Genomic DNA, 55556 nt, shown 5'->3' with positions numbered 1-55556 from the left:
CCACAAACAATAAAGAATTACAGCTTAATTCAAGGAACAGGCAAGATGCCTGTTCCACAAAGAATTACAGCTTAATTCAAGGAACAGGCAAGATGCCTGTTCCACAAACAATTAATTTTCCTGTGGGGAGTAGGGGTTGGGCATCCTGCCCGCCCTTGAAAGACTTATTAATAATGGTGCAAAATGTCAGTTAATCCATAGGTTTTGCACCATTCTCAAGCACTCTCAAACAGCGCCACTAATTTCTTGGCCTCTAAATCAACATTGTGTTGTTGAGCAACCCGTTCTGCTCCTGTTTTCCCCATTTGTTCTAGCTTTTCTAGAGGTGCTTCCAATACCGCGCGCATCGCTACGGCTAATGCTTCTGCGGAACCGGGAGGAACTAACCAACCGCAAACACCGGGTTCTACGAGCTCCGGGATGCCAGCAACATAGGTGCTAATTACGGGCCGATTGAGAGCGAGGGCTTCCATAATTACGACGGGCAAACCTTCGGCAAAACTCGGCAATACCATTGCGCGTGAAGCTAAAATCTCTTGCTGAACTCGATCGCCACTGGCCCAACCGGTAATTTCTATATGGTTTTGCAAACCAAGTTGCTGAATCTGCTGTTCAATATCCGATCGCAGCGGCCCGTCTCCTACGAGTACCAACTTAAACTCTAAGCCTTGAACTGCTAACTTGCTAGCAGCTTCTAGCAATAATAAATGACCTTTTTGTTCGCTGAGCCGGCCAATGCAAGCTAAGCGGGGTGCTGCGGGTATGGGGACGTAGGGTGCAGCTAAAAATGCAGCATCTACGCCGCAGTGTATGACGTGAATTTTTGACCAAAAAGTGCGATCGCACCACCGAAAAAGCTGACTTTTACCGAAGGAACTAACTGCTGCTACAAAGGTCGATCGTTTAATTTTTTCGTCTAAGGAAAGAAGTGTGGCTTTATCAAATTCTTCAGGCCCGTGAACGGTGAAACTGTAAGTCGGGCCGCCAAGCACGCGGCACAGCATTGCGACTGTTGTGGAATTTGTCCCGAAGTGAGCGTGAACGTGTGCTGTACCGGATTCTGCAAACCAATTTAAAAGAATGCAAGCTTCTGCTAAATAAGCTAGATGCAGCAAAATCCCCCGTTCCGAGTGCCAGCCAACTTTGAACATTAACCGCACAGCTTCGATGAATCGAATTGGTCTAGTTGCTGCAACGCGAAGCAAACCCCACGCTAACCCCTGTAAACCAACTCCTAAGATTACTTTAGTCGATTCTTGCTCTAGTTTGTCGGCTTCATCAACGAGTTCAGACTCGCAGGATCGGATCGAAAATCGTGCGACTTTCATGCCGCAATTTTCAACGGCTAGCACTTCTCTGCGGACAAAGCTGTGGCTGACTTTGGGATATTGGTTGACTAAATAAGCGATGTTCATGAACGGGGAGAAAATTTTATGGTAAAGCTTAGATTAGTTTAGCCTTTGGCTGCAATACGTGGGCAACAAATTTAGCTGATTTGTTGAGCTTATTTGAGCAGGGGCGGAGGGCGATCGCTTTTGGTGGGATGGGGGAAGTGACAGCGGGGCGATCGCTATTCCGGGGAGAGGAAATCAATTCACACATTTTACATTTTTAATACAATAGTCAGGACTGTTTTTAGGTAGTAGTCACAAACCTTTGATTTTCCCGCAAGCAGTTCGCTCGCCCTGAAAGCCTTTTTTTAGGGTTAGCAATCAAAAACTATCTCAAGTTTTTATATATGCAAACCACTCCCAATCAGGTTTAACAGCCCCCAGATTGCCTCAATAATTGGTAATTATTCAACCTGCAATTCCATCTAATTTCCTATTGTCACCTAAATTTTCCCGAAAATCACCAGCCCGAAAAATAATCGCCCAAATCCCCAAAAAACCAGCCACTCTCGCAACTCTCACAACTCCCCCAACACTCACCACCAAAGATTTTTCTGAAGCGACTTGCTCTGCATCTACCCAAGATGACAGCAAATAAGGTAAAGTAAACGGCACAAGAGTCTAGAACTCTCCAACTGCCGCAACTCGGCAAACCCGCCCCTGACCAGCAAAACTGGCCGATACAGGCGACATTAACCGCTAACCGTCAACCTCTAACAACCGACAAAAATGCAAACCTACTACTACGTTTTAGCCAGCCAACGCTTTTTGCTAGAAGAAGAAGCCCTAGATGAAGTGTTTAAAGAAAGAACTCGCAACTACAACGAACAAGAAAAACAAATAGACTTCTGGTTGGTCAAGCAGCCGGCTTTCCTAGAAGCACCGACAATGGCAGAAGTTAAAGCAAAATGCCCTCAGCCAGCCGCCGCTATTATTTCTACCGATCCTGTCTTCATCACCTGGTTGAAACTGCGATTAGAATATGTACTGACAGGTGAATTTCAAGCACCATCACCAACTATTCCTGATGCCCTTGCATCCCTACAGACAGCATGAATAAAAGAGCAAAATATCCGACAAAACAACTAACAACAATTAGGGGTAAATTGTACAAATTTATTTTGTCTCTCCCCCTATTTCCTGCTACTTCGATCGCCCTTTTGGTATTGACAATTTTATCGAGTTCTGTTAAAGCTCAGTCGAGCTGCCAACCGCCGCAGTCCGATGAATATCTACTGTTAATTGTCACCACAACACCCGAACAGCAAGAAAGAGCAAAACGCTCTTTCCCTGGAAATACTAACAACACAGTTTGTCGGTACATCAATGACACGGTGACGCGAGTTGGTGGCTTTCGCGACTCGCAAATCGCCAGCGATTGGGTTAAATACATCGAAGATGTTGTCGGATTGCAAGCTTACGTAGTACGATCGCCCGCAGCGGCACTACCCCAAAATTTGCCAGTCTACAACCCTCAGCCAGCACCAGGTTCAGAACCAATCACCAATTCTCCCAGTGGCAATCTTGCCTTCAATCCCCAACCCCTGGGCCCTGGTTATGCAGTGTTAGTAGATTACTTCAACCAACCGGAATTAGCAGGTCAAGTCAGGGAAGCATTAGGCACGCAAGTAGGCTTAGCTTCCTACGGCCAGCGTCCCTTTTTATTCGTCGCTTATACAACGGATCAAAACGCCGCTACTGCTGCTGTAAAAGCATTGAGCGATCGAGGTTTTTGGCCGATGTTAGTAGACAGCCGCCGAGTTACCGTAATTTCTCCCGCTGTTCGCTGAAAGCAAGAAGGAAGGCACTACACGGATGATAACACGGATACACGGATGAATTATCTAGTATTCATCATTCTTGACAAGGAAGAAGAAATAATAGCATTGTAGGGTGCGTCAGGTGAGTTTCTTAAACGATTATTGAGGGTTTAAATATCTGACGCACCTTACTAATTGTGACAATTGCTTAAGTTCTGACTAAATTTAATTAATAATTATTGTTGTTTTGGCTGTGGCTGATTGTTTTCGGGCTGACTTTCTGCCCGCTTTTTTGCTTCCATTGCGGCTCGGTAATCGGGTTTGTAGCGAATAGCTTTTTCATAGGAGGCGATCGCATCTTCGTATCTTTTTACCGCCACCAGTGCATTGCCGCGGCTGTACCAGGCTTCCGAGTAGTCAGGTTTGACATACACAGCTTCATTGTAAGATACTAGCGCATCTTCGTACCGCTTTAAATTGGACTGAGCATTTCCTCTATTGTACCACGCTTGATATTCTTTCGGGTTTAAATCTAAGGCTCTGCTGTAACACTCAATTGCTTGTTCGTACTTGCGTAATTCGTGGTAAGACCAACCTAAATTATACCACGCTTGATAATAATCCGGTTTTAATTTAACAGCTTTTTCGTAAGCTTCCACCGCTTCTTCATGCCTCCGCATTTTCAGCAAAGCGATGCCTTTACTGTACCACCCTTGATAAAACTTGGGCTGAAACCGCACGGCTTTTTCGTAGGCTTCAAAAGCTTCTTGGTTTTTGTTTAATTCTAGGAAGACATTGCCTAAATTGTACCAAGCTTCATAATTATCGAATTTGATTTCAACTGCTTTTTGATATGATTCAACGGCTCGATCGTACTGTTTTAATTTTTGGTGAGCTTGTCCCCGATTGTACCAGGCACGGTACAAATTGGGCTGAAATTTTACAGCTTTTTCGTAGGAAGTGATCGCCTCTTCGTACCGCTGCGAATCTAAGAGAACATCGCCTCTGCCTTCCCACGCTGCGGCATAGTCTGGCTGGATTTTCAAAGCGTTATCAAAAGATGCGATCGCCTCTTGAGACTGTTGCAACTTATCCAAAGCATAACCGCGTCCCGTCCAAGCTTCCAAGTATTCCGGCTTTAATTCTATGGCTTTATCATAAGCTGACTGCGATTCTCGATATTTTTTCAATTCATATAAAGTTTTGGCTTTTTCCTGCCACACTTCCGCGTAGTCAGGCCTGAGATTTATTGCTCGCTCATAAGCGGCCAGAGCTTCTTCAAATCGGCTTAAATTGTAAAGAGTATTGCCTCGGTTGTACAGGTCAGTTGCATTGGCCGCATTAAAAGTATTTACACCATAAATAGATGCTATAATACTGATGCCAATTAAACTGGCGATCGACAATATTTTTAAATACAGTTTTTTTCGGGATTTTAGCTGCCCCTTCGCAGCAGCAACCGGAGGCAATACAGGAACTGTACCGCTGAAAGAATTTTTCAATTCTTTAATAGCTTGCAGCGTTTCGCCGGCACTAGAATAACGTTGCCGAAAATCGTACTTTACCATCTTATCTAAAATAGTCGCAAATTCAGGGCTGACTGATGTTTTGTCCTGCCAAATAATTTCCTCTGTATCGGGGTTTTTTGGCATTTGGTGAGGATTTATGCCAGTGAGGAACTGAATTGCGATCGCACCGACGGCATAGATATCGCTGCTGAGTTTCGGGTTGCCGTGAGCTTGTTCGCTGGGCATATAACCGGGCGTACCGATGCTGACACTCAAGCTATTCTTGGGCTGAGGAGTGGTGATTTGAGTAGTAATTTCTTTGACGGCGCCGAAGTCAATTAAAACTAATTTTCCGTCTCTATCTCTGCGGAGTATATTGCGGGGATTGACATCGCGGTGAATCACATTTTGCTGGTGTACAAAGTCTAAAATTTCGAGAAGTTCTTGCAATATACAAATGACTGCATCTTCCTGCATGACTCCCGCAGTTCCTCCTTGGTAAGAGGAACCCCCCCCAGCCCCCCCTTGGTAAGGGGGGGAGCCAAGTCCAGCCCCCCCTTGATAAGGGGGGGAGCCAAGTCCAGCCCCCCCTTGGTAAGGGGGGGTTTGGGGGGGTATAATTTCTTGGCTTAAATCGTGACCTTCAATAAATTCTTGAACTAGGTAAAATTCTTGATTTTCTTCAAAGTAAGCAAAAAGTCGGGGAATGCGATCGTGATTTCCCAACTTGTACAAAACTTGTGCTTCAGTATCAAATAAACGTCTTGCTACCTGTAGAGTTTCCGGATCGGTTGCGTGAGGTTTAAGCTGCTTGACGACGCATAGGTGATTGCCTGGTAGCTGCTTATCTTCAGCTAAATAAGTTTGAGCAAATCCGCCGCCTCCCAAGTGACGGATAATACTGTAGCGATTGCTGAGTGTGATTCCAAGCATGAGATTTACCTAATATTCCTAGTCTTTTGGAGAATTAGCTTCCAACCAAGCTGTTAAATCTTCGGCATTAGAAAAATCTAACATGGCTTCTGCAAGATTCTCTAATTTGTCGATCGGCAATTGGCGAATGCGGCTTTCAATATCCGGGTTTATTTGACCTAAACGGCGACTTAGCAAACGCATAATTAACCCTACTTGTCCTTCTTGTCTGCCTTCTTGTCTGCCTTCTTCCCGACCTAAAGCCACTGAACCCTCTTGATCTTGAGCAAAAAACTCTTGCTGTTGTAATATGTTAAATTCCTCCTGTGTCAAACTAACTTGATTGGCAATTTCAAAAGCTTTCTGAATTTCCGGGACTGTGACCATTGTTTGAGGTACTTCATCCAAAGTGCCAGTAGTTTTGATAAAGTAAATCCACTTGTCCGTAAGAGTTTCCAGTCGATCCAATTCTTTCTTAAATTTTGGCAACTCTACAAATACTAACTCAATATCATTTTGTAGATAATCAGACAGGCGAGTTCTTTCTTTGAAGACAAAATGCGAAATCACATCTTGCTCGCCGCGAAACATTTCAAAATCAGTGATAGTCAAAGCAATCACAGGTCGCAGTTGCTTGTATAGTTCTCCCCTTGTTAATTGGAGTGCATAGGTTTTTGCTGCATTGTACAAAACTCGCTTGCCAAAGGCCTGTACCTTCAAAACTTGCATTTCGATAATCACGTATGTGCCGTCATTAAGTAGCGCTTTGACATCTAAGTAGCTGTTTTTTACTCCCGCTATTTGAGGGCCAAGATAAGGGTCAAGGATTTCTAAACTTTCAATTATCGATCGCCCTTCATAGAGTAGGGCATTCAAAAAACTAATCAGAATGTCGGTACTCTGGGCGGAGCCAAATATTTTTTTGAAGGCAAAATCAATTTTGGGATTGATAAATCTCATGTTATTTTTCTCCTTAGACATTTTTACTTAACACGGCTGCCAACCTTACTGTGACAGTCTGTTTGCTTTCTTTCTTGTTCCCTCCCCGAACTCGCGGGGAGGGTTAGGGTGGGGTTCTAGATTTTTTCGGACATTAAGATGCTCCCACTATAACTTAACTTCAAACGGCTTTCAAAATCTCGTCATCAACTGAAAAATCTATCTCAGCTTTGCCCCGCCCCGAAACTACATAATCATTCTGAAAAGAATCTTTTAAGCCAGAAACTAAGTCAAATTCCGGCTGCCAGTTAAGCTCGGTGACAGCTTTATTAACTGAAGCAAAAAAGTGCTGCAATCTCATCGGAAAAGCTTTCTTTTTGCCGAAGTCAAATTGTTTGGGATCGTAGTGTACAATCTTAATAGCATCAGGGGATTTACCTGCTGCTTGAATGCAGGCGCGGGCTAAACCGTCAAAGGTGACAAATCGATCGCCCGAAACGTTGTAAATTTGCCCGATCGCCCTTTCGTTGCCCAAAACCGCCGCCATTGCTTTAGCCAAATCCTGACAGTGCCCCAACTGCGTGAAGTGCATTCCGTTACCGGGAATCGGAATCGGTCGATCGCGCACAATGCGATCGAAAAACCAAGCCTCTAAATCGTTATAATTTTGAGGGCCGTAAATGTAAGTCGGGCGAATCGAAGTCCAAGGCAAACCGGACTCTGCCAAGTAATTTTCGGTTTCGCACTTACCCAAATGCCGGCTTTTAGGATCGGTAGCGTCCCCTTCAATATGAGGCATTTGATCCGACTTCAAATAAACCCCCGCAGAGCTCATGTAAACAAAGTGCTGCACCCGCCCTTTAAATATTTCAGCTAAAGGCTTTGTATCGCTGAGTTCGCGGCCGTTGTTGTCAAAAACCGCGTCAAACTCAACCGTCGATAACTTTTCTTTTAGTTGTTCGACATTTGTGCGATCGCCCTGAATCTGTTTTACGCCCGCAACCGGTACAGGCTTGTTGCCCCGGTTAAACAACACCACTTCATGCCCTTGTGCTGCTAAAATCTTAGTAAGATAAACCCCAATAAACCGAGTACCGCCCATCATTAAAATTCGCATTAATTTCGATGCTCCTTACAGTTAGTATAAATATCTTACAATAAAGTTATGCCCTAGGGCGTGTTTTCTATCCCCGGAGATCCCCCTAAATCCCCCTTAAAAAGGGGAGTAGGGGTTGACTTTGACACTGATTATTTCACCTTTTTAAGGAGGCTGGGATTTTGAATCTCATGAGAAATCACTCAGAGTAGATAATTCATCCGTGTATCCGTGTCCTCATCCGTGTAGTGCTTTCCTTCTCCAACACTTTCAATTTGCCTAAAATAGCCCTATGCAAGTTCCCCGGCTGCATCCAGAAACAATCGAAGAAGTCAAACAAAGAGCCGACATAGTAGACGTTATTTCAGGTCGCGTCGTCTTGCGAAAACGCGGGAAAGAATTCGTAGGTTTGTGTCCCTTTCACGACGAAAAATCTCCCAGCTTTACTGTCAGTCCCGGCAAACAAATGTATTATTGTTTCGGCTGCGGTGCAGGCGGCAATGCTTTTAAGTTTCTCATGGAATTGGAGAAACGCCCTTTCAGCGAAGTAGTATTAGAATTAGCTAAAAATTATCAAGTCCCCGTCAAAACAGTCGAACCGGAACACCGACAAGAATTGCAGCGGCAAATTTCTCTGCGGGAACAACTCTATGAAATCTCAGCACTAACAGCCAACTTTTACGAACACGCTTTGCGGCAAACCCAAGGAGAAGAACCCTTAGCTTATCTCAAATCAGAACGCCAGCTAAGCGAAGAAACTATCCAACAATTTCAATTAGGTTATGCACCCCAAGGTTGGGAAGCACTTTACAGTTATTTAGTAGAACAGAAAAACTATCCCGCGCAATTAGTAGAACAAGCTGGATTAATTGTACCCCGAAAAAATGGCGGCAGCGGTTATTACGATCGCTTCCGCAATCGCATTATGATTCCCATTCGCGACACCCAAGGCAGAGTCATCGGTTTCGGCGGCAGAGCTCTCGGCGACGAACAGCCGAAATACCTCAATTCTCCCGAAACAGAACTGTTCGACAAAGGCAAAACTTTATTCGCCTTAGATACAGCCAAAACAGCCATTAGCAAAGCCGATCGCGCAGTGGTTGTAGAGGGGTACTTTGATGCGATCGCACTTCAAGCAGCCGGCATCTCCAACGCCGTCGCTTCCCTGGGAACAGCCTTAAGTTTAAACCAAGTGCGGCAGTTATTGCGCTACACTGACTCCAAACAAATTATCCTTAACTTCGACGCCGACAAAGCAGGAACTCAAGCAGCAGAACGCGCGATTGGGGAAATAGAAAAACTCGCTTATCAAGGAGAAGTCCAACTGCGGGTGCTCAACATTCCCGACGGCAAAGATGCCGACGAATACCTCAAAACATACTCCCCAGAACAATATCGAGAATTGCTCGAAAATGCTCCATTGTGGCTCGACTGGCAATTGCAACAAATGCTCGTAAATCAAGATTTGAAGCAAGCCGATACTTCCCAGCAAGTCACAAAAAAAATTATTAATTTATTAACTAACATCACTGACGACAATCAGCTAGCACATTACCTGCAAAAGTGCGCCGAAATTCTCAGCAAAGGAGATTTTAGACTCACAAAAATGATTGCTGAAAACTTGCTCAATCAAGTAGTCAGCGATTGGGCTAAGCGCCAGAGTCAAGACGAATCTTTGACAATGCCCCTGTTAATTAGAAACAAGCTGAAGCCGAACAAACAATATAAAAAGCAGCGTGCAAGCGGCGAAAACCAAAGCTCAAAATCAAGCTTATCTGCCGTAGCCCGCAGTCTTTTAGAAGAAGCAGAAGCGCAATTATTGCAGATTTATTTGCACTGTCCCGAATATCGCCAAGATGTCAGAGAGGCAATAGAAGCTAGAGACGTGCAGTTTAGCCTTTCTCACCACAGATTTTTGTGGCACCAGATTGTGAATGCAGAAATATTGCACAAAATGTCTTTACAAGTAGCGCCTTCAGAGTTAATATTGAAATTGCAAGATAGCTTCATTGAATATCCGAATCAACTCAATCAAATCTCGCATTTATTTCACTTAAATGAGTTCTCAGAAAGAAACGTTTATCGAGCACCTCTAGTCATTAGATCTGCCCTCGCCTGTATCGAGCAAATTATCAGCATGAAGCGCCGCCGAATTGCACTCAATATGTGGGAAAAAGCCAAGGCCGCTAGCAGTGGCGAAGAGGCTATAGAATATCATCAACTCTTCTGTGCCGAACAAGAATGGCTCAAGGAATTAGAACGGCTGCGTCAAGTTAATTTTTACGATTTAACATCCGTGCCTTGGAGTGGGAATTTTTAGGAGTTAAGGACTAAAGCCGTGAATCTAATATTAAAGTCGTATATTTAGGTTTTTTATCCCTAAGTCTTTAATTACTGTGTCAGTCTGTTATTGGTTATTGGCGATGTGGGCTGAACAAGATCACGATTGTTCCTACTAGAGAGAATGTAACGCCAAGCAAGTCCCACTTATCCGGCTTAACACCTTCAACTAGCCACAACAAGAACAGGGATAAGAGTATGTAAAACCCGCCGTAGGCAGCGTATGCCCTACCAGCATTTGAGGTATCTACCTTGGCGATAAAAAAAGCGTAGCTCATCAGGGCTAAGATACCTGGGATAATCCAAAATATGCTTTTGCCAAGTCTCAACCACGCCCAAAAGGCATAGCAGCCAGAGATTTCTCCCAGGGCAGCAAGTAAGAAGAAGATAAACGTCTGCATATTCAGTTTGACCTTTAAACACAAGAGCTTAATACTATACAGAGCTTACGTAAAGGGCACAAGGGCTTGCCAAAAACTACGCCACAGATTAAAAGAGTTCACCAACTTTCACAACTGGTTAAAGTCCTTGTAATACTTAAACATTTGAGTTGTTCAATTAAATAGTTTGAGAGCAACCCATGCTTAAGCTGATCATGTGAGAGTGTTCGCGATCGACGATGTGCCTGTTGCGTAAGTTTTTTCGAGCATTAGCTTTTTAATAGTCGCAAAAAAGAGTTTCGCGAGTATCTCTACCTGTCACGGGATTAGTACCTTTTGCCACTTTACAAAGTTTTTCTATCATATCGTCTCGCAGCAGTGTCTCTGTAAAATCAGCACCGTCAATAATAGCTCCTTCCAGCCTGGTATTGTAAGCGAAAGCACCCTCAAGGATAGCATTAGTTAAATTTGCTTTCATCATGCGAGCCAAATCTAAAGTCGCACCTGTGAAATTAGCGCCTTCTAAATTTGCTTCTTCCATATTGGCAGCAAAAAAGCTGACGCCCCGCAAATCTGCATTAGTAAAATTGCTGTTGCGAAGATTGGCTTTATTAAAGCTGTCGTCAGTCAGAACTTGACCAGTAAAATCAGCGCCGACTAGGATTTCTTTGTCGTGATCCAAAGCGAAAGCAGGTGCGGGATTAATGCCGATCGCCCCAGCGGCAATTACTGCTAAAATAACAAAACTCAGCAAGAAAGTATAAATATGTTGGCGAATTCGAGAAATCATCATACAAGTTCAAGCTAATGGGCAGTCGTGACAGTTCAGAATTGAATTCTACCAGAAAGAGCGCTCGCCCGCTCGCCACGGCTAACTCCAATTCCCCCCAATCCCCAAACTCTAGGGATATCGGCACATTGGGAGAAAACTTAGTCGCCGACTGGTTGCAGCAGCAAGGTTGGGAAATCCTGCACCGGCAGTGGCACTGTCGTTGGGGAGAGATTGACATCATCGCACTCGGAAGAGATGAAGAAAGCGAAATCAACATAGGTAAAGAAAATTCCCCATTCCCCATTCCCCATTCCCCATTCCCCATTCCCCATTCCCCAACATTAACATTTGTAGAGGTAAAAACTCGCCGCCGGGGAAATTGGGATGCTGGTGGAATGCTGGCTGTTAATACCAGAAAACAAGCCAAGCTTTGGCAAACAGCCGAAATATTTTTAAGCACTCACCCAGATTTAGCAAATAATTCTTGTCGCTTTGATGTCGCCTTAGTCAGGTGCGAACCTTCACAACAAAACACTAAGCAAATATTACCACCATTAACAGCAGCCAGTTCTCAATATTCCCTTGCAGGAAACTACCGACTCACCCTGCAAGAATACATTCGATCGGCTTTTAGCATTTAAAAATATATAATTAAAATTCAGAGGGTAAAATCTCAAACCAATGCCACTAGGTAATTTTTAATTGTTAACTTGCCTAGGCTGTCGCGCATTTCTCTCTTGAGCTTTAACGGAGCTGAAAAAAGCGTTAAATCTTCTCCCGCTTTCCCCTTCTCTCCCTCTCCTGTTCTGTCATCACAGTTAATGTATATGCGTAGCAATCTAGGCCAGAGTTTCCGGGCAATATCCCAGACCCTTGACAAACTGCTGGCGAAACGCTTCAATTTCCTTACGGTCAGGGCTGCCGTGACAAACCACGGCCACCTGGTAGCGGCGCATCACGCTCAGTGGCGACTGTCCGGTTTCCAAACTCCAAAGCGCCATTTGCAAGCGAATTTCAGGATCGTAAGGAATCCCGAGTTCGTTCATAAAAGCCCGAAAATCCCCGTGCATTTCGGGAGTTAAATATTGGCTCATTTTCACCTTTACCACCCAGCCGTCAATTTGGTGAATAACAGTGATAAATTGCAAGGGAAGATGATGAGCCGTGCGTAGGTAATCCACGACTCTCAGAGTAAGGCTAGTATTGGCGATGTAGTAGAGGTATTCCATAACGATCCTTATGAGCAAAGCTGATGCTACACCTCTATCCTCGCGGGCTATACCCGCCACCACAAGGGGAAAAGCACCCGACTTTGCATGGGGGTTTTTACCCAATTTGTTACCCAGTTGACAGATCGATCGCACAGGAATTCACTTGATGACAGAGATGGACTGGTCTTTGGACGGCTACGACTACGAACTTCCGCCCTCGCGCATTGCCCAAAATCCCGTAGTGCCGAGGGACAGTTCTCGCTTGCTGGCTGTAGATTCTCCCAGCAGCCACCAACACCGGATTTTTAGGGATTTACCCGATTTGCTGCAACCGGGCGACTTGCTGGTACTGAACAACACCCGCGTGCTGCCAGCGAGGCTCTACGGGCACAAACCCAACGGCCCGGCTGTGGAGATATTGTTGATGGAAGAACGGCAGCACAACTGTTGGCTGGCTTTGGTTAAACCGGGGAAACGCTTAAAGTTGGGAGCAAAAATTGAGTTTGATCCCATCGCCCCTGCCTGTGAGGACTCGACCACAGCTCCTTGCTGTTGCCTTCCCGATGCCACGATACCCGATCGTCGTCGATTGACTGCAACAGTTATAGAGAGGGACGACGCCACAGGGGGACGGCTGTTGGAGTTTGACATCCCCACAGATGAGAATCTGGTGAAGTTTTTGGACGAATACGGCCACATACCCCTGCCGCCCTACATCGAAAATTCCCAAGCTTCAGCGGAACAGTACCAGACTGTTTATGCCGATCGGCTTGGGGCGGTGGCGGCCCCCACAGCAGGCCTGCACTTCACCGAAGAATTGTTCAGCCGCTTGGAACAGCGGGGAATCGAAAAAACTTTTGTCACCTTACACGTCGGAGTAGGGACGTTTCGCCCGGTGGAGGTGGCAGACGTGACGGCTCACAAAATGCACGGCGAATGGGTGGAAGTACCCGCCGCCACCGTCGAGAAAATCCGGGAAACTCAAGCCCGAGGCGGGCGGATCATTGCCGTGGGTACAACAGCAGTGCGAGCTTTAGAGGGAGCCGCCGCCGCGAGTGGCGATTTTTCCTTGCAACCTTTTTGCGGCCAGACTAATTTGTTTATCTACCCTGGTTACAAGTGGCGGGTTGTAGAGGGGATGATTACCAATTTTCACTTGCCCCGCTCTACTTTGATGATGATGATAAGTGCGATGATTGGAAGGCCTCGGCTGTTGGATTTGTACCGAGAAGCGATCGAGCATCAGTACCGCTTTTATTCCTTTGGCGATGCCATGCTGATTTTACCAGCAGCAAAAAAGGATTGATCGATCGGGCATCGGGTTCGCCCCATGCCCGGTATTCCGTTTCTATTCTTCCTCCTCTTCTTCATTGCCAGGATACACGAAGCTGTTGGAACGTCCAGTCAGAACAGATTTGCCCAGAGACAGAGCTTTCTGAGCTGCCACTACAGCTTTGCGCTTCCATGTGGCCTTACGCATATTCTTCTTGGATTTGGAGGTTTTCTTCTTAGGGACTGCCATGACGCTAAATACTTTCTGCTTATATAGACAAACAAACATTCTAGCCGATTTTGTCGGCAATGCTTACTCAAAAAACGGCAATAACTGCTCACCAACCAATATCAAGTAGTAGGGTGCGTCAGCGATTAGCTTCTGGAAAAATAGACAAAATCCCCTAGATCACGCACCCGCAGCAGCTAAAGTTCGTGAAAGTGGTAGATCACGACGCCAGTTACCGCATCGTTCTCGATACTCACATAATCCGTTTTGAGCAGTGCCGTGAAAGCCTCTTCCACTTCGGCAAAAGTAGCGCCGGTTGCCATCACCCCTTGGGTGACAGATAATCTTCCGTTCTTGGTATAAGCTGCCTTCAGGAGTTTAACCCCTAACTGGTCTGGAGTTTGCTTGGGATATGTCGCGGCGATCGCCCCGTTGCTGGGATATAGCGGTATACCTTCGCGAGATACGCCGAGTTTGCCCCTGAGACTGGCATTGTGTTCGTCCACCATGTTCGGCAGCAGCAGCAAGTCAAACAATTGCCCAAACCCAAACAAACCAAAGGTAAACAGCCACAGCAAACCCGTACCAATCTTGCCGTTGTAGAGGCGGTGGAGTCCGAAGGGGCCGAAAAAACAAGCTGCCCATAAAAGGTAACTAACACCTAAATTGCTCATTTTCTGACCGTCCTGCCTGGTTATTCTAAGAATTGGAGTCCTTTTATCCATTTTGTACTTTCTATCTGGTGTTTGAACAGTTTGACACCAGCAGATATTTGTGCATAGTCCGAAGTTATTGGTTATTTACTACCAATTCCCCAATTCCCCATGCCCTAGGCCCCATGCCCCATGCCCCATGCCCATGCCCATGAGTAATTTTGCGTAGCAATTCTTAACGCCAGCAACATATTTTCGCGGGCGAGAGCTTGGTAAACTGGAGGGCGTGGAAATTACAGCAGCTTAGACCTGGATTCCACACGGAGCGCCAAAGCAAGCGCGCCGCCAGCGCTGGCCGGACATACACGAGCGCGATCGCCCGCAGTACCCGACAATGGAAACAAGCGAGTAGTTATAAGCAGAAATCCAATAAACATATGGTAGATTCCCTCAAAAAACCCACTTTTGAAGAACTGCGGCCGGGAGTGAAAGCCCCAGCCAAAGAAACTATTCTCACGCCGAGATTTTACACAACAGATTTTGACGAGATGGCCAAAATGGACATCTCGGTAAACGAAGCCGAACTAGAAGCAATTATCCAAGAGTTCCGCGTTGACTACAACAAAAACCACTTCGTGCGGGATGAGGAGTTCGCTCAATCTTGGGATCACATTGACGGCGAAAAACGCCAGTTGTTCATTGAGTTTCTAGAACGTTCATGCACCGCTGAGTTTTCTGGGTTCTTGCTTTACAAAGAATTGGGACGCAGGCTCAAAGACAAAAATCCAGTGCTCGCCGAGGGTTTCAACCTGATGTCCCGCGACGAAGCGCGGCACGCCGGATTCCTCAACAAAGCGCTGTCCGACTTTAATTTGTCCCTGGATTTGGGTTTCTTGACAAAGAGCCGCAGTTACACATTCTTTAAGCCGAAGTTTATTTTCTACGCGACTTACTTGTCTGAAAAGATTGGTTATTGGCGCTACATCACGATTTACCAGCACTTAAAAGCCCATCCTGAAGACCAGATTTATCCGATTTTCCGATTCTTTGAAAATTGGTGCCAGGATGAAAACCGCCACGGAGATTTCTTCGATGCGGTGATGAGAGCTCAGCCTCAGATGTTGAACGATTGGCGCGCTAAGCTGTGGTGCCGTTTCTTCTTGCTGTCGGTGTTCGCGACAATGTATCTCAATGATATCCAGCGTGCGGGTTTTTATCGATCGCTCGGTCTAGATGCTCGCGAATACGACATCGAAGTCATCAAAAAGACCAACGAAACAGCAGGCCGCGTATTCCCCGTCATGCTGGACGTGAACAATCCAGAATTTTATGAACGGCTGGATATTTGCCTCAAGAACAATCAGCAGTTGACAGCAATTGTTGCTTCTAATACTCCGAAATTCTTGCAATTCTTCCAAAAATTGCCTTTGTACTTGTCGAACGGCTGGCAGTTGTTGAAGCTGTACTTCATGAAAACAATTGAATCACCTTCAGTACAGGGCGCTGTGCGTTAAGTTTTGATTTTTCATCCTCTGTGACGGCGGTTCTGCGGCAAGCGGAGCCGCTTTTTTTAGGTATAATGTTAGATTAGTTTTGATGCTCGATCGTGCGATCGAGTTTCAAATTCAAGCGAAATTTATGAAGGAGTTAATTGTGAGATGAAGGGTGAGTAATATGATATCGGGAAGACGCAACTCTTTTGTAGAATACAAAGCAGATGGACACAACTGGATAACTTTGATGACAGGAGAATACTATCCAGATATCTTACAAGAGGCTTGCCAACTTTACGAACCAGTTTTAGTAATGTTTGGGCAATTACTCAGGACTTCTGAATCATCAGTGCGCCTATTTATACAGATTTCTGAGGTTCCTAGCACATGGATGCGAGTTCAACTTCTCAGGGTGTTTCGCAAGTATGTTAGCCCTGAGATTCCAGTTGAAATGCTCAGAAGGAAAAAAAAGACAGCGGATATTTGCAATCAGTTTGGAGCTCGTTTTAGGTCTGTTCAAGAAGTTCAAGCTGCATACATGACTCGTCCTATTCCTGACGAGGCAATGTCCGCTTTGTTGTGGGAATACAAAAGTCGTGGCAACAAAGGATACGACCTAACTGAAAGGTTTTTTTCCTTATTCCGCTTACATTTTCCATACTTGGCAATCCGAGGGCCAGAGCGAGCCGGAAAAGATATCCTGATGGGAAATGTCTTCGCAAACTATTCCAACCCGAAACGCCCAGTTGATTTTGCAATCTACGATATTAATGAAAATGAATTGCTGGCAATAGGATTAGCACGATATGATTCAGATAGAGGTGGTGCACAAGAAGACGATCGAACAGGCGGTTATCGTAGCTGTGCTGATGAAATCCTCAGTTACGCACAAAATCACAATTTAAGAACTAAGGTAATTTTTTTGAATGATGGGCCTGGTCTTTTACTCGGTTCAATGTGGGATGACTACGCAGATATTGAAAATAGTTGGCCAGATCAGATTATGGTATTGACACTGCGTATGGTTCCAGACCGAATTACAGTGGAATGGCTGCGTTATTAAAAATAGGAGTGAGAATGGCTACTGGTATTTCAAAAAAACAATCGAAAGATCAAGCTACATCCAATCTTAATGAAAGTAAATTAAACAATAGCTTGGATGCGTGTTTTTTATATCCGGGAAAACAGCCTGCTAGTGAAGTTTTAGGCACTAAGAAAGCTAAATGTGTAAAATTGTGGGCTAACAATGAACAGCCAAGTGGGCTGGATGAAAACCGTATATACTATGGTGATAACTTGCCCATTTTAGCAAATTTACTTCAAGATAACTCTGTTCAAGGTAAAGTAAAATTAATTTACATAGATCCGCCTTTTGCAACGAAAACTATATTTAAATCGCGATCTCAGACTGATGCTTATTCTGACTTATTAGCAGGTAACAGCTATATTGAATTTATTCGTCAGAGGTTGATACTATTGAGAGAGTTATTAGCTGATGACGGCTCAATATATGTCCATCTTGATGATAAAATGGCATTTTATATCAAGGTGATTATGGATGAAATTTTTGGTCAACGCAATTTTAGAAATTGGATTACTCGCAAAAAATGTAATCCAAAGAACTACACAAAAAAGACTTACGGCAATGTTTCAGATTTTATCCTGTTTTATAGTAAATCAGATACTTATGTCTGGAATCGTCCTGTTGAAGAATGGACAGATAAGCGCGCCAACAAAGAATATGAATACATTGAAAAGGAAACTGGACGGCGATATAAAAAGGTTCCGATTCATGCGCCTGGAGTGCGAAATGGCGAAACTGGAAAGTCTTGGCGAGGGATGAATCCGCCACCGGGAAAGCATTGGCAATTTCCACCTCAAACACTAGATGAAATGGATGCTAGAGGGGAAATATATTGGTCTGCAACAGGAAATCCCCGTCGCAAGATATATTTGGATAGCAGTAGCGGGATTCCCGTACAAGATATTTGGCTAGAGTTTCGCGATGCTCACAATCAGAATATTAAAATTACAGGTTATCCAACTGAGAAAAACCGCGATTTACTTAGTCGAATTATTCGAGCTTCATCAAATCCTGATGATTTAGTGCTCGATTGCTTTGCTGGTTCTGGTACGACTTTGAGTGTGGCTTCGGAGTTTGGGAGGAGATGGATAGGAATTGATAATAGTTCTGAGGCGATCGCAACTACTTTGCGCCGTTTTGCTAAGGGTTGCGAACGAATGGGCGATTTTGTCAGCCAGCAAACATCGCTACACCAGAATCCATCGGATGACGAGTCTCGCCAATTATCGCTTTTTAACTTAGATGAATCTATATTTCAAGCTGAGTCTCCCTTAGAAAAAAGCGAGATGATTAATAACTTTGATCTTTATGCAACTGATTCGTTTGCTGGGGAACTAGAAGATATTGTGAGGCAATGGAGAGAATGGCAGTAGCAGCGGACAATAAAACTCACAAAAAGCATTCCGCCACATCGCAAAAATTGGCTCGACTATTACCATATAAGATTTATCAACTATTAACCTGACTTGATATCCTAGCTGTTTTTCATAAAATTTATCGCCATTCCCCCTGAATAGTAAAAGCCGCCCAATAATAAGGAGAACGCCACTCTTCCTGCTTCCACATTTCCAGTTGTGCCGCCCTCAATGCTGCCGCTGGCCTTAACCCTTTTTGCAGCATTCCCTGATAGAAACTCGACATTAATGTAGCTGTTCCTTCATCATCCACATTCCACAAACTCACCACAACTCGCTGAGCCCCTGCATACATAAATCCCCGTGTCAATCCTACCATGCCCTCGCCTTGAATGTTCTGCCCTAATCCGGTTTGACAGGCACTTAACACTACTAAATCTGCTGCTAATTTGAGATTGAAAATATCAGTAAGTCGCAGAAATCCGTTTAAGGGATTCCCCTTTTCATCTACCAGTGACAAGATGATTCCCGATAGTTCCGGGTTAGTGCTATTCGCTAAACCGTGAGTGGCAAAATGAATGATTTTATATTGGCTTAAGTTCTGACTGGTTGCTGCGGCGCGGCTGGCTTCAAAATCCAAAGATGCGGTGCGAGAATTGGCCGGAACTAACGCTTGAATGATTTGAGCTTCTTGGCGAGTGAATTGTAAACGGCTCAACTGTATGTTATTGGCGCGGCTAGAGCGGCTTAAACCGAGATTTACTGATTCTATTGCTTGGGGATTGGCGCTATTAGACTGGGTTCTGACTCGTTCATCGTCACCGCTAAAAACTGGATCGGCGAGCATTGCTAAAGTCCGAGTTGGGGGTTGTCTGTCATTGTAGTTTTGTCTTAAGATTCCCAAGGTGGAAGCAGAAGGCAGCAGCACAATTTCATGGTCTACAATTAAAGGCGAATTCCCATTTTCACCGGATTTTCCGGGGAGTGAGAGGGCGGCAAAGGGGAGGTAATTGAGAATGCCATCGCCAACAATCAGCAGGCGCTTTTGAGCGAGTTGTGCTGCTACTGGCTGTAAAATAATTTGACTAAGCGTGTTGTTAGCTTCAGCAACTCGATCGGGAATGTTTCGGTAGCGCGGGTTAGTCACAGCATTGCGGAAATTGCGGGCGACTTTTTCGATGTCAACCTGTTTGGGCAATTCATAACTGGTGATACTGGTTTTAGTCACAGCCCAGAGATAGCTACGATGTTTCCCTAAAGAATACTGGAGTAAAATGGTATTGTCATCGAGGATTTGTTGTTGAATCTGTGCCAGCGTTAGAGGTTGCGGTTGGGTGAGGGTGGCGTACCGGGGACTGGTGGAGCGGATTTGGGCTTGAATGTCCTGATATTGTCCTAGTAAAGTTTGCCGTTTTTGGTCTAATTCTACTTTTTCTGCGGGGGTATGATTGGGGCGGCTTAGAGTTTCGATTCGGCGTGTTTCTAAGGCATCGAGTTGCTGTTGTAAATTGCGTTCTTGCTGCAATAATTCCGGGGCTACACCTTGGCGAATATCGGCGTTTGCTTCTTGAAGAAGTTCGAGAAGGCTGCGGGCACGGGAACTTTCGCTGGCTTCTAAGGCTTTGCGATCGTAACCAGAGTTGGGATTGGTTTTGTGCAGTTCCATTAACAGGTCAATGTATAACTGGTAATAGTGTTGTACGGTGGCAAAGTATGAGATGCGGAGCTCGTGGTTGGTAATTTTGGTGCGGAGGTTTTCGATGATTTTGATGGAGGTTTCAATGTCAGTGAGGGCTGCGATTAAATTGCCTCGATCGCCTTTGAGAATAGCCCTATTGTAGAGGGTGAGGGCTTCCCCAGGACGATCGCCCACAGCGCGAAACAGTGGCAGGGCTTGGTTGAAATATTCTTCTGCTTTCTGCTGTTTTCCCAATTCTGAGTAAGTATTACCTGCATTGTTGAGGGTGTGGGCTTCTCCACGCGGATCTCTCGCTTTTTGTCTCAAATCGAGGGCTTGTTTGTAGTAGTCGAGGGCTGTTTGTTTTTCTCCCAAATCTGAATAGACTAAGCCAGTATTGTTGAGGATAGTGGCTTCCTTAGCCCGATCGCCCATAGCGCGGAATAAGGGAAGGGCTTGGTTGAAATACTCTTTTGCTTTCTGTTTTTCTCCCAAATCGTTGTAGGCTAAGCCGATGTTGTTGAGTGTGGTGGCTTCCGCAGTGCGATCGCCCAAAGATGTGTCGCTGTTTGCGGGTAGGTTCGAGATGTTGCTGAGGTTGATACTTGCTTCAGGGCGATCGCCCATTTCCCGAATTAGGGAAAGGACTTGGTTATAGTAGTCGATGGCTTGCTGTTTCTCTCCCAAAGCATAGTAGACGGCGCCGATATTGTTGAGGATGACGGCTTGTTTAGGGCGATCGGCTAAAGTCCGATTCCAAGAAAGGGCTTGCTTGTAGTAGTTCAGGGCTTGCTGTCTGTCTCCTAATCTATTAGTAATGAAGCCCATTTGATGCAGTGTGTAAGCTTCCTTCTCCCGATTTATAAGCATTTGATAAAGCGAACGCGCTGCCTCAAACTTTTGCAATGCCTCCTGGTAAGATGCTGCTGTTTCTTGAGCGAATAATCGCCTAGCTTCTTGAATCAAGCGCTCGGCTTCATCTGTTTTTTGATTTAATCGTTGTTTGTTTTTCTCAATTAATCGATCGGCTTCCCCATCCGGGATTTGATTTCTACTGACATCGAGGGTGGTCAGATATACCAATCCCGCTAAAGGTTGGGCATCTGCGATTTGATTTCTACTGATGTGTAGGGCGGTCAGATTTGTCAATCCCGCTAAAGGTTTGATATCTGCGATTTGATTGGATTCGATGAAAAGCAATATCAGATTTGTCAATCCCGATAATGGTTTCACATCGGCGATTTTATTGTCACTCAAATAAAGAAAGTTTAACTCAGTCATTCTCGATAAAGGTGTCACATCTACAATTTGATTAGATGCGAGGGACAGCCCTGTTAGATTAGTCAATCCAGCTAAAGGTTTTACATCGACGATTTGATTGGCTTCGAGGAAAAGATCCGTCAGATTAGTCAGTCCCGATAATGGTTTCACGTCTGAGATTTGATTGAAATTGAGGACGAGAGATCTCAGATTTGTTAGTCCCGATAAGGGTTGCACATCTGTTATTTGATTTCTACTGAGGTTGAGCTTTCTCAGATTGGTGAATTTTGATAATGGTTTGATATCGACTATTTGATTGCGAATCAGGGAAAGTTCTGTGAGATTAGTCAGTGTTTTTTGAGCGCGATCGCACTCTTGTGTTTTTGCTTTTGATAGCAACACCTCCACCGTATGTCTGGCTTCAGGGGTCAAATTCTCTTTGTTGCTACAAAAATCAGCAAAACTTTCAAATGTCTGGGGATTTGGCGCGGCGGCAGATCCCATCAAGATAGTCGCACCTACAGCTAACCCCCAACGCCCCCAAATCGAAAGTATGGGATTCATAAGCACTCGCTCAAAAAAAGACATGATTAGCTGCTATCATAATCTATCGCACCTTGTGATCCGCGCTTTTCCTTCCGGCTGGCCAATTAGATCGGGAGCATTTGGTGAAACAATAGTCGTTACTGCTTCTCGCTGCACTCTCCAAGCATTATTAGAAGCCGGGTGTTTCCAAAAAACCCGGTTTCTCATCAAAAATTCGGTTTCTGCACAAGTCCTATTTTAGGTTACTCTATATTCAGGAATTTTAAATTAGCGATCGCCCTCAAATTTAGGATCTATTATTTGCTGCTGTTTTATGAAAATCAAGAAAACACAATTTAACAAATCGAATGTTATTTTTTCCCTAGCAATGCTAGGCATTTTTCTATTTTCCTTAACTCTCCGCTTTTGGGAACTAGAGCGATTTAACACCTTAGTATTTGACGAGGTTTATTACGCTAAATTTGCCAACAATTATCTCACAAAAACTCCTTTTTTCAACGCTCACCCGCCTCTGAGCCAGTACATAATTGCGATCGGCATTTGGATCGGCACTCACCTTCCCTTCGGCAAAACCGCCGTCAACAGTATGGCTGGCTCCCTGCTTTCTCCTTGGGATTACCGCTGGCTGAATGCTCTCACAGGTTCCTTTATTCCCCTAGTTGTCGGAGCCCTAGCTTATCAGCTCGTTGGGCGCCGCACCTTTGCTTTTCTGGCTGCTTTATTTATCGCCTGCGACGGTTTGTTTTTAGTTGAATCTCGCTACGCGCTGAACAACATTTATCTAGTTTTGTTTGGAATATTAGGCCAGTTATTTATTTTAAAATCAGTAGAAGCTGAAGGTAAGAAGCGCTGGTTTTGGCTGGTGCTAGCCGGGATAGGTTTCGGCGCATCTGCGGCTATCAAATGGAACGGATTGTGGTTTCTTTTCGGTACTTATCTGATGTTGCTGTGCGCTTGGGCAGTTCGTTTTATTCAGGGAAACAAAGAAGATGAAGAACAGGTTCGCGAGGTTAATTCGGCTCTAATTCCTCCCGAAAGTCCCGTACAAAAACTGACTCAACTCAGTTTTATAGAAGTATGGTTTAGTCTAGCTATTATTCCTATTTTAGTTTATAGCATATCCTGGATTCCTCACCTGCACTTTAATCCAACTCCCAATTTCTGGCAGATGCAAACGGAAATTTTGACTTATCACCAGCGGATTAAAAGCGGCCCAGATGTACATCCTTACTGTTCCGCGTGGTACGGTTGGCCGTTGATGCTGCGCCCGATAGTTTACTTCTTCAAAAAAGCTAGCAACAATGCCCAACCAGATCCGGTTTTGCCGCCTTTACCTGAAGGTGCAACTGAGGTAATTTTTGACGTTCACGCAATGGGAAATCCCTTCCTTTGGTGGCTGTCAACCTTAGCTTTAGTGCTAGTAATAGGACTTTTAGTTCACCGGATTTTGGTGTGGCTGCAAACGCGCAGCGAGGCTTCTGTTGACACGATAGAACAGCAGCGGCCGATTTTGTTTCCGCCGACTGCTGAAATGTGGCTGGGGTTATATTTAATAGTTAATTGGGCCGCTAATTTGCTGCCTTGGGTGAAGGTGACTCGCTGCATATTTTTGTACCATTATATGGGCTGTTCTGTGTTTTCAGCCTTAGCACTTGCTTGGTGGGTTGACAGGTGGCTGCACAGCCCTCAAACTCGACTCCGAGGGATGGGGGTAACAATTATTTTTCTGGTTTTGGGTGCTTTTATTTTCTGGATGCCTATCTATTTGGGACTGCCTTTGTCGCAAATGGAATGGAAAATTAGGATGTGGCTGCCATCTTGGGTTTAAGCTAGAAATAATTTTTTTATTAACGGGCAAGATGCCCGTTCCACAAGAAAATTAAGTTTTGTGGAACAGGCATCTTGCCTGTTCCTAAATAAAGTTCCACAAGAAAATTAAGTTTTGTGGAACAGGCATCTTGCCTGTTCCTAACAAAGGTGCAAGATGCCCGTTCCACAAGAAAATTAAGTTTTGTGGAACAGGCATCTTGCCTGTTCCTAAATAAAGTTCCACAAGAAAATTAAGTTTTGTGGAACAGGCATCTTGCCTGTTCCTAACCAATGTGCAAGATGTAAGTTATAACATTTATGACAAAGGTGAGTTGGGAAAAGCGAGCATTATTTTTGATACAGTGCTCGATAAACTGGTTCGCCCCGTTTCAGAGTAGCAATTTCTCTTTCAGTAGGAACAGGCAGGGGATTTTCTGCTAACCATTCGCCCCCATTTTGACGTTTAAAACTGGGGTGAGATGAAAAGCGATCGCACATTTCGCTTTCTACTTCCTCAATATCTGACTGGATAAAAACTTCACCGCCAATTGCCAGATAAATTGCCAATTCGTTGACTAATTCCTGCTGTACCACCCGCCGTTTGTGGTGCTTTTTCTTGAACCAGGGATCGGGAAACTGAATGCTAACTCGCTGCAAAGTACCTGCGGGTAAAGTTTCTAAAATCGGCTTCAGGGAACTATTCGCATTGCAAAACAAATAGTGCAAATTTGTCAAGGCTTTTTCGTCCCGCCAAAGATTCGCCTCTTCTACCAGAGGTTCCCGAATTTCTAATCCTAGAAAATTCCAGTCAGTTTGTACTTGCGCCATGTGCCACAAAAACCGTCCTCTGCCGCAGCCGATATCTAAATGCAGCGGTAAATTTAAGTCCGCATAGATTTTAGTCCAATCCGGGGGACTTGCAGATGCTTGATATCTAATTGATAGGGGATTGACGTGTTCCCGCACTCTTACTCTTGCCAATTTTGCTGTCTCCTGAATGTAATTTTTAACCGCTGATGAAGGCTGATTAACGCCGATAAATATTGATGTTTGCGATGTTGTTCAATACTTTTTAATTAATGAGCAATTAAAATTTTTCCGCGGAAAAGTTTAATTGCTCATTATTGCATTAGGCTTCTGGTTCAATGCCTGCTGCTCTTAATTGGGCGGCTAGTCGATCGGCTTGCTGTTGAACATTTGCTTTTTCCTGCCGTTCCCTTTCTACCATCTCTACTCCCCACAATAACATCTCTCCGCTATCATCCCACCACCGCAACCAATATCCCGTTCTTTCGGCTTTTGTTCCCTGCCAAACACCCAGAAATAACCCAACTCCTGAAATCCAATAACGGCCGAAAGCATCGGGTGGTTGTACTTCATACTTTACTGATGAATCCAAATGGTAGACTTCTAACACTCCGGCGGCTGGTTCAAAAAGTGCATAGACTGGAACGCGCAATATTTGCTCGTAAAAATACCATTTGCCGGGGGGATAAGTTTGTTTACTAGAATATTCATCGTTGGGACTAGCTGACAAAAATTCCATCACGATCGCCGGGACTTCCCCTTCTAAGTTGGGAGTGTAACTGCGGCGAATTTCTTGACTAGAAAGCGGCTGGACGTTGCGGGCATAAAACCAATCTGGAGCTTTAATAACTAGCTTGCCGTTTAATGTAGCGCAAATTCCCATGTTTGGGGCAACTAATATTCCTGTTAAAATTAGCCCTGCGATTTCTAGGATTTCGCGCAAGGCAGCAGCGAGGAATGGCTGGTCGATATTTTCCACAGGTTCCTCGTCTAAAATGAAGTCGTCTGGCAATTTTTCCCAGGTAATTTTTAAGTCGGCTGTACTGACTGTCATTGTATTTCACCTCTCAATGAGATTACTGGAGCGCGGCTCGCAATACTTCGCGATGAAAGAGCGATCGCTCTACTATAAATTTTATCCTGTCTGGCGATAAGGCGTCGCCGTTAGCATAGTGTTCGATCCAGGTTTTGCTGATTAAATAAGGATCTTCTGGCAATTCTGATAATAAGTATCCCGGCATTTCTAACTCATCCATCAATTGACTGACTTTGGGATCGTAGCTGAGGGCAAAACAGCGGCATTCTTCGGATGCTGCCATAATTAAACTGTGGTAGCGCATCCCGATCGCCATTTCGACTCCCCGGAACACTCCTTTCAACTTTCTCGGATCGTCTAAACTGAGGATGCGGCTCCTTTTGGGCAGCGCTTCGTGCAAATGTTTGGCAATTTCTAAGTCGTGAGACGCTTGAAAAGGCAGCAGCAAAATTAAGGTGCGAGTTGCTTTTTGAAAGTCAACTAAAGCTTGAGTTAAGATTGACAAACGGGCGGGAGTTAGTGTAGAGTGAGAACGCAAACAAACAGCAACTCTGGGCGCAGGTAAATCCCACAAACCCGACACGGGAGAATTCTCCAAAGCCCACACGGGATCGGGCGCTAAAGTAAAGGGAATTTGCCAATCTGCGAGTAAAGTAGCTGAACCTTTATCCCGCACGCTGACGGCGGTGCATCCGGCAAAACAGCGCTGAGATAACTTGCGAGTGATTTCGCGCTTCAAAGGCCCAATTCCCTGGGCCCAAGCAACAGTTTTTAAGCCCATCTGCTGCGCTAATCCCATCAAACTACCATAATAGAAAGGACTCACAATGCTAGTAGCGTCTTGGATTAAACTACCGCCGCCCCAAATTAGCGCGTCGGAGGTGCGGAGTGCTTCTAGAACTTGGAACGCATTCATGCGATCGCGCGCAGCTACCCCGTACCGCTGATTTGTCTCGACAGGATTGCCAGACAGGACGATCGGCGTCACGCCATCAGGTAACATTTGCAGTAGCGATGCCAACAGCGCCTCGTCGCCGCCGTTGCCTTTACCGTAATAGCCGCACAAAATTGCTCGCATTTCTACTCTTTTCTTTGTTGGTAATGGGGAATGTAACTATTTTAGATTTTAGATTTTGGATTTTAGATTTTTTTGAGATTTGAAATTTGATAATACTAATACCCAAAAAAATGTTACTGTCAGCAAACTTCAAGGCTTTACGTCATCAGTCAGCTCAAATCGCAAATCTAATAAAATCTCGAATCGCTAATCTAAAATTGTATGACGGGCCCAAAAACAGGTACAAGTCCCGACTTAAGTCGTGGATGCTCCTAAAATTTTAGACTAAAGCTCAAGCTCCAAGATTCATCTGTGGAGTAAATCTAAAATCTAAAATCTAAAATCTAAAATCGACTGACTCATCATACTTTATATGACAGTTGCCTAAGTCCCGATCGATAAATCTTTCATCTTCGTTCACCATACAAAAAATGCACGCTTTGTCAATTCCCACCTGGATTATTCACGTCTCTAGCGTCGTCGAGTGGATTGCCGCCATCTGGTTAATTTGGACTTACGGCGAAGTCACTCAAAACCGAGCTTGGTGGGCCCTTTCCGCCGGAATGCTGCCCGCTCTCGTCAGCGCTATGTGTGCCTGTACATGGCACTATTTTGACAACTCCCCAGCCCTAGAATGGATTGTTACCCTGCAAGCGGCGATGACTCTATTCGGCAATTTTACTTTGTGGGCGGCGGCTTGGTGGATTTGGCGATCGGCTCAACCAGAAAAAATTAAAGATTGAAAAAGAGGTAAATATTTTGAAAAAAATCACTATTTGGGTCAAATTAGCCGCGAGTTCGCTGTTGTTGACAGCCGGATTTTTGCTTCCCAGCAAAGCCAGCAACACTTCCTGGCAACTTGCCCAACAGCCTAACTGCAAAAGTCCTCAAACTACACAGGAGCAGAATGCGTGTTCCAGTCAAGAGTTTCAGGCAGCAGACAGAAAACTCAATCAAGTATATCAGCAACTTCAGCCGAAACTCAACAGCAAACAAAAGCAAAGATTGATAGTAGCACAGCGTAGTTGGCTCAAGTTTAGAGATGAATCTTGCAATTATGAAATGGGGCAGTTTGAAGGTGGAACTTTGGCTGCTTCTACCTACGGTTATTGCAGAGCGAGGGTGACACAAGAACGGGTTAAAGACTTGGATCGTTATTTGAAACAAGCAAGTTTGTAACAGTGCGATCGCTATTTAGTAATGCAATCGATACCCACCCTACGAGAGAACAACGATTGAGTCCCAAATTTTTTTATAAAAAACTCCCTGAAAACCCTGTGACTTTAGTCCAGGGATGAAAGGGCATCGCAGGATTTATCCTGCCTACCAATTTCCCAACTACCAAATGCAGTAAAATTAATCAAGGGAGGTGAAAGTCAAATGTATGCAGTACAAAAAGATATCTGGCATTTAAAGGGATTCGACAAATCCATTGTAGAGCAACTGCTGAGATGGTCAAACAATCTGTTTAATGTCGGGACTTACGAAAGTCGGCAACGATACTTTAAAGACAAAAGTGCGGTTAAATATCCCGACTTGTACAGGATTGCTAAAACTAACGAGAATTACAGCTTACTTTACTCGCAAGTCGCGCAACAATCCCTTAAATCTGTTGCTGAATCTTTCAGCTCTTTCCGAGCCTTAGAAAGGTTAGTCAAAAAAGGGGAAATCAATCAAAAACCCAGATTGCCTAAGTACAGAACCAAAGGCGGTATGTACCAAGTTTCCTATCCGGGACAAGCCTTAAAAATAGTCGGCAATAGGGTAAGACTCCCTCTAGGAAAGCAAGGGAAAGAACACTTCGGGACAGATGCTCTCTGGATTCCACTACCAGAAAGGCTTAAGGGTTGCCAGATTAAAGAACTCAGGTTAATCCCTAGAAATGGTAAGGTCTGGATTGAATACGTCCATGAATCTCTTACCAAGCAAGCTCCTAGCTGTAGTCTCGAAGTAACAGGGATTCTGGGCATAGATCATGGTATCAACAACTGGCTAACTTGTGTTTCTAGCAATGGTAAGCCATTTATTATTGATGGTCATAAGCTGAAATCTTGGAACCAAGAGTTTAACAAACAAAAAGCCAGAGTTCAATCAGAACATTCCCGACATAAGCTACCTCAAGGATTCTCGTCAAAAAAACTGCAACAGTTATCGGAAAATCGCGCCAGAAGAATGAGAGATGCGGTTAATAAAGCTGTCAGAACTATCATAGATTATTGCGAAAGTTACCAAATTAATGTCATAGCCTTTGGTTGGAATAAAGGACAGAAGCAAGAGGTCAATATGGGAGGAAAAACCAATCAGAACTTTGTCCAAATACCGACAGCTAAAGTCAAAGAAAGATTACAACAAGAATGCGATTCTCTAGGATGGAGATTTGTAGAACAGGATGAATCTTACACTTCAAAAGCCAGCTTCTTAGACCGAGATTTTCTGCCAGTTAAAGTTGGTGAAAAACCTGACAATTGGCAACCATCAGGTAAAAGAATCAAAAGAGGTTTGTACCGTTCGGCGAGCGGATTAATACTGAATGCAGATGTAAATGGTGCTGCCAATATCATCCGAAAATCAAATGTAGCCATAGACTCAATTGTTGAGCGAGTGGGTAGTGGGTTGCTGACAAACCCTTTAAGAATCAAACTTTGGGTGGGTTCATCCCCCAAAGTTTGTCCTTAAGAATCCCCGTGTCTTCAGACCGGGGAGTGTCAATTGATCTTTCTCTATCCGGATGGTGTACAATCTAAAATCTAAAATCTAAAATCCAAAATCGCTATGTCCTTCGTTGGTTTGCACATTCACAGCGATTATAGCTTACTAGATGGGGCGTCTCAGCTACAGCAGCTCGCAGAACGGGCGGTGGAATTGGGGATGCCCGCGATCGCCCTTACAGATCACGGGGTGATGTACGGGGCGATCGAGCTCATCAAAGTTTGCCGAAATAAAAATATCAAGCCGATTATTGGCAATGAAATGTACGTCGTCAACGGCGACATTGAAGTAAAAGTTCGAGGTAGAAGAAAATACCATCAAGTTGTTTTAGCTAAAAATACCCAAGGTTATAAAAACCTAGTCAAACTAACCACAATTTCCCACTTAAAGGGAATGCCAGAAAGAGGTATTTTTGCCCGCCCCTGCATCAACAAGGAACTGCTAAAACAATACTCCGAAGGTTTAATTGTTACCAGTGCTTGTTTGGGCGGCGAAGTTCCCCAAATGATTCTGCAAAACAAGCTAGATACTGCCCGTGAAGTAGCCACATGGTATAAAGAAGTATTTGGAGAAGATTACTATATAGAAATTCAAGACCACGGTTCCCCGGAAGACCGGATTGTTAATGTTGAAATCGTCAAAATTGCCCGCGAACTCAAAATTAAAATAATTGCCACCAATGATTCTCACTATATTTCCTGCAACGACGTAGAAGCACACGATGCTTTGCTGTGCATTAACACCAACAAACTGATTGAAGAAGACAAGCGGATGCGCTACAGCGGTACTGAATACCTTAAGTCCGCAGAGGAGATGGCGCAACTGTTTCGAGACCATTTGGATGATGAAACAATCAAAGAGGCGATCGCAAATACCCTAGAAGTCGCAAATAAAGTATCGAGATACGAGCTCACAGGAGAAGCTCGAATTCCCACAATTCCAATTCCCCCCGAACATACAGCCGATACTTATGTAGAAGAAATATCCTGGCTGGGACTCTTAGAACGCCTCAAAGCCCGCACCAGAAATGAAATCCCCCCAGTCTACAAACAAAGACTAGAATACGAACTGAAAATGCTTCAGCAGATGGGATTTTCGGAATACTTTTTAGTAGTTTGGGACTACATAAAATATGCTAGAGACAACGATATTCCAGTAGGGCCAGGACGCGGTTCTGCCGCAGGTTCTCTAGTTGCCTACGTCCTCAAAATCACCAATATAGACCCCGTACACCACGGACTACTATTCGAGCGATTTCTCAATCCCGAACGGAAATCTATGCCAGACATTGATAGCGATTTCTGCATAGAAAGGCGGGACGACATGATTAAATACGTTACGGAAAAATATGGTAGCGAGCGCGTAGCGCAAATTATTACTTTCAACAGAATGACATCAAAAGCTGTCTTGAAAGATGTTGCCAGAGTGTTAGGTATTCCTTACAAAAAAGCCGACGAAATGGCTAAATTAATTCCCGTGTCCAGGGGAAAACCGGAAAAACTTAAAGTGATGATTTCCAATGACACACCTGCACAGGAATTTAAAGACAACTATGAAAATACAATTTGCATAAATGCAGAAACTGGTACTGAAGTCCCAGTCCGTCAGTGGATTGACATGGCAATTCGCATTGAAGGAACCAACAAAACCTATGGCGTTCACGCAGCAGGTGTGGTAATTTCTTCAGAGCCATTGGATGAACTTGTACCGCTGCAAAAAAATAATGAGGGTGCTGTGATTACCCAATATTTCATGGAAGATTTGGAATTTTTGGGGCTGCTGAAAATGGACTTTTTGGGCTTAAAAAATTTAACAACGCTCCAGAAAACTGTTGATTATATTAAACAAACCCAAAATCTAATTGTCGATCCAGAAATGCTACCTTCTGATATTGAGCGCAGAGCTCAAGAGACTTTTGGCAGAATCAAAAAGTTACCAGATGATGTAGATAAAACCTATAGACTTTTAGAAAGAGGAGATTTAGAAGGTATTTTTCAGTTAGAATCCTCTGGAATGCTGGATGTAGTGAAAAAACTCAAACCTTCCTGTCTTGATGATATTTCTTCTATTTTGGCACTTTACCGACCTGGGCCGCTGGATGCAGGTTTGATTCCTCAGTTTATTGACTGCAAGCACGGTAAAACCGTTGAGTACGATCATCCGCTATTAGAACCGATTTTAAAAGAGACTTACGGAACGCTTTGCTTTCAAGAGCAAATTATGCGGATGGCTCAAGATTTGGCGGGCTATTCTTTGGGTCAAGCTGACTTGCTGCGGCGCGCAATGGGTAAGAAGAAAGCTGATGAAATGCAGAAGCAAAAAGAAACATTTATCGATGGGGCAACTAAGAATGGAGTAAGTCAAAGAATTGCTGAAAAGTTGTTCGCCCAGATGCTACAATTCGCGGAATATTGTTTGAGCTATGACACGAAGATATTGACGGTGGAATATGGGCCCATGGCTATTGGCAAAATTGTTGAGGAAAAAATTGAATGTACTGTTTATAGTGTGGATAGCAACGGTTATATTTATACACAGTCAATTGCACAGTGGCATCGCCGGGGGCAGCAGGAGGTCTTTGAGTATTGCCTGGAAGATGGCTCGATAATTCGCGCCACAAAAGATCACAAGTTTATGACTGTTGGCGGTCAAATGCTGCCCATTGACGAAATCTTTGAACAAGGATTAGACTTAAAACAAATCAACTCTAGCTCAGATATATAAAATGTATCTCGACTATAGGCAGCTAAAATCGGAACACAAGGAACAAATCATTTCTGCTTTTAATCAGGGCATGGAGTGTCGAGACATTCCTAACTACCTTGGTGTGAGTGAAAGAGCAGTTTCAAGGGTTTTAAAAGAAGCCGACATTAATACTAAGCGGCGAAACCGCTATACTTTAAATGAGAGCTATTTTGATGTAATTGACTCTCAAGCTAAAGCTTATTTATTAGGATTGATAGCTGCTGATGGCTGCGTTACTCAAACTAATTATGTAGCTTTTGAATCTATTGACAAAGAACTTACAGAAATGCTCAGCATAGAGCTACAATACTCTGGTGAAATTAGAGTTATTCAGCCTCAAAATTATGCTCCTCACTACCGAATAAATTTTTCTTCTGAAAAGCTGGCAAGCTCTTTACAGAGCTACGGCATCATAACAGGAAGAACTTTTTCGGAAGTTACCTATTTCCCTAACTTAAAATATTTAGGGTCTTATGTGTTAGGCTATTTTGATGGTGACGGTTGTGCTTATGCAAACAAAGGTAGAAGTGGCGGTTTAGTCTGCATTGTTGGTTCCTTTGAATTTGCCCGCGAACTAGCAATGCACCTAGGGATGGGTTCTGTACAAGAGCATCAATTAAAAAAAGTTTATTATTGGAGAATCTTTAGTCGAAAAAATATACAAGCATTCTATGATTTTGTGTATCAATATCCCAGCTTGGGATTGCAACGAAAGAAAACTAAAATAGAGGCTATTCTCAGGAGTTACAAACATGGTTAAAATTATTAGTCGAAAATCACTAGGAACTCAAGAGGTCTATGACATAGGCGTTGAACGAGAACATAACTTTATCCTAGAAAATAGTTTGGTGGCATCTAACTGTTTTAATAAATCCCATTCAATGGCCTATGCCTATATCACTTATCAAACTGCCTATTTAAAGGCGAATTATCCTCTAGAATACATGGCTGCACTGCTGACGGCTAACAGGGGCGATCAGGATAAAGTACAGAAATATATTGCCAATTGTCTCAAGCTGGGTATTGAGGTTGAGCCGCCCGATGTTAATAGCTCGGAACTTACTTTTACACCGATGCCGAAACAGATGACTGGCTCTGCAAAAGATAAAATTTTGTTTGGAATTTCGGCGGTTAAAAATGTGGGAGAAGCGGCAATTGAAAATATTTTGGCGGCGCGGCAGGAAGGGGGTAAGTTTAAATCGCTGGCTGATTTGTGCGATCGCGTAAATCTCCATTCTGTCAACCGCCGCGCTTTAGAAGCATTAATTCAATGCGGTGCTTTTGATAAAATTGAACACAACCGCAATCAATTAGTACACGACCTCGAAGGGGTAATTAAATGGGCGCAAGAGCGCAAAAGAGACCGAGAAAGCGGCCAAGGTAATCTTTTTGACTTGTTAGGTGGGAATAGCTTTGGCAAGTCAGTCAATACCTATGAGTCCGCGCCAAAATCTAAATTAATAAAAGATTATGACAACCAAGAAAAATTGCGTTTAGAAAAAGAACTGCTTGGCTTTTATGTGTCAGAACATCCCCTAAAGTTTCTCATGCAAGTAAACCCAGACCCCGATGTGGTGACTCTCGAAGAGTTAGCAGATAAAAAGGGGAAAGTATCAGTTATTGTCATGCTCAGCGCTATCAAAATGGTAGTGACAAAAAAAGGCGATGCGATGGCAATTTTGCAATTAGAAGATTTGACTGCTCAAATAAAAGCTGTGGTGTTCCCCAAGTCTTACGAACAAGTGAAACCTTACATTGTAGAGAATGCTATCTTACTGATTAGTGGAAAAATCGAGAAAGATGGAGAGGAAATTCAGATAATTGTAGACACTGCAAAGCCGGTGGAAACAGTACAGGTTGAAGAGGAAATCGAGAGGGCCCAACCGGAAATAAATAACCATTGGCCGGCGGAACCAGTCAACGTTGTACGATCGACAAAACCTGTCGAAGTTTTAGAAATGGTGATTGTCAAGCTGACACCGCAGCAAGTACAAGACGGGAAAAAACTCAATTCCCTCAAAGCTATTTTGCAAGAACTTTCCAATCGTGGAGAAGATGCTAGCGTTTCTGTGGGGGGAATGGTTGTCGGCGAATATTCCTGTCAACCCCTTCGCATTAGCCCTCAATTGTGGGTGCAAGATGGCGAGGGAACTGTTAGCCGGCTCAAGTCGGCTGGATTTGATGCTTGGGTTTTTCCTCTAGAAAATCGCGGGGATGCTGCGGTATTTCGAGAAATGCGATCGCAACTTAATGTACATTCTTGGGCTAGTCGTTTACTTGACACTGAAACCGATCGCCTTCACCAGTATGTCAATTATCTCGCCCAACTAAGGAATGAGAATTAAATAACTTCCACTCTTGAAAGTGGGATGGGCTCTTATAGCCCGTCATGAGTGGACGGGCGGGACGCCCATCCCACAATAACAATTAAAATTGTAAGTTATTTAATTCGCGATCCTAAACAGACGCTAGTCAAATGAAAGTCTCGCATTAATCCCGACTACCCTCTCAAGTTTATTCTTGTGAGGATGCTTTGGCTTTAATCACCGCTTCTCTAAAGCCTAAAACTAATAAAATATTGGCAAGTGTCAAGAATAGTTCCGCAGAACCGTGCAGCCAATCTACATTTGCTAGTGACTCGTTGTAGGCAACTTTTGCGTAAATTGCGGCGGGAATCGTCACCGCTACAAAAACGAGAGTCCCGTAAAATCCCATCAGAGCTAAACGGGGTGTTTTTCCCGATCGAGTCAAAAACCAGAGAAATCCCAAGTAGGGAAATAGAGACAGAACAAATAAAGTTTCTTTGGAAATCATTAGTAATTGGTGAGCGACCAGATACTATGATAAATTAAAATATCAAAAATTAGTGTGAATAATTTTTAACCTTTAATGTTGAGTTTTTAATATTTAATTATAATATTTAATTCGACAGATGCACCCGTTTCTATCGAACCGCTATAGAATCACCCAATACCATAGCTCTTAACCCAAGCCGCAGCAGGTGGGCAGTATTCAAAACCCCTCACCCACGCGGAGACAAAACCCGTAAATTTTCCCCCTAACACCGTTTTTAGCCTACTAACACATTTTTTACCGTGCCAGTCTGTTAATTGTCCAGGAAGCATCTCATATTTGTAAAAACACTTCTTCTGGCTCCTTCCTTCTTCCTCTTCCCTCTTCCCTCCTGCCTCCTGCCTCAAAACTCCTGCCTCAAAACTCCAATTTCTAGCGGAGGCCTGCTTTCATTGAGATGCTCCCATTGTCCATCACCCCAAAGCTACCCAGCAATTAGAAAGAGAGACGGTTCCAAAGTTTTCTGTCTGCTAGGCATCAAGTAAGCCTCGTTCAAAACCTCTAAATCCAAGCCGTTATTTCTATCTGCTGCAATAATTTCCTTCAGCTTAGCATCAAAATCAAAACACGGCCCGCAATCCCAAACTTTGAGTTCCAACCGTCCATTAAACACCGTAATTTCGAGTTGCACAGGAGTTTCTACTGGCAGATTTTTGTGAGCGTGGCGAACTGCATTAGTGAAACCTTCAGCCAACCCCAACTGAATCTTCCACCAAACTTCATTGGGGAGCGATATATCTTTCAACTGTTCAAACCACAACAAAACTTGAGTTAAAGCATTGACATCTGTGTTGACTTGCAGGCTAATATGTTGAATAAAAGTTTCATGCAGCTCTTCTTCCTGCTCTGTTTCAGTCTGCCAATCCCAGGTGTTTAATAAATTCATTAACCCATCTAAAACGCTAGCTTTTTTTATATTTTGGGAGCGATTGCAACCTTCTACTTCGTAACTTTTGCTCAGCCACAAACAGTTTCGATCGTCGAGAGTCCGGGTGTAACTGATCTCGTCTGCAATCTGCCACATGAGTTTGATCCCCCTGCCACCTTCTGCAAGTTGATCTATGCTGTTGGACATCTATTTTCCTCGTCTGAAAGTATTAGCTGTACCCTATTTTCCCACCCGCCGATACATTTGGTATATTTTTTTTATACTTGCTGGCTCGGTATTATTTCGGGGATCATACAAAAATGCTATCTTTTTTATAGAAGGCAGCGCATCAGCAATATGTCTTAAGAGTCTAAGCCAATTGGCTTATTTACCGATCGCCTGTAGGGAGAACGATCGCCCTCGGCAGCAAAATCCCACTGCATCGATTACCAATACTTATCCGTTGTCGGAGTCTGCCACTTGCTGCTGCCGTCGCCAGATATAGAATCCCTGGCATTTAGCGCCTCCGGTCGATCGTCGTTCGCTGCAAGGGAGCCTTGATGTGCGGGCTTTCATCCCAAAGGCGTAGGTAATATCCGCGATGGAGAGCGCGATGGCTACGCCCCGGCTTACGCCTACGAACCTTACACCGTCGAGCCGCGTCCATCCACTAGACTAGGACTTACGCAAACCACCCAGTTTCTGCTTAGAATCTTGGGTTGGACAGCGATGAATTAACGAGGAAACCGGGTTTTTGGTCTCCCGCGCGTAAGTCCAGCAGACTAATCGGTGTTGAAAGGCAGTTACAGGACTTACCAAGACTATGACCAAAATCAAACTGAAAATTCTGACAGCAGCGATAATGCTACTCCCATTTTGCGCCGCACTTCCCTTACAAGCTCAAAATCTGTCCCTAGTAAAGCGGCTGCTAGAAACCAGAGGATGTCCCGGATGCGACTTATTTGGCGCTTCCTTGAGCCGTGCAGATTTGTTTGGCGCTTCCTTGAGCCGCGCCACTCTCAGCAGGGCTGACTTAGTTGATGCCGACTTGACTGCGGCTGACTTAATGGAAGCTAATTTAAACAACGCCAACATGAGAAACGCCTTTTTGGCCGACGCCGACCTCAGCAAAGCCGACATGAGCAGGGCCGACATCAGGGGAGCCAACTTAGAAAATGCCAACCTCAGCGAGAGTTTTCTGCCAGACGCATCCCTCCAGTTGGCTAACTTAAAATGCAGTAATTTGAGCGCCGCTAAACTAACTAGAACTGACCTAAGAAATGCCGATTTAAGCGGTGCAAATCTCAGGGGTGCAGACCTCAAAGAAGCCGATTTAAGCGGTGCAAATCTCAGCGGTGCAGACCTGAGAAATGCCGACTTGAGGGATGCGAGATTGAACAAAGCTAATCTCACAGATGCCAATCTTTGCGGTGCCAGGATGCCAAACCAAAAAACATCTTGGCGAGGCTGCGAGGTTAAGAAAGAAGAAGCTATAAGCGCGAACAATTACTGTAATTACTGCTATGCCTTAAATGACTGGTGGCTTAATGTATTAAGGTTCTACTAAGTAGTATCATCGCGATAACTGCTCTGTTTAATATGTACAGTTAGAAGTGCGAGTAGGCGGTACAGATATCAAACTTAACCTGTTACCGCCAAGAGCTTTGATCTACTGTGAACAACCTAAAAATTGGCTCAGTATTTGCAGATATTCTGCGCCCCCGATATCTGCCACATTAGTGTGACCTCCATCAGGAACTATGTACAACTGTTTGGGTTCAGGTGCTGCATCAAACAGTTTTTTGGTCATTTCCACTGGAACTACATTGTCAGCAGTCCCGTGAATAAACAGCACAGGCATTTGCAGGCGATCGACTTTTGAAAGAGAATCAAACCGCTGTGTCAGCAAAACATCGATCGGAAACATCCAAAACAGCCCTTTTTGGAAATTCACCATCGCCCGCGTCGAAGTAAAAGAGCCTTCTACAATTACCCCTGCCGCCTCCGGGTGACGCAAGGCTAGATCGATCGCGATCGCCCCTCCCAAAGAATGACCGTAGAGATAAATTTGATTCGGGTTAATCCCCCGCTGTTTCACCAAATAATCCCAAGCAAGCTGAGCATCCTCATAAACCTGAGATTCACTCGGAAAATCGCCCTGGCTTTTGCCATAACCACGATAATCCATCACAAATACCGACAAACCTAACCCATGAAATCGATAAGCGTGTTCGACATTTGATCCCACATTTGAAGCATTGCCGTGCAGGTACAAAACTACCCCCCCTAACCCCCCCTTGTTAAGGGGGGGAACCGGAGCGACTGCCGGTCTCTCACTTTGCGGGGACGTTCCGACTCCTCTAGCTCCCCCCCTTGGCAAGGGGGGGCTGGGGGGGGTATCCGAGTCTCCGGTGTTAACAGAGGGAACAGCCTCCCCCTTTCTTGCTCCCCCCCTTGGCAAGGGGGGGCTGGGGGGGGTATCCGAGTCTCCGGTGTTAACAGAGGGAACAGCCTGCCCCTTTCTTGCTCCACCCCTAGCTTCGGGGGGGCTGGGGGGATTTTCCGATGCAGGAATCCACCACCCGTGAACGCTGTCCACCGCGCCTGTTTTAGTTGGAATTGGCAACCAAACATCTTGATATTGCAACTGAAAATCATCTGGCGTAGTTTCGATCGCCCGCGCAGGAAAAAAGATAAACTTACCTTGCGCTACAAAGAGGAATACACAAGCAGCAGAATAAGCAACGGCCAAAACTATCCCAAAAGCTATTAGCGATTTAGACAAAAGGAATACTAGGAAATTGTTCATAGATAGAGCACGCGGGAAATTAGAGATCGCTCAAAAGCTAATGGCAAATTATTAATTCAGACAATTAGCCAAGATCGATTACTAACTTCCGCCACCGTATTCCGCCGATTTTCAGAAATTAATGCAATTCGGGGTGGTGCAAGTGCCAATTCGTAGACTGTTCGTAAGCGTGAGCCACCTGAAACAACCGAGATTCTTGCAAAACATTACCAATCAGTTGTATACCCACCGGCAGTCCTTTATCATCAAATCCGCAGGGCAAACTCAAAGCTGGCAAACCAGCAAGATTCACCGGAATAGTCATCAAATCTGACAAATACATACTCAGGGGGTCATTGAATTTTTCGCCTGCCTTAAATGCGGTAGTAGGAGCAGTGGGACAGACTAAAACATCAACTTGAGAAAAAGCTTTTTCAAAGTCTTCTTTAATCAAAGTCCGAACTTTTTGAGCTTTTAGATAATAAGCATCGTAATATCCAGCCGACAATACGTAAGTGCCGATCGCAATCCGGCGTTTAACTTCCGCACCGAACCCTTGAGAGCGGGTTTTGGCATACATATCCAAAAGATTATCGGAGTCTGGAGACCGGAAACCGTACTTAACTCCATCATATCGCGCCAAATTTGCCGAAGCTTCCGAGGGAGCAATAATGTAGTAAGTGGGCAAACCGTAGCGGAACCGGGGACAAGAAATGACTTGAATTTCGGCGCCCAATTGTTGAAATTGCTCGATCGCCTTAGTAACAGCGTCTTTAACCCCGGAGTCCAGCCCTACACCAAAAGTTTCTTTAATTACACCAATTCTAATCTGACCCTTCGGTCGCAAACTGGGTCTTAAAGCTTGAGCGTAGTCAGGAATTGGGACATTAAGACTCGTGGAATCTTTCGGATCGTAACCGGCGATCGCCCCCAACAAAATCGCCGAATCCTCAACAGTCCGGCCAAAGGGCCCGATTTGATCGAGAGAAGAAGCATAGGCCACCAAACCGTAGCGAGAAACCAACCCATAAGTCGGTTTCAGCCCCACCAACCCGCAAAAAGCAGCAGGTTGGCGGATTGATCCCCCAGTATCCGAACCCAAACTCACGACGCATTCTCCAGCGGCTACCGCTGCGGCAGAACCGCCAGAAGACCCTCCGGGCACGCGCTCCAAGTCCCAAGGATTCGCGGTAACTTGATAAGCAGAAGTTTCTGTCGAGCTCCCCATTGCAAACTCGTCCATATTCGCCTTACCCACAATCACCGCACCGGCTGCTTGGAGTTTCGAGACGACGGTGGCATCGTAGGGAGGAACAAAATTCTCCAAAATCCGAGAGGCGCAGGTTGTGGGAACGCCCTCGGTGCACATATTATCTTTAACGGCGATCGGGATGCCGGCCAACAGGCCAATTTGCTCTCCGGCTGCGATTTGGGCATCCACTTTATGGGCCTGCGCCAGTGCGCTGTCTGCTGTCACGCACAGAAAGCTTTTCAACTTCGGCTCTAGCTGGGTAATTCGGTCTAATGCTTCTTGAGTAATTTCCACAGCAGAGCGTTCTTTATTGACCAGTTGTCGGTGCAACTCGCGGATGGATGCCATGCTCGTACCTTTATCATTTCTACTTTGAGACAATACAGTTAATATAACTGGCAATTGTACCTGCTTACAGCCCGAAGGCAAAGTCGGCTATTTTTGTGGCGAAAGTTTGAGCCTCGAAGAGGGCTCCGCTAACGGGCGATCGGTCATTTTATATACAATAGATTAAATTACCCAAATCCCACGGGCCACCAAATAGCGATCGAGTTTTTTACCTAATTTTTTAACAAACCAAGAATGCAACTGTATCAGCACTGATGCAAAAAGTGGTTTGACGCCAGATTTATATGAGTAAGGGGTAAGGTGTGCAATGCGACCCCTACATAATTAGGTTCGGTCTCCAAGACTGTCTATGCAAGATCGCAATCATTAGGAAATCAGTCATTCCAAATTCTGTAATCTAAATTCTAAAATATTACAGCCCAGTTTGTCCTCGATGCAACCCAGGATTTATGGGAAAAAAGATGCCCTAAAAAATCAAATAATCCCAGATAATGACTGCTTTATTGCTGGAATATTCAGACTTTACTAAAATTTTTGTTATATAAAAAATCCCACGCTTGTTATATCTGATTTATTTTTAATAGCATATTTAGCAGCATCTGCCTCGGATTTCTTGTGAAATTAATCACGTCCTGAATATTCCGAAAAACATGAAGGAAAAATAGAAAAGGATGCTAATAAAATATTAGAGTATGGCTGTCGATACCCTAATAATTATGGTCAGATTAGGAAGAGCAGTTTTTTAGTCAACAATCACTGAAAGTTATCAGTCAGCCGAGTGAATTAATGGCTGCGGCGCGATCGAAGAAAATAGTAATCGACCTTTTCCGATCCACGCCCATTGTACTAGAGCTCAAAAAGCCTGTCAGAAATCAGGGGTTCACAAAAAAGCTCGAAACGCTCACCGCCACACCGAGGTCTTTTGTTGCGCGCACCTGCAAAAAAAACAGCAGTCAATCGATTTTAGATTTTCGATTTTAGATTTTAGAGGCGACCCCACGGATAAATGCGGGGGCAATAAGTGATTTTCGATTTTAGATTTTGGATTGATTCCACGGATAAATCACGTGGCGGGTACCACGTTTGAAATTCTTGGTCCTTCCTCAAATGCGACTAGCTGCGTGCATCTGCGCTAAAAAACGCTAGGTATTTGCCGCCACGATCCCCAGGAAAATAATTTCATCCGGAATTATCCCCAAAACCAAAGATATATGGTAAGAAGTTCCCGATGCCCCGTTGGAGGAATGCCACCTAAAGCTCACTTAGAATCCCACCTGACGGCAGAGGAACTCAAAATTCGCTACCGGCAGGCACAAAACACCACAGAGTCGCGCCGCTGGCACTTGCTGCTGTTAGTGTCCCGAAATTGGACTATCAAACAAGCAGCCCAAGTCGTAGGCCTCAACTACGACTACGCCAAAGAAATTGTCCAGCGCTACAACCGAGAAGGGCCTAACTCTGTGAGAAACCGCAGCGGAGACCGCCAGCCCCCTCCTGCAAAATCCTTGCTGAATCCTGAACAGCAAGAAGAACTGCGACAAGCCCTGCTAGGCCCTGCCCCCGACGGCGGAGACTGGACAGGCCCCAAAGTCGCTCGCTGGATTGCCGAAAAGATTGGTAGCGATCATGTCTGGCCCCAACGCGGCTGGGATTACCTCAAGCGGTTGGGTGCTGACTGGCGACGGCGGCGCAGAAAGTAGATAGTTCGCAATATTTAGAGGGGGTTGATTGCCTTCGTGCGATCGCTCCCTTTATTTTGGTTATTTTGCCACATTGGCGCGATCGAACTATTTTAGATTTTAGATTTTAGATTGAAGAAAAAATCTAAAATCTAAAATCTAAAATCTAAAATCGTTTGACTGATGTAACAATAGCTGCTTATATAGAATTTGGTTGTGTTGAGGATGTTAAATATGCCAGATATCAGGCGTTTTTTGTCGATCGCCAACAAGATGGCGGCAGTAGTAGCCGGCATTGGACTGGTTCAGATGTTAACCATCGCAAGTTCATTCTCTCAATCATCTAACCCCCGTTCCCTAGACGAACTCTACAAAATTCGCGATGGGCTAATTGCCGAATTAGAACAACCCTCATCTCCCTCCCCAGAACCAAGCATCCTCTCCGGCTTAGTTCCCTTCGCAGCCGCCAATCCTCAAGAACAACTGCTACAGCAGTTGCAAGCGGTGGAAGCTCAAATATTAGTAGAAAAGAGGGCTAACGACAACTTACAGCAAGCAGTCCGTTTAGCCAACAGAGCCGTAGAAACTAAACAGCAGCCCAATAAGTCGATCGCATCTTCGCAGCAAACTCAATTTTTCTGGCATCAAGCCCTCAACAACTTGCAGGAAGTTCCTCAAAATTCATTTTTAGCTTCCGTCACTGCCTCAAAAACTCAAGAATACCGGGGAAATTTAACAGCAGCAACCTCTCAAGTGCAGCAAGCAAAATCTGATGTTTTGGGTGCACTTGCCCGGGAAAGCGGTTTGTCGGCTCAAGCTTCGATCGGTATTTGCAACCTTTCTAGAGAGTGCGTACACCTGCGGGGCGATGTACCTCCTGTCAGTCCAGCCAGCTTAATTAAATTGCCGATTGCTGTCGCCCTGATGCAAAAAGTCGAAAAAGAAAAAATTAGTCTGAACCAGGAAGTATTAGTCACTCGCGGTAATTTCACCGAAGACGCATCGGCAAAGATTAGGTCTAATCGCAATTATCCGCTACAGCTACTGTTAGAAGAAATGATCTATCGCAGCAGCAATATCGCCACCAATCAACTAATCGATTATTTAGGTTCGGATTACATCAATCAATATTTAGATAATAGCGGCTACGAAGTCACCCGCGTCAACTTCAAATTAATGGGGGAAAGAATTATGCCCTCCAACCCCGGTTCTGGTCGCAACCGCCTGACTGCTAACGAACTCACCGAAATGATGGTGCAAATTTACAACGGCGAAACACCCGGTGCTAAACTATTAATAGAAACTCTCAACCGCCAGTACGATCACGCTCTGGGATTTGCCGCCTTGCAAGGAACTAAAGCTCAGTGGTTGGGCGAAAAAACCGGTCAAAATTCCAAGGTGCTCGGCACAACTTTAGCGATGAGCATTGACGACGAGGCCTATGTGATTACTGTGATTGACAGCCGCAGCGGCGAGCTACAAATGCGCCAGTCTATTTCTAAAATTGCCGATTACATGGTCCGAAACCCCAGCTTTTGACCGCTGGAATATACAATTTATAGCGGGGACAACGCACCGCCCAAACAGTTAAAAAATGCCGCATCAACAACTCAGTGTTTCCGTCAAAGGCAAAGGATTTCCTATTCTCTGCTTGCACGGCCATCCAGGTTCCGGCGATTGTATGTCGGTATTCACAGAACACCTATCAAAGCGGTTCCAGACGATCGCCCCAGACTTGCGCGGATACGGCAACAGCCGCACCTCAACTTTCTTTGAAATGACCGATCATCTGGTCGATTTAGAAGCACTATTAGACAGATTAGGAGTCGATCGGTGTTTGGTAATCGGATGGTCTTTGGGAGGGATTTTAGCCCTGGAATTAGCCATGAAATATCCCCAGCGAGTCACCGGTTTAATTGTACTCGCATCCGCAGCAAAACCGCGAGGAAGTCACCCTCCCATCTCTTGGCAAGATAACCTTTACACTGGTTTAGCCGGAATTATCAATTGGGTGATACCGGGTTGGCAGTGGAATATTGATACTTTTGCGAGGCGATCGCTCTTTCGCTACTTGATACAGCAGCATAAAGCCACCCCTTACCGCTACTTAGCACAGGCAGGTACCCCCGCCTACCTCAAGACTTCCAACACGGCCACCAAGGCGTTAAATACCGCTCTGAGGGCTGGATACGATCGACTGCTGCACCTGGGCGACATTCATTGTCCGTGCTTGGTGTTGGCCGGAGAGGGCGATCGGCACATCACCTCAGCATCCAGTTTAGAAACCGCCCGCCACCTCCATGATTGTCAGTGGCAGTGTTATCCCAATACAGCCCACTTGTTCCCTTGGGAAATTCCCGATCGGGTACTCGCAGACATCGATCGTTGGATAGAGAGTCACCCCGAAGCAGTGGGCAATTGCTAGTCTTAAATTTGGAGTTTGTCACAAGCAATTAATCACCCAACACTCAACTGTTTTGAAGTTACAACTGACAACTCAAAACCGCACAGCGTTGCGAGGGAAGCGTAGGCCTCTCAAAACTCAAAATTCCCCCTGCTTCTACTGACCGCTCAAAACCGGCCACAGCCCTCCATCACCAAGCTTTCCCAAATCTTCTGCAACCGTCAAAGTAATTGGTTTGCAGCGGTGAATCGAAACACTAACACCTTCTGCCCCTTCATTTTCTATGTCTTCTACATATCCTGCTTTTGCAGTTGCCGCCTCTGCTTGGGTTAAGAACGGGCCAAAATAGTAAATGCACCGCGGCGCTGAAGTTTTAACTTCAACCCACCAAGCCAATCCGAAAAAGTTGAGCAAGCTAATCAAGAATTCTTTCATCTGCTTTTCTTCTAATGTATTTGACGGTGTTTTCAGGGTGCTGCGAACACGCCTAGGCTTTTGTTATTTACACGTGGCTGACTGCTGCCAAGAACCGCTCCAAACCTATTTAAATATATCTAAATAGATTTGTGTCGAATTCCTGTTTGAACCTAGGGGCTAGGCTTCTTCTACTTTCGCCGGAACAAGTAACGACAGTCGATCGACTATCCTTACTTGTTCCGGGTGTCGTGCCACTCCATGCTGGGCGGCATTGACAATAAACTACTCTGTTGTGCTCTTTTTTTCAACCACCTTTACGATCCGTGTACGTGAAACTTTTTGGGCCCGCGCTGACGGTAAATTTCGTATAAAGCCATCCCCGTTGCTACCGAGACATTCAGGCTAGGAGTCTGGCCCCTTAAAGGAATTGAAACTAATCCGTCACATCCGCGCTGTATCAAAAGGCTCAAACCGTCAGCCTCACCACCCACCACTAAAACAGTCGGCCCGGAGAACTTGACTGTCTCTATAGATTGACCGACGCCTGCTGCAGTGCCATAAATCCAGAATCCAGCCTCTTTGAGTTCTTCCAGAGCCCGGTTAAGATTGACAACCCTTGCCACGGGCAGGCTTTCCAATGCCCCTGCTGCCACTTTTCTCACTGCTGAGGTAATCCCAACCGCCCGCCGCTGCGGAATCACCATGCCCTGAGATCCCAATGCTTCTGCGGTGCGAATAATCGCCCCTAGATTGTGCGGGTCGTTGAGTCCTTCTGCTACCACAATTACTGGATCTTCGCAAGCCGACTTAGCCTTTGCGATCAGTTCGCTCAAATCCAGGTATTCGTAGGCTGATACTTGAGCCGCTACGCCTTGGTGGTTTGCTTTGCGCGTGATGTAGTCGAGGCGCAAATCGTCAACTTCGTCAATGATGCTGCCGTTGGCTTTGGCTTCGGTTAGCAAGCTATGAAAGCGGGGATCGTAGCGCAGGTGGGGAACAACCCAGATCCGGTTGAGGACTTGGTTTGTTTCTAAAGCTGCTTGTACCGCATGGCGGCCGTAAATCATGTCGTCTGTGTCTGCGTCTGGTTGCACGACTGTATTGGAGGCAGTGTCAACAGGGCGAGTGTCTCTGTCTTTGTCTCTGTCTCTGAAATGGTTGCCCCGGAATTCCTGCGGGCTATTGTCTTTGTCTCTGTCTTTGTAATAATTTCCCCTGGATTCCTGCGGACTGCTGTCTCTGTTTCTGTCTCGGAAATTGTTGCGGGCCGGCTGGGGGCTGCTGTCTCTGTCTCTGTCTCGGAAATTGTTGCGGGCCGGCTGGGGGCTGCTATCTCTGTCTCTGTCTCGGAAATTGTTGCGGGCCGGCTGCGGGCTGCTATCTCTGTCTCTGTCTTGGTAATAATTGCCCCTGGATTCCTGCGGGCTGCTGTCTCTGTCTTTGAAATGATTATTTCTGCGAATTTCCGGTTGGCTGTCGGCATCGACTCTCCGTTTGAAAATTGCTCTCACGGGCATTTCTCGCGATTGTGGGGCGAAGGTCGATCGCTTTTGAGGCGCGTCTACTCCGCGAGTATCGGGACGGGGCTTGCGTTCAAAGCGGGGAGAGGATGGTTGTGAGTCCTGACGGCGGCCTTCGCTTTTGAATGGCTTGCTGTCGGAATTCGATCGCGAAAAGTTGGGTTTGGTAAATTTTCTCATTGGTTTCTTGTGGTCAAAAGGTTTTGGCTGAAGGCTAGTCGATTGTAGATTGTAGATGTGAGATTCTTGATTGAGGGAGCAATCTTTGGGCTTTGAGATTTGAGATAGTCTAGCGAGGGAGCAAGGATTTTGCTCTGTTCAAATAGCTAGTTATTGACATACTCACCGCCCTAAAAGTGCGGTGATTCTTGACACTTCACTGACTGACGCAACCGAAGTCGTCTTACTCTGTCTCTGTGTCCGTTTAGAGTCGTGGCAATGCCCTATCCCGACTTTGTTTATATTTTTTGCAGCGTTCTCATCGCGTTCGTGTTCAGTGCCACAATTCAAACACTGAACCGATCTGATTTTTAAATCCAGTCTTCCCCACTTAAAGCCGCAATCCGAGCAAATTTGACTGGTAGGCTCCCAGCGACTAATTACTCTAAAGTCTCGACCAAATTTCTCAGACTTTGCCTCGCACCAAGTTCGGAATTCTCTCCATCCCTGAAGACTAATAGCTCTAGCAAGTTTGCGGTTTTTGACCATTCCAGACACATTCAAGTCTTCTAAAACGATAGTTTGGTTTTCACTAACAATTTTGGTTGACAGCTTGTGCAAGAAATCTTTACGGGTGTCTGCAATTTGATTGTGCAGTTTGGCTATCTGAATCCGAGTTCTATTTCTGCGTTTCGAGTCTTTAGATTGCCGAGCTAGCTTTTTTTGGAGTTTACGAATTTTTCGATCTAACACTTTATAGTCTGGACTTTTAGCTTTCTCCCCATTACTCATCACAGCAAAAGTTTTAATCCCTAAATCAATTCCGACACTTGGGTTTTTAGCATCAATTTGAACGGGCTTAACTTCTACTACAAAGCTCAAGAAATAGCGATTAGCACAGTCCTTTAGTACAGTTACAGAGCTAGGCTCTGATGGTAACTCCCTAGACCAAATAGGGCTAACATTTCCAATTTTTGCCAGATCCACGGACTCACCTTTGATAGAGAAACCTGTTTTAGCAAAAGTTGCAGACTGACTGTTAGTCTTTTTTTTGAATTTGGGTTGACCCACTTTCTTGCCTTTTCTCTTCCCTTTTAGGAAATCAAAATAGTTTTTGTAAGCAACCTCTAACTGTTTGAGGGATTGTTGCAGCGGCACGGACGAAACATCGTTCAACCATGCCCTTTCTTCTGTCTTTTTAGATATAGTTAGAGACTTGGATAGAGTGTTGTACCCAGGATATTTGCCACATCTGCTAACAGCCAAAGCATCGTTCCAAACAACTCTTACACAACCAAACAACTGAGCCAAACTCTGGCGTTGTCTATCGGTTGGATAGAATCTGTATTGGAACCTTGCTTTCATTATTTTTAGCTGTTTTACTACTTTAGTATGCCATACTATTTTAACACGATCGGGAAAATTCAGAAGGAATTAAAGCCGTCCTAGAACGACGGGGTTTTAAACCCATTTCTTTGATAAATCTTGTTTTGCCGATCGAGATTTTTGCGGTTTTATGTTAGCCGTGCCAGGATGGTTAATTACTCCCTCCCCATTCCCAACTCTTAACTGCTAAATCCTTTAAGTCTCAAGTTCTAAAAGTGCCAGAATCTCGGTCAATCTTTCGGGATCGGTGAGGTACAAATATCCGATCAAAGTTTCTAAGCTGCTGGCTTGTTGGTATATCTCTGGATCTGCTCGCTTAGAACGGCCCGCTGCAGCATTGCGGCCGCGCTTGACAATTGCTAATTCTGTACTGTTCAAGTAAGGAGAGAGCGATCGCAAGTGACGCGCTTGAGTTTCGGCTCGTACTTGCCCCACCACCAATTCGTGATAAGCTTGCAATCTTCTGGGCGGGACTAAGTACGAACTCCGAATGTAGAGTTCGTACACTGCATCTCCCAAATATGCCCAGGCTGCGGGCGAAATTCTTTCTATTTCTGCTGGTGTAGCCCTCGCAGGATGCACTCGATTTAAACTGATATCCGTCAGACTCAGTTTGAGTCCGTCATCTGCGATCGGCGACATACTTTTTTAAATAAAACTTCCGCACAGCTTGGTTTTTCTAGTTACTTACTTATTTCGTCTTTCGTCACTTCCGCAATTATAGCTTTTACAGGACTGTTCGCTCTCAGAGCACGAAGCGAGATATATAGGCAAAGCTTGGCGCGACGATCGCACTCCTAAAAAAGGCTTTTTACCAAATCGGGATGCTCTAATTTTTGTACCATTTTTCCGCGTGTTTGCCACACATATTTTACTGCCCCTCCACCGAAACTCTAAGCATCGGGGAAATAGCGGCTGGTGCGTGTCGCAGCTTCTGGGAAAATCGGTATTGTTTTACCACGACAAAAATAAAAATTTGCTATCCAGCGTTGAGAACCGGATAGCTAATTTAATTCACTTTGGCGTCAAGCATCCTTGACGTTTTTTACCGCCTCATCAACCGAAGGCTGCAAAGACAGAAATTTCTCTAAGCGAACCAGTTTAACAGTCTGAGTTACGCGGGGATTTGAGACAATTTGCAATGTCCCTTCCAAGGTTTGGGCTTTTTTGACAAGTTGCACAAGTGCGCCCAAGCCTGAACTATCCACAAAATCTATCTGAGACAAGTCCAAAATTACGTGTTTTGGGCCCTCGTCAATACATTTGCTTATTACCTTCCGAAAAGTTGCCTCAGAAAAAGCGTCCAGCAGGCCCGTCAAGCGAAATAACTGATAGTTATTCTTGACTTCGCGAGTGCCTCTGAGGCTAACGGTCAGGGTCAATGACTCAGGAATGACACCCTCCTAGCTAGATATGGCTTAAAGTCGAGGCTTCATTATAGGAGTTTTTTGGTCTTTTGTCTACAGTTTTTTAGTCATGAGTCATTAGTCATGAGTCATTAGTCAGAAGCGATCGACACAAACAGCCTCTGATGACTACTGACTAATGACTGCTGACTGCTGACTGCTGACTACTTACTGCTGGCTACTTTCTGATTGTCTCGCATTGACTGCACGAATCGATCGAATAAATAGTCGGCGTCGTGCGGGCCCGGACTGGCTTCGGGGTGGTATTGCACTGAAAACAGCGGCAGAGTTTTATGCTTCAATCCGGCTACGGTGCGATCGTTCAAATTGAGATGAGTAATCTCTACTTCGGGGGCTAGGGAATCGGGGTCGATCGCAAAACCATGATTTTGGCTAGTAATTTCTACTTGCTGAGTTAAACCCGCTGGATGATTCAATCCCCGATGGCCGAACTTAAGTTTAAAAGTTTCTGCACCCAAGGAAAGTCCCAAAATTTGGTGTCCCATGCAGATGCCGAATACGGGTTTGTCCGACTTTAACAAAGCTTTCGCAGTCGCGATCCCTTCCGTTACCGCCGCCGGATCTCCGGGGCCGTTGGACAGAAAAATGCCGTCCGGGTTGTATTTGAGGATTTCCTCCGGCGACGTGTCAGCGGGGACAACGATGACCCGACACCCGTAACTCGCCAGACGCCGCAGGATGTTGCGCTTGATCCCAAAGTCTAGCGCTACCACCGTCCACATTTTGCCTTCTTCAGGTTTGACTGTAGGACTGAACTCCCAAACCGAGTCCGTGGCTTCAGACCACTCGTAAACCTTGCGGGTGGTGACTTCCTGGACCAGATTCAGCCCGTCCATGCTGGGGGCATCTTGCACGAGTTCCAAAAGCTCTGCCTGGTCGAGAATCGTGGTCGAAATGCCACCGTTGATCGCTCCCACCGTGCGAATTTTGCGAGTGAGGGCGCGGGTGTCGATCCCGTAAATTCCGGGGATATCGTACTGTTTCAGATAGTCTTGCAGAGATTGTGAGCAGCGCCAGTTGCTGGGGCGGCTGCATACGTTCCGGGCGATCGCACCCCGAATTTGCGGGCGCGAGGATTCTTCGTCTTCAAGATTTACCCCGGTATTGCCCAATTCTGGATAAGTAAAAGTGACAATTTGACCGCAATAGCTGGGATCGGTCAATACTTCTTGGTAGCCCGTCATTCCAGTATTAAATACTACCTCGCCAACGACGGTGGCGTCAGCGCCAAACGACCAGCCGCGGTAAGCAGTACCGTCAGCCAGGACTAGGAGAGCGGGTTGTGCAGTTGAAAGTGACATGGCATCCTTAATTACTTTCGTTTGGTTTAATTCTTACCACTGCCAGGGATTTGATGCTAGTCGGCAATGTACAGATATTATTTTAATTTGTGCCAGGGTTCGCAAAACCAAGGCACTTATGCCGGAGATAATCAACAAGCAGCCATACAGCCGTTCTCAATCTTGGTGAGGTATGCCCTATGCCCACGGAGGCCTATGCCCTATGCCCACGGAGGCCTATGCCCTAGGCCCGCTTATCAAGGGCTATAAGGAATGAGAATTAAATAACTTCCACTCTTGAAAGTGGGATGGGCGTCCCGCCCGTCCACTCATGACGGGCGGGACGCCCATCCCACAATAAAAATTAAAATTGTCAGTTATTTAATTCGCGCTCCGAAAGAACCTAAAAAGTCAACGATTGTTCACTTTTTAGATGATCAGTTTCCACCCAATTGCGAGTTTCGCACTCGATACCAAAGAAACCGGGTTTTTATAACGGAAGCGATCGCACTCTAGGAGAGATTTTGCTAAAAAACCCGGTTTCTGCGTAAGTCTCCAACCTTGAGAAATCGGGTCGATCGCGAGCAGCTATTTTTGGTTATTTTGCTGGTGCAGATAGTTGTTAATCGCTTTGGCGATTTTTGCTTGCTGGTATGGGTTCATAGTGCGGGGTAGGGAGATGCGAGAGCCTCCACAAACTAACAGTCTAACTTCGTACCAAATGTCATGCTCCCGATCTTTTGTTCGCTCGACTTCCACGCCATAAATCTCGCACAGAGAGTATTGAATTAGCTTAGTTCCCAACAAACCCTGCTGTTTAACAGTCAGGGCATTTAAAGTTGTATCAAAGCTATAAATTTCCTTTTTTCCGAAGGCTATTACTGCTATCCCTGCTGTCACAAATATGGCTCCTATCCCTAGAAACCAACTGTCGAGTAGCTTTAATTCCAGCAATCTGCGCTCCGCATTTTTAACAAAAGAATTGATGTCCGAAGCAATAGCGTCTTGGGTTCCCCAATTAGGGGAGTTAGCAGTGAAAGGAACATAGCCAGCATCAGTCCGAAGTACAACTTTGCTGGTGTAGGCCGCTCTGACAACTTTTGCTCCCTGCAAAGAAGCAAGCTGAATTTCTTGAATCTTCGATCCCAGCAAGCTCGATCGCACCAACTGACAATTCCCTTGTGTTCCTTGCACTCTGTGACAATACAGGCTTGCCAAATTGTAATCAAACGCCGCCAATTTCAGTCCAAATACCATTAACAAACAGCTAGGTAGCCAAAAATCAAATACGCCACGAGTCTGAATTTTTAATTCAGTCGCTGTTTGCTCGATTATTTTCATTTATTTTACCCTGAGATTAAACAAAGGATATTAGAGGCCCTATCTTTGCTGGGATGCGCCCTATTGTTAACTTATATGTTATTTGAAGTTTGTCCTATGACCTGAGCCTTTTGATCTTGCTAAGATATTAGCACTAAAATGTCTCGCGCACAATAACTGTAGCGAGTATAGGTGCGGGTGGCTTTGAGATAGCTTTCCGTCATTTCTCCCTGGTGATGGACTTGGGCGATTGCCTACGCGATATAGCAATCCTCGCATCATTTGCATAATTATTGTAGGGGCAATCCCACGCCCGGTTGCCCGATAGATAGGGGGTAGGCACTCTTAGCACTACCCCTACCAATTTATCTGAATATTTAGGATTGCTATAGCTAGGGTTCACTGATTTGTAGGGCAAATACATTGCTAACCGTGCGATTATCCTTAATCGAGATATAGCTGCGAATCAAGTCAGCCATTTTGTATTGTTCTGTTAGTGAATAGCTTCTTAAACAGATGATATCGCCCCCGAACATCCACAAATCAACATAATAACTACGATTTCCCTCGCTATCTCCTATTTCCTCTAATTCCACCGCAGAAATATCGCGAGTTGAGCATTCGGTAACATCATGAAGCCATACACCCCGTCGTTTAATGGTCATTTTGCTAAGAGTTTTATCAAAAATATATGTTTCATCTATCGCCCCGTCCAACAAAGACAGCGAAAACAACAGAAAGATACCTCCACCTATCCAATTTGATACTAAAATAATCTGCAATAATCCCATAACGATAAATGGAGAAATTAATAGCAAACCATCCCAAAAGATGGCTGTTTTAATTATTAATTTATTTGGCGTTTGCTTGATGATTTTCATGATTTAAGGTGAGATTTTTAACAACCCTGTGAATCACTTATCTATTCGCTGTATGCAATTTTTACTGCACCGATTATTATTTGACACTGCTTTGGACGATCGCACTTTTGGTGTTGTAAACAGCCTTGACAGCATAAGCCTCGCCGGGACGTATATGTAAAGCTCTGTTAAAATTGATTAAAGCGGTTTGATAGTCTCCCCGATCGTAGTAAATATAGCCGACTTTCATCAATTGTTTGAAGTCAGAATTTTGAGCAGCAACACGTGCAGAATTAGGATTATTTACAGATGCAGCAGAAGTAGGAGATGGCTCTAAAGCAGGAGATAACTCTTGATTGGGTGATGGAGAAGTGTTGAAACCAGAAGGAAAAGAAGAGGGCGATTGCTCGTTATACCCCTGCTCTACATTAGATCCAGAGCCAGAGATTTTTACAAAATTTTTGCCATAAAATACTGAAGTAGTAATGCCTCCCAATACAAACATCAACAATCCAGCACATTGAATTAAGAAGGTTTTTCTAATTTTTTCATTGCTCCAATTTTTGATATAAAAAACCAATGATGCCAATGGGACAAGCAAGTAAAGCACTCCCCAAATAGTTTCCTCTCCAAAAGCTTGAACTAATCCCCAAAAATAGCCAACAAGACTTAAAACTAAACCTAGGATAAAAAATAAGGCGATCGCAATTCCCGGCATTTTCTATTTCTCCAGTAGATGTATACTTATTTTGACAACTGTAAAAGAGCGGATTTTCAACCTGAAACTCTTTCCCCTGTTTGCTGTGTTAAAAATAGATTAGCGGTGACAACAGTTCGATCGCGCACAGCGAATGTTAGGATTTAGGTTAGGAATTTGACTAGGAACTCGATCGCGACTGCCGCAAATGATACTCTCAACCCTCGATCGACCCGAAGAACCATTTGCACGCGCCAGCAAAGGCTGGGACATCCAAAAGCTTTACACCGACTTGGCAAATGCCAAACAACAATTCGCCCCCCACACCAGAAGAGGGCTGACACCTGTAGAAAAGCGGCACCTCTGCGGCTTGTTGTGCGGCTACAGCCCAGCCGAAATTGCGGTATTTCTCAACAAACAAATCAAAGGTGTAGAAGTTGACTTGTCAAAAACTTTGTACAGATACATAGAATTATTGACAAATCGGCCCCGAAATGCTCTTAAAAATTGGAGAGATGCGATCGACTGGCTGGAAATAGCCGGATATAAAACGTAGCCAAAAACCTCAACCGGCGCCATATTAAAAGCTACTCTCCACCATTCAGACAGGATTTTGTCTGCAGCTATCAGTCCCGACGGACAATTCCTCGCAACGGGATCAGAGGATAGTACAGTGAAAATTTGGAGTTTGCACAGCGGGGAACTGCAGCAGACAATTTTCGGACATTCAACAGCCGTATTGCTAGTGGCTTTCAGTCCCGCCAGCAAAACGCTGCTGACACGATCGCGCGCGGGTACAGTCAAACTCTGGAACCTGCAAAACGGCCAACTGCTGAAGCGTTTGGCAGAGGTACACCGCCACGAATCCGTCGCCGTAAGCCCCGACTGGCAAATTTTGGCGATCGGCACCACCCGCAGCACTGTCAAGCTTCAGCACCTCAACAGCGGCCAACTGCTGCAAGTTTTGGCAGGCTATCAAGGGGATGACATAAGTGCGATCGCCCTGAGTCCCAACGGAAAAATGCTAGTAGCCAGCGGCCTCAATGCAGCCAGCGGTTTCTGTCGCGCCACAGTCACTTTGTGGGAATTGCCGGGAGGCGAAGTGAGACGAACATTTGGCAGCGAAAATTATGTAGCGATTTCTTCCGATAGCCAAATTCTTGTCAATCATGGTGGCCAAACTATCAAACTCTGGAATTTGCAAACAGGCGAATTATTGCATTCGCTGCAAACAGCAATTCGCATCACTTCCGCCGCCGCAATTAGCCCCGACGGGAAATACTTTGCAGTGGGGTGTTTTGACGGTACTGTTAGACTTTGGAATTTTCGCGGCGAATTGCTGCACACTTTAGATGGACATTCTAGCCCTGTGTCTGCGGTGGCGATCGGGCTTTTGGGCGAAACTCTCGTCAGTGGCGGAGAGAATGGTACTGTTAAACTTTGGCAACTGCGGATTGAAGATTAGAGAGGTGACGGGCCATGATTAAATTATTGGAGTATAATTGATTTAAGGTTTTTGAGAGGGGCCCAGACAATGAATGTTACCCTAACACCAGAACAGGAAAAATACGTGCTCTCGCAATTACAAGGTGGCAACTATGACAGCGTTCAGGAACTAATTAGCGAAGCATTGCAACTGCTAGAAGAAAGAAATCGTGCACTGAAACAGCAGCGTCTGGCAGAACTCAGACAAAAAATTGCTAGCGGCACTGAGCAAATTGCTCAAGGAAAAGTGACTGATGGTGAAGTAGTTTTTGCCAGATTGCAGGAAAAAATTCGCTCAATTTCTGAGTCTGGATTATGAGCAGCTATTCTTTCTCAGATGATGCAATTCAAGATTTAGATGACATTTGCTCCTTCTATTGCTGGTAATAATTACAGTTCGGCCAGTAAGCTTTTTGATAGGATTCGAGAACGATGTAAAGTCACGGCGGATTTTCCTAATATGGGTAAAAATTATAGCCAGCTATCTCCCAGCTTGCGAGGATTTATTGTCGATGATTACATCGTTTTTTATTACCCCTGAGAAGATGGAATTGATGTAGTTCGCGTAGTGAATGGATACCGCGACTTGGAATCTCTTTTTTCAGATTCGGATGAAGGATAGGACGAGCGCATTTTCAGAACTCATTGCATAAAATGTCGCCATATTGCTAGAAGTGAGAAAGGAATGAGTAAAACTAAGGATCGCGAATTAAATAACTTACAATTTTAATTGTTATTGTGGGATGGGCGTCCCGCCCGTCCAAAAAGGAC

General features: G+C 44.9%; 53 protein-coding genes. 24 read left to right on the top strand and 29 right to left on the bottom strand.

Annotated features, from left to right (window positions below):
- On the top strand, window positions 1-194 hold a 194-nt coding region (locus QUA88_RS19710; RefSeq protein ID WP_333057198.1), incomplete at its 5' end, for a hypothetical protein.
- Window positions 195-215: 21 nt separating this feature from the next.
- Here QUA88_RS19710 and QUA88_RS19705 read toward each other — a convergent pair.
- From QUA88_RS19705 to QUA88_RS19695, 3 genes are all read right to left on the bottom strand, one after another.
- Entirely contained in the window at window positions 216-1415 is a 1200-nt protein-coding gene (locus QUA88_RS19705; RefSeq protein ID WP_333260691.1) for a glycosyltransferase, read from the bottom strand.
- 28 nt (window positions 1416-1443) lie between these two features.
- The gene (locus QUA88_RS19700) at window positions 1444-1602 is read right to left on the bottom strand and encodes a hypothetical protein (RefSeq protein WP_333207664.1); all 159 of its coding nucleotides are present in this window, start codon (window positions 1600-1602) and stop codon (window positions 1444-1446) included.
- Between the two features lie 197 nt (window positions 1603-1799).
- Window positions 1800-2006, bottom strand: a complete 207-nt coding sequence (locus QUA88_RS19695) for a hypothetical protein (RefSeq protein WP_333057195.1) — start codon at window positions 2004-2006, stop codon at window positions 1800-1802.
- 114 nt (window positions 2007-2120) lie between these two features.
- Here QUA88_RS19695 and QUA88_RS19690 point away from each other — a divergent pair, with 114 nt between their 5' ends.
- Both QUA88_RS19690 and QUA88_RS19685 read left to right on the top strand, forming a co-directional pair.
- Complete coding sequence (locus tag QUA88_RS19690; RefSeq protein WP_172192102.1) at window positions 2121-2447, top strand: MgPME-cyclase complex family protein; 327 nt, start codon at window positions 2121-2123, stop codon at window positions 2445-2447.
- Complete coding sequence (locus QUA88_RS19685; protein WP_333057193.1) at window positions 2444-3181, top strand: hypothetical protein; 738 nt, start codon at window positions 2444-2446, stop codon at window positions 3179-3181. Before QUA88_RS19690 ends, QUA88_RS19685 begins: the two co-directional genes overlap by 4 nt.
- Before the next feature lie 206 nt (window positions 3182-3387).
- Here QUA88_RS19685 and QUA88_RS19680 read toward each other — a convergent pair whose 3' ends face one another.
- The 3 genes from QUA88_RS19680 to QUA88_RS19670 all read right to left on the bottom strand — a co-directional run bounded on the left by QUA88_RS19680 (window position 3388) and on the right by QUA88_RS19670 (window position 7627).
- Entirely contained in the window at window positions 3388-5592 is a 2205-nt protein-coding gene (locus QUA88_RS19680) for a tetratricopeptide repeat protein (RefSeq protein ID WP_333273303.1), read from the bottom strand.
- 18 nt (window positions 5593-5610) lie between these two features.
- On the bottom strand, window positions 5611-6531 hold the full coding sequence (locus QUA88_RS19675) for an Rpn family recombination-promoting nuclease/putative transposase (protein WP_333233614.1): 921 nt from the start codon (window positions 6529-6531) through the stop codon (window positions 5611-5613).
- 160 nt (window positions 6532-6691) lie between these two features.
- Window positions 6692-7627 (bottom strand): NAD-dependent epimerase/dehydratase family protein, encoded by a 936-nt coding sequence (locus tag QUA88_RS19670; protein WP_333244604.1) that lies wholly within the window; start codon window positions 7625-7627, stop codon window positions 6692-6694.
- A 271-nt stretch (window positions 7628-7898) separates the two neighbouring features.
- Between QUA88_RS19670 and dnaG the strand changes: the two genes are divergently transcribed.
- Window positions 7899-9926 (top strand): DNA primase, encoded by a 2028-nt coding sequence (gene dnaG, locus QUA88_RS19665; RefSeq protein ID WP_333273298.1) that lies wholly within the window; start codon window positions 7899-7901, stop codon window positions 9924-9926.
- A gap of 94 nt (window positions 9927-10020) precedes the next feature.
- Here dnaG and QUA88_RS19660 read toward each other — a convergent pair whose 3' ends face one another.
- The gene (locus QUA88_RS19660) at window positions 10021-10347 is read right to left on the bottom strand and encodes a YnfA family protein (RefSeq protein WP_333273295.1); all 327 of its coding nucleotides are present in this window, start codon (window positions 10345-10347) and stop codon (window positions 10021-10023) included.
- 256 nt (window positions 10348-10603) lie between these two features.
- Window positions 10604-11119, bottom strand: a complete 516-nt coding sequence (locus QUA88_RS19655; protein ID WP_333042425.1) for a pentapeptide repeat-containing protein — start codon at window positions 11117-11119, stop codon at window positions 10604-10606.
- Between the two features lie 14 nt (window positions 11120-11133).
- Here QUA88_RS19655 and QUA88_RS19650 point away from each other — a divergent pair, with 14 nt between their 5' ends.
- Window positions 11134-11739, top strand: a complete 606-nt coding sequence (locus QUA88_RS19650; RefSeq protein WP_333273292.1) for a YraN family protein — start codon at window positions 11134-11136, stop codon at window positions 11737-11739.
- Between the two features lie 198 nt (window positions 11740-11937).
- Here the strand turns inward: QUA88_RS19650 and QUA88_RS19645 are convergent, their stop codons facing one another.
- Window positions 11938-12327, bottom strand: coding sequence for a hypothetical protein (locus tag QUA88_RS19645; protein ID WP_006632408.1), 390 nt, complete (start codon window positions 12325-12327; stop codon window positions 11938-11940).
- A gap of 148 nt (window positions 12328-12475) precedes the next feature.
- Here QUA88_RS19645 and queA point away from each other — a divergent pair, with 148 nt between their 5' ends.
- On the top strand, window positions 12476-13615 hold the full coding sequence (gene queA / locus QUA88_RS19640) for a tRNA preQ1(34) S-adenosylmethionine ribosyltransferase-isomerase QueA (protein WP_333273290.1): 1140 nt from the start codon (window positions 12476-12478) through the stop codon (window positions 13613-13615).
- 42 nt (window positions 13616-13657) lie between these two features.
- Here queA and rpmF read toward each other — a convergent pair whose 3' ends face one another.
- Together rpmF and QUA88_RS19630 are read right to left on the bottom strand one after the other, a co-directional pair.
- Complete coding sequence (gene rpmF, locus QUA88_RS19635) at window positions 13658-13831, bottom strand: 50S ribosomal protein L32 (RefSeq protein WP_006632406.1); 174 nt, start codon at window positions 13829-13831, stop codon at window positions 13658-13660.
- A gap of 176 nt (window positions 13832-14007) precedes the next feature.
- Window positions 14008-14484: a TM2 domain-containing protein gene (locus QUA88_RS19630; protein ID WP_333273288.1), complete on the bottom strand. Its 477-nt coding sequence runs from the start codon at window positions 14482-14484 to the stop codon at window positions 14008-14010.
- 416 nt (window positions 14485-14900) lie between these two features.
- Here QUA88_RS19630 and acsF point away from each other — a divergent pair, with 416 nt between their 5' ends.
- The 3 genes from acsF to QUA88_RS19615 all read left to right on the top strand — a co-directional run bounded on the left by acsF (window position 14901) and on the right by QUA88_RS19615 (window position 18413).
- Window positions 14901-15977: a magnesium-protoporphyrin IX monomethyl ester (oxidative) cyclase gene (gene acsF / locus QUA88_RS19625; protein ID WP_333057206.1), complete on the top strand. Its 1077-nt coding sequence runs from the start codon at window positions 14901-14903 to the stop codon at window positions 15975-15977.
- A 160-nt stretch (window positions 15978-16137) separates the two neighbouring features.
- Window positions 16138-17019 carry a hypothetical protein gene (locus tag QUA88_RS19620; RefSeq protein WP_333273285.1) on the top strand — a complete coding sequence of 294 codons (882 nt, stop codon included), beginning with the start codon at window positions 16138-16140 and terminating at the stop codon, window positions 17017-17019.
- The gene (locus QUA88_RS19615) at window positions 17004-18413 is read left to right on the top strand and encodes a site-specific DNA-methyltransferase (RefSeq protein ID WP_333057183.1); all 1410 of its coding nucleotides are present in this window, start codon (window positions 17004-17006) and stop codon (window positions 18411-18413) included. Before QUA88_RS19620 ends, QUA88_RS19615 begins: the two co-directional genes overlap by 16 nt.
- 121 nt (window positions 18414-18534) lie before the next feature.
- On the opposite strand, the gene QUA88_RS19610 is transcribed toward QUA88_RS19615, so the two are convergent.
- Window positions 18535-21897 (bottom strand): CHAT domain-containing protein, encoded by a 3363-nt coding sequence (locus tag QUA88_RS19610; RefSeq protein WP_333273282.1) that lies wholly within the window; start codon window positions 21895-21897, stop codon window positions 18535-18537.
- Window positions 21898-22192: 295 nt separating this feature from the next.
- On the opposite strand from QUA88_RS19610, the gene QUA88_RS19605 reads away from it, so the two are divergent.
- Window positions 22193-23707 (top strand): phospholipid carrier-dependent glycosyltransferase, encoded by a 1515-nt coding sequence (locus QUA88_RS19605; protein WP_333273279.1) that lies wholly within the window; start codon window positions 22193-22195, stop codon window positions 23705-23707.
- 329 nt (window positions 23708-24036) lie between these two features.
- Here QUA88_RS19605 and trmB read toward each other — a convergent pair whose 3' ends face one another.
- The 3 genes from trmB to csaB all read right to left on the bottom strand — a co-directional run bounded on the left by trmB (window position 24037) and on the right by csaB (window position 26609).
- A complete protein-coding gene (gene trmB, locus QUA88_RS19600; RefSeq protein ID WP_333273276.1) occupies window positions 24037-24669 on the bottom strand; it encodes a tRNA (guanosine(46)-N7)-methyltransferase TrmB in 633 nt (210 codons plus the stop codon).
- A gap of 148 nt (window positions 24670-24817) precedes the next feature.
- The gene (locus QUA88_RS19595) at window positions 24818-25549 is read right to left on the bottom strand and encodes a Uma2 family endonuclease (RefSeq protein WP_333273273.1); all 732 of its coding nucleotides are present in this window, start codon (window positions 25547-25549) and stop codon (window positions 24818-24820) included.
- 22 nt (window positions 25550-25571) lie between these two features.
- Complete coding sequence (gene csaB / locus QUA88_RS19590) at window positions 25572-26609, bottom strand: polysaccharide pyruvyl transferase CsaB (protein WP_333273270.1); 1038 nt, start codon at window positions 26607-26609, stop codon at window positions 25572-25574.
- A gap of 410 nt (window positions 26610-27019) precedes the next feature.
- On the opposite strand from csaB, the gene QUA88_RS19585 reads away from it, so the two are divergent.
- From QUA88_RS19585 to QUA88_RS19560, 6 genes are all read left to right on the top strand, one after another.
- On the top strand, window positions 27020-27331 hold the full coding sequence (locus QUA88_RS19585; protein WP_333154630.1) for a DUF2499 domain-containing protein: 312 nt from the start codon (window positions 27020-27022) through the stop codon (window positions 27329-27331).
- Window positions 27332-27347: 16 nt separating this feature from the next.
- Entirely contained in the window at window positions 27348-27767 is a 420-nt protein-coding gene (locus QUA88_RS19580) for a lysozyme inhibitor LprI family protein (protein WP_333207654.1), read from the top strand.
- Between the two features lie 201 nt (window positions 27768-27968).
- Window positions 27969-29264: a transposase gene (locus tag QUA88_RS19575; protein WP_333233606.1), complete on the top strand. Its 1296-nt coding sequence runs from the start codon at window positions 27969-27971 to the stop codon at window positions 29262-29264.
- A 96-nt stretch (window positions 29265-29360) separates the two neighbouring features.
- Window positions 29361-32021, top strand: a complete 2661-nt coding sequence (locus QUA88_RS19570; protein ID WP_333273266.1) for a DNA polymerase III subunit alpha — start codon at window positions 29361-29363, stop codon at window positions 32019-32021.
- Between the two features lies 1 nt (window position 32022).
- On the top strand, window positions 32023-32802 hold the full coding sequence (locus tag QUA88_RS19565) for an LAGLIDADG family homing endonuclease (protein WP_333273263.1): 780 nt from the start codon (window positions 32023-32025) through the stop codon (window positions 32800-32802).
- Window positions 32795-34387 carry a helix-hairpin-helix domain-containing protein gene (locus QUA88_RS19560; protein WP_333207650.1) on the top strand — a complete coding sequence of 531 codons (1593 nt, stop codon included), beginning with the start codon at window positions 32795-32797 and terminating at the stop codon, window positions 34385-34387. Before QUA88_RS19565 ends, QUA88_RS19560 begins: the two co-directional genes overlap by 8 nt.
- A gap of 169 nt (window positions 34388-34556) precedes the next feature.
- Here QUA88_RS19560 and QUA88_RS19555 read toward each other — a convergent pair whose 3' ends face one another.
- The 3 genes from QUA88_RS19555 to QUA88_RS19545 all read right to left on the bottom strand — a co-directional run bounded on the left by QUA88_RS19555 (window position 34557) and on the right by QUA88_RS19545 (window position 36280).
- On the bottom strand, window positions 34557-34856 hold the full coding sequence (locus tag QUA88_RS19555) for a DUF3593 domain-containing protein (RefSeq protein WP_333057168.1): 300 nt from the start codon (window positions 34854-34856) through the stop codon (window positions 34557-34559).
- A 463-nt stretch (window positions 34857-35319) separates the two neighbouring features.
- A complete protein-coding gene (locus QUA88_RS19550) occupies window positions 35320-35970 on the bottom strand; it encodes an ATP-binding protein (protein ID WP_333057167.1) in 651 nt (216 codons plus the stop codon).
- 181 nt (window positions 35971-36151) lie between these two features.
- Complete coding sequence (locus tag QUA88_RS19545) at window positions 36152-36280, bottom strand: hypothetical protein (protein WP_333057166.1); 129 nt, start codon at window positions 36278-36280, stop codon at window positions 36152-36154.
- Window positions 36281-36586: 306 nt separating this feature from the next.
- On the opposite strand from QUA88_RS19545, the gene QUA88_RS19540 reads away from it, so the two are divergent.
- The gene (locus QUA88_RS19540) at window positions 36587-37330 is read left to right on the top strand and encodes a pentapeptide repeat-containing protein (RefSeq protein WP_333057165.1); all 744 of its coding nucleotides are present in this window, start codon (window positions 36587-36589) and stop codon (window positions 37328-37330) included.
- Between the two features lie 102 nt (window positions 37331-37432).
- On the opposite strand, the gene QUA88_RS19535 is transcribed toward QUA88_RS19540, so the two are convergent.
- Both QUA88_RS19535 and gatA read right to left on the bottom strand, forming a co-directional pair.
- Window positions 37433-38572, bottom strand: coding sequence for an alpha/beta fold hydrolase (locus QUA88_RS19535; protein WP_333273259.1), 1140 nt, complete (start codon window positions 38570-38572; stop codon window positions 37433-37435).
- Between the two features lie 118 nt (window positions 38573-38690).
- Window positions 38691-40151 (bottom strand): Asp-tRNA(Asn)/Glu-tRNA(Gln) amidotransferase subunit GatA, encoded by a 1461-nt coding sequence (gene gatA, locus QUA88_RS19530; RefSeq protein ID WP_333057204.1) that lies wholly within the window; start codon window positions 40149-40151, stop codon window positions 38691-38693.
- 1244 nt (window positions 40152-41395) lie between these two features.
- Here gatA and QUA88_RS19525 point away from each other — a divergent pair.
- From QUA88_RS19525 to QUA88_RS19515, 3 genes are all read left to right on the top strand, one after another.
- Complete coding sequence (locus tag QUA88_RS19525) at window positions 41396-41851, top strand: helix-turn-helix domain-containing protein (RefSeq protein ID WP_333057162.1); 456 nt, start codon at window positions 41396-41398, stop codon at window positions 41849-41851.
- Between the two features lie 213 nt (window positions 41852-42064).
- Window positions 42065-43369 (top strand): serine hydrolase, encoded by a 1305-nt coding sequence (locus tag QUA88_RS19520; RefSeq protein WP_333057161.1) that lies wholly within the window; start codon window positions 42065-42067, stop codon window positions 43367-43369.
- A 55-nt stretch (window positions 43370-43424) separates the two neighbouring features.
- Window positions 43425-44255 (top strand): alpha/beta hydrolase, encoded by an 831-nt coding sequence (locus QUA88_RS19515; RefSeq protein ID WP_333057160.1) that lies wholly within the window; start codon window positions 43425-43427, stop codon window positions 44253-44255.
- A gap of 135 nt (window positions 44256-44390) precedes the next feature.
- Here QUA88_RS19515 and QUA88_RS19510 read toward each other — a convergent pair whose 3' ends face one another.
- The 9 genes from QUA88_RS19510 to QUA88_RS19470 form a co-directional block, all read right to left on the bottom strand.
- A complete protein-coding gene (locus QUA88_RS19510) occupies window positions 44391-44669 on the bottom strand; it encodes a DUF1816 domain-containing protein (protein WP_333057159.1) in 279 nt (92 codons plus the stop codon).
- A gap of 296 nt (window positions 44670-44965) precedes the next feature.
- Window positions 44966-46351 carry a 23S rRNA (guanosine(2251)-2'-O)-methyltransferase RlmB gene (rlmB, locus tag QUA88_RS19505; RefSeq protein WP_333273254.1) on the bottom strand — a complete coding sequence of 462 codons (1386 nt, stop codon included), beginning with the start codon at window positions 46349-46351 and terminating at the stop codon, window positions 44966-44968.
- 162 nt (window positions 46352-46513) lie between these two features.
- Window positions 46514-47695: a transposase gene (locus QUA88_RS19500; RefSeq protein WP_333057157.1), complete on the bottom strand. Its 1182-nt coding sequence runs from the start codon at window positions 47693-47695 to the stop codon at window positions 46514-46516.
- 216 nt (window positions 47696-47911) lie between these two features.
- Window positions 47912-48358, bottom strand: coding sequence for a ribonuclease III domain-containing protein (locus QUA88_RS19495; RefSeq protein WP_333057156.1), 447 nt, complete (start codon window positions 48356-48358; stop codon window positions 47912-47914).
- Between the two features lie 383 nt (window positions 48359-48741).
- Window positions 48742-49098 (bottom strand): STAS domain-containing protein, encoded by a 357-nt coding sequence (locus QUA88_RS19490; RefSeq protein WP_333037230.1) that lies wholly within the window; start codon window positions 49096-49098, stop codon window positions 48742-48744.
- Between the two features lie 188 nt (window positions 49099-49286).
- Window positions 49287-50444, bottom strand: a complete 1158-nt coding sequence (gene carA / locus QUA88_RS19485; protein WP_333057154.1) for a glutamine-hydrolyzing carbamoyl-phosphate synthase small subunit — start codon at window positions 50442-50444, stop codon at window positions 49287-49289.
- 567 nt (window positions 50445-51011) lie between these two features.
- The gene (locus QUA88_RS19480) at window positions 51012-51764 is read right to left on the bottom strand and encodes a hypothetical protein (protein ID WP_333056884.1); all 753 of its coding nucleotides are present in this window, start codon (window positions 51762-51764) and stop codon (window positions 51012-51014) included.
- A 371-nt stretch (window positions 51765-52135) separates the two neighbouring features.
- On the bottom strand, window positions 52136-52624 hold the full coding sequence (locus QUA88_RS19475) for a hypothetical protein (RefSeq protein WP_333273248.1): 489 nt from the start codon (window positions 52622-52624) through the stop codon (window positions 52136-52138).
- 76 nt (window positions 52625-52700) lie between these two features.
- Entirely contained in the window at window positions 52701-53321 is a 621-nt protein-coding gene (locus QUA88_RS19470; protein ID WP_333056882.1) for a hypothetical protein, read from the bottom strand.
- Between the two features lie 187 nt (window positions 53322-53508).
- On the opposite strand from QUA88_RS19470, the gene QUA88_RS19465 reads away from it, so the two are divergent.
- The 4 genes from QUA88_RS19465 (at window position 53509) to QUA88_RS19450 (ending at window position 55326) form a co-directional block, all read left to right on the top strand.
- On the top strand, window positions 53509-53856 hold the full coding sequence (locus tag QUA88_RS19465) for a hypothetical protein (protein ID WP_333273245.1): 348 nt from the start codon (window positions 53509-53511) through the stop codon (window positions 53854-53856).
- A gap of 21 nt (window positions 53857-53877) precedes the next feature.
- Window positions 53878-54765: a WD40 repeat domain-containing protein gene (locus QUA88_RS19460; RefSeq protein WP_445300599.1), complete on the top strand. Its 888-nt coding sequence runs from the start codon at window positions 53878-53880 to the stop codon at window positions 54763-54765.
- Between the two features lie 69 nt (window positions 54766-54834).
- Window positions 54835-55104, top strand: coding sequence for a type II toxin-antitoxin system ParD family antitoxin (locus tag QUA88_RS19455; protein ID WP_333056880.1), 270 nt, complete (start codon window positions 54835-54837; stop codon window positions 55102-55104).
- Between the two features lie 39 nt (window positions 55105-55143).
- Window positions 55144-55326 (top strand): type II toxin-antitoxin system RelE/ParE family toxin, encoded by a 183-nt coding sequence (locus QUA88_RS19450; protein ID WP_333056879.1) that lies wholly within the window; start codon window positions 55144-55146, stop codon window positions 55324-55326.
- Window positions 55327-55556 lie beyond the last annotated feature (230 nt).

This window comes from Microcoleus sp. D3_18_C2 (genome assembly GCF_036702395.1).
Lineage (GTDB): Bacteria > Cyanobacteriota > Cyanobacteriia > Cyanobacteriales > Microcoleaceae > Microcoleus.
This window is presented reverse-complemented; position numbering and strand designations above follow the sequence as displayed.

What these genes read in the sequence shown, in the direction of transcription:
- QUA88_RS19705 (WP_333260691.1), bottom strand. Translation starts at nt 1,415, where the DNA reads ATGAACATCGCTTATTTAGTCAACCAATATCCCAAAGTCAGCCACAGC.
- QUA88_RS19700 (WP_333207664.1), bottom strand. Translation starts at nt 1,602, where the DNA reads ATGTGTGAATTGATTTCCTCTCCCCGGAATAGCGATCGCCCCGCTGTC.
- QUA88_RS19690 (WP_172192102.1), top strand. Translation starts at nt 2,121, where the DNA reads ATGCAAACCTACTACTACGTTTTAGCCAGCCAACGCTTTTTGCTAGAA.
- QUA88_RS19685 (WP_333057193.1), top strand. Translation starts at nt 2,444, where the DNA reads ATGAATAAAAGAGCAAAATATCCGACAAAACAACTAACAACAATTAGG.
- QUA88_RS19680 (WP_333273303.1), bottom strand. Translation starts at nt 5,592, where the DNA reads ATGCTTGGAATCACACTCAGCAATCGCTACAGTATTATCCGTCACTTG.
- QUA88_RS19675 (WP_333233614.1), bottom strand. Translation starts at nt 6,531, where the DNA reads ATGAGATTTATCAATCCCAAAATTGATTTTGCCTTCAAAAAAATATTT.
- QUA88_RS19670 (WP_333244604.1), bottom strand. Translation starts at nt 7,627, where the DNA reads ATGCGAATTTTAATGATGGGCGGTACTCGGTTTATTGGGGTTTATCTT.
- dnaG (WP_333273298.1), top strand. Translation starts at nt 7,899, where the DNA reads ATGCAAGTTCCCCGGCTGCATCCAGAAACAATCGAAGAAGTCAAACAA.
- QUA88_RS19660 (WP_333273295.1), bottom strand. Translation starts at nt 10,347, where the DNA reads ATGCAGACGTTTATCTTCTTCTTACTTGCTGCCCTGGGAGAAATCTCT.
- QUA88_RS19655 (WP_333042425.1), bottom strand. Translation starts at nt 11,119, where the DNA reads ATGATGATTTCTCGAATTCGCCAACATATTTATACTTTCTTGCTGAGT.
- QUA88_RS19650 (WP_333273292.1), top strand. Translation starts at nt 11,134, where the DNA reads ATGGGCAGTCGTGACAGTTCAGAATTGAATTCTACCAGAAAGAGCGCT.
- QUA88_RS19645 (WP_006632408.1), bottom strand. Translation starts at nt 12,327, where the DNA reads ATGGAATACCTCTACTACATCGCCAATACTAGCCTTACTCTGAGAGTC.
- queA (WP_333273290.1), top strand. Translation starts at nt 12,476, where the DNA reads ATGACAGAGATGGACTGGTCTTTGGACGGCTACGACTACGAACTTCCG.
- rpmF (WP_006632406.1), bottom strand. Translation starts at nt 13,831, where the DNA reads ATGGCAGTCCCTAAGAAGAAAACCTCCAAATCCAAGAAGAATATGCGT.
- QUA88_RS19630 (WP_333273288.1), bottom strand. Translation starts at nt 14,484, where the DNA reads ATGAGCAATTTAGGTGTTAGTTACCTTTTATGGGCAGCTTGTTTTTTC.
- acsF (WP_333057206.1), top strand. Translation starts at nt 14,901, where the DNA reads ATGGTAGATTCCCTCAAAAAACCCACTTTTGAAGAACTGCGGCCGGGA.
- QUA88_RS19620 (WP_333273285.1), top strand. Translation starts at nt 16,138, where the DNA reads ATGATATCGGGAAGACGCAACTCTTTTGTAGAATACAAAGCAGATGGA.
- QUA88_RS19615 (WP_333057183.1), top strand. Translation starts at nt 17,004, where the DNA reads ATGGCTGCGTTATTAAAAATAGGAGTGAGAATGGCTACTGGTATTTCA.
- QUA88_RS19610 (WP_333273282.1), bottom strand. Translation starts at nt 21,897, where the DNA reads ATGAATCCCATACTTTCGATTTGGGGGCGTTGGGGGTTAGCTGTAGGT.
- QUA88_RS19605 (WP_333273279.1), top strand. Translation starts at nt 22,193, where the DNA reads ATGAAAATCAAGAAAACACAATTTAACAAATCGAATGTTATTTTTTCC.
- QUA88_RS19595 (WP_333273273.1), bottom strand. Translation starts at nt 25,549, where the DNA reads ATGACAGTCAGTACAGCCGACTTAAAAATTACCTGGGAAAAATTGCCA.
- csaB (WP_333273270.1), bottom strand. Translation starts at nt 26,609, where the DNA reads ATGCGAGCAATTTTGTGCGGCTATTACGGTAAAGGCAACGGCGGCGAC.
- QUA88_RS19585 (WP_333154630.1), top strand. Translation starts at nt 27,020, where the DNA reads ATGCACGCTTTGTCAATTCCCACCTGGATTATTCACGTCTCTAGCGTC.
- QUA88_RS19575 (WP_333233606.1), top strand. Translation starts at nt 27,969, where the DNA reads ATGTATGCAGTACAAAAAGATATCTGGCATTTAAAGGGATTCGACAAA.
- QUA88_RS19570 (WP_333273266.1), top strand. Translation starts at nt 29,361, where the DNA reads ATGTCCTTCGTTGGTTTGCACATTCACAGCGATTATAGCTTACTAGAT.
- QUA88_RS19565 (WP_333273263.1), top strand. Translation starts at nt 32,023, where the DNA reads ATGTATCTCGACTATAGGCAGCTAAAATCGGAACACAAGGAACAAATC.
- QUA88_RS19560 (WP_333207650.1), top strand. Translation starts at nt 32,795, where the DNA reads ATGGTTAAAATTATTAGTCGAAAATCACTAGGAACTCAAGAGGTCTAT.
- QUA88_RS19555 (WP_333057168.1), bottom strand. Translation starts at nt 34,856, where the DNA reads ATGATTTCCAAAGAAACTTTATTTGTTCTGTCTCTATTTCCCTACTTG.
- QUA88_RS19550 (WP_333057167.1), bottom strand. Translation starts at nt 35,970, where the DNA reads ATGTCCAACAGCATAGATCAACTTGCAGAAGGTGGCAGGGGGATCAAA.
- QUA88_RS19545 (WP_333057166.1), bottom strand. Translation starts at nt 36,280, where the DNA reads ATGCCAGGGATTCTATATCTGGCGACGGCAGCAGCAAGTGGCAGACTC.
- QUA88_RS19540 (WP_333057165.1), top strand. Translation starts at nt 36,587, where the DNA reads ATGACCAAAATCAAACTGAAAATTCTGACAGCAGCGATAATGCTACTC.
- QUA88_RS19535 (WP_333273259.1), bottom strand. Translation starts at nt 38,572, where the DNA reads ATGAACAATTTCCTAGTATTCCTTTTGTCTAAATCGCTAATAGCTTTT.
- gatA (WP_333057204.1), bottom strand. Translation starts at nt 40,151, where the DNA reads ATGGCATCCATCCGCGAGTTGCACCGACAACTGGTCAATAAAGAACGC.
- QUA88_RS19525 (WP_333057162.1), top strand. Translation starts at nt 41,396, where the DNA reads ATGCCACCTAAAGCTCACTTAGAATCCCACCTGACGGCAGAGGAACTC.
- QUA88_RS19520 (WP_333057161.1), top strand. Translation starts at nt 42,065, where the DNA reads ATGCCAGATATCAGGCGTTTTTTGTCGATCGCCAACAAGATGGCGGCA.
- QUA88_RS19515 (WP_333057160.1), top strand. Translation starts at nt 43,425, where the DNA reads ATGCCGCATCAACAACTCAGTGTTTCCGTCAAAGGCAAAGGATTTCCT.
- QUA88_RS19510 (WP_333057159.1), bottom strand. Translation starts at nt 44,669, where the DNA reads ATGAAAGAATTCTTGATTAGCTTGCTCAACTTTTTCGGATTGGCTTGG.
- rlmB (WP_333273254.1), bottom strand. Translation starts at nt 46,351, where the DNA reads ATGAGAAAATTTACCAAACCCAACTTTTCGCGATCGAATTCCGACAGC.
- QUA88_RS19500 (WP_333057157.1), bottom strand. Translation starts at nt 47,695, where the DNA reads ATGAAAGCAAGGTTCCAATACAGATTCTATCCAACCGATAGACAACGC.
- QUA88_RS19495 (WP_333057156.1), bottom strand. Translation starts at nt 48,358, where the DNA reads ATGTCGCCGATCGCAGATGACGGACTCAAACTGAGTCTGACGGATATC.
- carA (WP_333057154.1), bottom strand. Translation starts at nt 50,444, where the DNA reads ATGTCACTTTCAACTGCACAACCCGCTCTCCTAGTCCTGGCTGACGGT.
- QUA88_RS19480 (WP_333056884.1), bottom strand. Translation starts at nt 51,764, where the DNA reads ATGAAAATAATCGAGCAAACAGCGACTGAATTAAAAATTCAGACTCGT.
- QUA88_RS19475 (WP_333273248.1), bottom strand. Translation starts at nt 52,624, where the DNA reads ATGAAAATCATCAAGCAAACGCCAAATAAATTAATAATTAAAACAGCC.
- QUA88_RS19470 (WP_333056882.1), bottom strand. Translation starts at nt 53,321, where the DNA reads ATGCCGGGAATTGCGATCGCCTTATTTTTTATCCTAGGTTTAGTTTTA.
- QUA88_RS19465 (WP_333273245.1), top strand. Translation starts at nt 53,509, where the DNA reads ATGATACTCTCAACCCTCGATCGACCCGAAGAACCATTTGCACGCGCC.
- QUA88_RS19455 (WP_333056880.1), top strand. Translation starts at nt 54,835, where the DNA reads ATGAATGTTACCCTAACACCAGAACAGGAAAAATACGTGCTCTCGCAA.
- QUA88_RS19450 (WP_333056879.1), top strand. Translation starts at nt 55,144, where the DNA reads ATGACATTTGCTCCTTCTATTGCTGGTAATAATTACAGTTCGGCCAGT.